Source organism: Ruegeria sp. AF3 (assembly GCF_056536285.1).
In genome coordinates this window covers 1,013,310-1,070,980 of record NZ_JBQFJM010000001.1, presented here as the reverse complement: position 1 = coordinate 1,070,980, position 57,671 = coordinate 1,013,310, and the positions used below count along the sequence as shown (strand labels likewise).

Below are 57,671 nucleotides of genomic sequence, written 5' to 3'. Positions count from 1 at the left end.
TTGTCAGGGGAAATTCTGAACGAAGCCACCGCCGCGATCACGTCGAGCCACGAACATTGGGTCAACCTGATGATCGAGGGTGAATATGGGCTGGGCAGTGTAGACCCGCATCCGATGAAAGCCGCGTTGGCCACGTTTTTCGCGTTCCTTGTGGCCGGGATGATCCCGCTGCTGCCGTTTTTAGCGTCGGTGGAGAACGCTTTTGAGATGTCGATCTGGATGACGTTGGGGGTTTTCTTTGCGATTGGAGCATTCAAAAGCCGGTGGTCGTTGGCGCCTTGGTGGCGATCAGGTATCGAAACGCTGTTGATCGGTGGTTCGGCGGCACTGATCGCGTATCTCGTCGGGTCTCTGTTCCATCCATAAATGTCGCAGCTCGGTAGTCGCGACTGGTCAAAGCTTCCCGGATAGGTAGAGTGGCGCAAAACGGGTGCAAAGGCTAATGGCAGATCACGAGCTTTCTGGAAAGAACGTTTTGGTTCTGGGTGCTTATGGCTTCATCGGCGCCGCCGTCACGCGGGCAGTGTCAGCCGCAGGTGCCACGGTTCAGGGCATGGGGCGCAATCCTGAGCAAGGGGCAAAGGTCCTGCCGGGGGTGTCGCTGAAACAGGACGATTTGCGAGATCTGTTGCACAAGGAAGACTGGCAGGACCTGCTGGCCAACGTCGATGTCGTGGTGAATTGCGCGGGGGTTTTGCAGGATAACGCGCAGGACAACCTTGAAGCGGTGCACCATTCAGCAATCACAGCCCTTGCAGAGGCCTGCGCTAAAGGTGGCATCAGCGTTGTTCAGATCTCGGCAATCGGGGCAGAGCCGGACGCGAGCACGCATTTCCTGCGCAGCAAGGCACGCGGAGATGCCGCTTTACGTTCATCGGGCGTAACACTTTGGATCCTGAAACCGGGGCTAGTTATCGGGCAAACGGATTATGGGGGAACGGCGTTGCTGCGAATGCTGGCTGCCGTGCCTTTTGTTCAACCGCTGGCTTACCCCGATACACCCGTTCAATGCATCGGGATGCCCGACCTGTGTGACGTCGTGACTGCCGCCGTTGCCGGTCGCCTACCGCAGGGTAATTACGATCTGGTCGAGGATATCCCGCATAGTTTGTCGGACGTGGTGCGCTGCACGCGGCAGTGGCTCGGGTTTCCTGCCGCGCGCTTTCATTTGGTCCTGCCGCCTGTCCTGACAAAAGCCGTTGCGTCCATGGCGGACTGTCTGGCCCGGTTGGGTTGGCGGTCTCCGCTGCGCAGCACGGCGATGACGGTCATGGCGGATGGCGTGGTTGGCGACCCCGGCCACTATCGTGCAGCGGCCGGGCGCGGGATTGCCGCCTTGCCTGATGTCTACGCCAAGCTGCCTTGCGCGCGCGAGCATCGGTTGACCGCTCGGATGACGCTGTTGATGCCGCTGATCGTTGCAACACTCAGCCTGTTCTGGTTGCTGTCGGGCCTGTTTGGTTTGGCGGGTTTATCCACGGCTTCTGGCATGCTGGTCGAAGCAGGGTGGTCATCCGCCATGGCGGTGACCAGCGTTGTGTTCTGGTCCCTGATCGACATAGCGCTGGGTCTGGCCATCCTGTGGCGCCGATGGGCGGCGCGGGCCTGCGTGGCGCAGTTAACCGTGGCCGTGTTCTACCTGATCGCCGCTTCGATCACGATGCCGGACTTGTGGTTGGACCCGCTGGGGCCGCTGGTGAAAATCCTGCCCGCGATGATCCTGTCGCTTGTGGCGCTGCCCTTGTTTGAGAGCCGATGATGGACCCTGAACTGATTTTGCGATGGCTGCACGTCATCGGTGCATGTGTGCTGCTGGGAACTGGGGCAGGGATCGCCTTTTTCATGCTGATCGCGCACCGGACAAACGACCCGCGCGTCATCGCCCATACGGCGGGTACGGTGGTTCTGGGTGACCTTTTGTTCACCACGACCGCTGTCATCCTGCAACCGGTGACCGGAGCGCTGCTTGCCTGGCAGATCGGGTGGTCTTTGGGTGAAGGATGGATTGTGTTGTCTCTGGTACTTTATGTTTTGACGGGCCTGTTCTGGTTGCCGGTGGTTTGGGTTCAAATCCGGTTGCGCGACCACGCGCGAACGGCGGCAGAGCGGGGAATGCAACTGCCACCGGAGTATTACCGCTTATTTCGGTTCTGGTTTGCTTGCGGGGTTCCGGCATTTCTGGCGGTTTTGACCATCCTTTGGCTGATGATCGCCCGCCCGGCGATTTCTGTGCTTTAGACTTTCTCACGGCTTTCCTGACTGTTGCTGAGCGACAGCACAAGATAGCTTGGCCGAAATTACGGATCGGAGCGACTCGGTTGGAAACGCTGCTTGTTCTTATTGGCCTGGTTGTTCTGGCCATCCCGGTGACATTGATTGCCCTTCTGGTCGGGCATTCCCGATTGCGTCGCCGGGTCGAACAACTGGAAGCGCAGATTCATAGGTTGGCGTCTGGCGATGCGCTTGCATCGCTGCAACCGGAACAAGATGCACCTTCACCGCAACCTGTGGCAGAGGAACAGGTTCAAAGCCCAGGGCCGTGGGCCGCGCCAAAGCGACAGGAAGACGAAAGCGCCGAAGATGTAGACACCGACGCCGCTACGCCTGCAATTGTATTTCGCCATGACCGGTTTGCCGCGCTGGGCGCGTGGCTGCGTGAGAACTGGTTTTACGCTGTCTCGGCCCTGTCGCTGGCATTGGCCGGTATTTTCCTCGTGCAATATGGCGTTGAGAACGGATTGTTGCCTCCGGTGGCCCGCGTTTTCGCCGCGCTTGGTTTTGGTTCGGCTTTGATTGTCGGGGGCGAGGTTCTGCGCCGCAGGTTCGGGGATGACGAAGCGGTGGCCACTGCCTACTTGCCATCGGTCTTTTCCGGGGCCGGTCTTGTCACCTTGTTCGGGGCCATCTTGTCTGCGCGGCAGCTCTATGGCCTGATCGGGGCCGAGACAGCTTTGGCAGGTATGGTTGTCATCGCGCTTGTTGGGCTTGTTCTGGGGTGGTTCCACGGCCCGCTGCTGGCTGCGGTTGGACTGATCGGAGCTTTTGCAGCACCCTTTCTGGTTGGAGGCGCATCTGACGATCCATCGTGGCTCTATGCCTATTTTCTTTTGGTTGCCGTTTTGGGGCTGGGTATCGACACGGTGCGGCGCTGGGCGTGGATTTCGGTTCTGACGTTGGTCGGGATATATGCGGCAAACCTGCTTTTGGTCAGTGGCGCTCCGTATACGGAACCGGGATATCTGGTCGCGACAACAGTGCTCGCACTTCTGGCGACGGCCATTCCGGTGCGGCGCGTTTGGCCCGATCATGCAGGGCGCATGATGTCTCAGGTGATCCGCAACCCCGGAACCCGCCCGTGGCCCGAGTTTCCAACTCGGCTCGCCGCGGGAGCTATTGCGGCCAGTGCCGCGATCCTGTCCTGGCATTGGGCAGACTCAGCGGCTGAATTCTGGTTGGGTGTCTGCCTGCTGTCCGTCCTGCTTCTGGCGCTGCTTTTGTGCGCCAAGGATGCGCCTGCGTTACAGGATCTGACCGTCCTGCCTGCGGCGGGCCTTGTGTTTTTTGTGGCCTCTCACGGGCTGGAATACGGAGTAGTTCTTCGCAGTTTCACCGACACCTATGCCGAGACGCCCGAGGCCGACTTTCCGATGGCAGCCACCGCGCTGGTTGCTTTGGGCGCGCTCATGTCGATTTTGATGGCATGGCGGTCATTCAGGGCAAACCAGTATCGTGCAATTTGGGCCGGGGGCGCTGTAATTCTTGCACCGGCGCTGGCCATCGCTTTGGAATTGGGCTGGCGTCCTGCCACGGTTATCGGTGCGTACGCCTGGGCCCTGCACGCGATTGTCCTGGCAATTCTGATGGTGGTTCTGGCCGGGCGTTTTGGTCGCGCCGATGGCGACGACCGGATGCGGGCTGCTCTGGCCACGTTGTCCGCGTTGTCTTGTCTGGTCTTTGCTTGCGTCATCGTGCTCAGCTCGGCCGCGCTGACGATTGCGCTGGTGGCCAGCATCGTCGCAGCAGCAGCCTTGGATCGCAGGTTCACCTTGCCGCAGATGAGTTGGTTTATCTGGGCCGGTGTCTTTACGGTCACGGTGCGCTTGGTGCTTGACCCGGGTCTGGACTGGGCCAATGCGGCCCCGGTGCCCGAAATGGCGATGGTCTATGGCGCGGCCACGTTGGGTTTCGTGGCTGGCTGGTGGCTGTTGCGTCCCTTGCAGCGGCCGGTTGCAGCACTGTTGCTGGAAAGCGCGGCTTGGGCAACAGGAGGCATTCTGCTGTCCCTGTTGCTACTGCGGTGGCTTGAAGGTTTCGGTGAAGGCGGGGCCGACAACAGCCATTGGGGTCTGGGCCTGCTGGCGGTCATCTGGCTGCTGCTGGCCTTCGCTCAGGTTCAGAGGTTTGGGCTGGGTGGCAAGCTGAATTATGCACGGTACGTGTTGGCGGCGTTCTTTGCCGGTCATGGCGTGTTCCGGCTGACCTTGGCGTTGACCGAACAAAACCCGTTGTTGAACCCCAACGCCGACCCGGTGCTTGGCCCACCGATTCTGAACACCCTTGTCCTTGCTTATCTGGTGCCTGCACTGACCATTGGATTCTCGGCCTGGCGGATCAGGGACATGCCAAAGCAGATCAGGCTGGCAAGCTACGCCATTACGGGCGCGTTGATTGCCGTGTGGTTTGGGTTGACCATCCGCCATGTATGGCAGGGAGCAGCAGGCATGTTTGAAGGCAACGGCGTCACGCAGCCCGAGCTTTATACATATACCCTTGTTCTGCTGCTGGTCGGGGCGGTGCTGTTCTACCAATCTCTGGCACGTGGTTCGGATGCGATGCGCAAGGCGGGGCTGGTGGTGATTGGGCTGGCGGTGGCCAAGGTCTTCCTGATCGATATTGCCGGTCTGGGTGGGCTGATCCGGGTGTTTTCACTGCTGGCGCTGGGGCTTGGGCTCGCTGGTCTGGCATGGCTGAATCGCTGGGCCAAGCTGCGCCATTCGCCGCATGGGCCGGAACCTCTGGACCATTGAAGGCAGGCGTCTTATAAGCGCGGCCATGTATGACCGGACGGCCATCATTATTCGAATTATATCCCCGGCGCTCTGACCCTCTGAGACGCCGGGCAAAGGTGTTTGAGAACTCGCACCGACCGCTTCGATCCAAGTACGACCTGATCATCCAAAGGACGCTCAAAATGTGCGCCGACACGATTCAAACGCCTGACTATAAAGAAACGCTGAACCTACCAAAAACCGATTTTCCCATGCGCGCGGGCCTGCCTGCACGCGAACCCGCATGGTTGGAGCGGTGGGAGACCATCGGTGTCTATGACCGCTTGCGCGAGAAAACGGGCCGCAAACCCTTTACTCTGCACGACGGCCCCCCCTATGCGAACGGCCACCTGCATATCGGCCACGCACTGAACAAGACGATCAAGGACATGATCGTGCGCTCCCATCAGATGATGGGCTTCGACGCGCGTTACGTGCCCGGTTGGGACTGCCACGGCCTGCCGATCGAATGGAAGATCGAAGAACAGTACCGCAAGAAGGGCAAGAACAAGGACGAGGTGAACATCATCGACTTCCGTCAGGAATGCCGCAACTTCGCCGAAGGCTGGATCGACATCCAGCGGGAAGAGTTCAAACGTCTGGGCGTCACCGGCAACTGGCCTGATCCCTACATCACCATGGACTTCCATGCCGAGGCCGTGATCGCCGACGAGTTCATGAAATTCTTGATGAACGGCACGCTGTATCAGGGCTCGAAACCCGTGATGTGGTCGCCCATCGAAAAAACCGCGCTGGCCGAGGCCGAGGTCGAGTATCACGACAAGGAAAGCTTTACCATCTGGGTGAAGTTCAAGGTCATGAACGCGGGTGATCTGGATGATGCGTTCGTCGTAATCTGGACCACCACTCCCTGGACCATGCCGTCGAACAAGGCGGTCGTGTATGGCAACGACATCTCCTACGGCCTGTACGAAGTCACCGGCGCGCCTGAGGAATGCTGGGCTAATGTGGGTGACAGATTCCTGCTGGCTGACAATATGGCCGCAGATGTGTTGGGTCGTGCCCGTCTGAACGACGATCAGTGGACCCGTGTACGCGGTGTCGCCACCGATGAACTTGAAGGTGTTCAACTGACCCACCCGCTGGCCGGGGCCGAGGGCGGCAATGGCGAATGGGACGACCTCCGCGACTTCCGCGCGGCTGACTTCGTGACCGATACCGAAGGCACCGGTTTCGTCCACTGTGCACCGTCACATGGTATGGAAGAGTTCGAACTCTACCGCGATTTGGGTATGTTGGAGCAGGTCATCACCTATAACGTGATGGATGATGGTTCGTTCCGCGCTGATCTGCCGTTCTTTGGTGGCAAATACATCCTGTCCCGCAAGGGTGGTGAGGGTGACGCGAACAAAGCTGTCATCGACAAGCTGGCCGAGGTTGGCGGGCTGCTGGCGCGCGGCAAGATCAAGCACAGCTATCCGCATTCGTGGCGCTCCAAGGCTCCGATCATCTACCGCAACACGCCGCAGTGGTTTGCATCCGTTGACCGCAAGCTGGATGACGGCATGGGTGAGATGGGCGACAGCATCCGCGAACGTGCGCTGCGCTCGATCGACGAGCTGGTGAAGTGGACGCCGCAGACCGGTCGTAACCGCCTCTATTCGATGATCGAAGCGCGTCCGGACTGGGTTCTGTCGCGCCAACGCGCCTGGGGCGTGCCGCTGACCTGTTTCACCAAGAAAGGTGCCTTGCCCACCGATGCGGATTACCTGCTTCGCAACGCAGACCTCAACGCGCGTATCAAGGCGGCGTTCGAGAAAGACGGCGCGGATATCTGGTACACCGACGGGTTCAAAGAGAAAATCCTAGACGGCATCGCCAACCCCTATGACTACGATCAGGTGTTTGACGTGTTGGATGTGTGGTTCGACTCGGGCTCGACCCACGCCTTTGTTCTGCGCGACCGCGAAGATGGGACCGAGGACGGTATCGCCGACGTCTACATGGAAGGCACCGACCAGCACCGTGGTTGGTTCCATTCATCCATGTTGCAGGCCTGCGGCACCAAAGGCCGCGCGCCTTATCGCAACGTCGTGACCCATGGTTTCACGCTGGATGCCAAGGGCAACAAGATGTCCAAGTCGCTGGGAAACACCATCGTACCGGAAGAGGTCGTCAAGCAATACGGCGCCGATATCCTGCGCCTTTGGGTGGCACAGACCGACTACACGGCCGATCAGCGTATCGGGCCGGAGATCCTGAAAGGCACCGCCGACAGCTATCGCCGTCTTCGCAACACTATGCGGTTCATGCTGGGCTCGCTGGCGGATTTCACCGAGGCCGACCGCGTTGCGCCCGAAGATATGCCGCGTCTGGAACGCTGGGTGCTCAGCCGGCTGGCCGATCTGGATGAGCAGGTTCGCAAAGGTTATGCGTCTTTCGATTTCCAGGGCGTATTCAGCGCGGTCTTTACCTTTGCCACGGTGGACCTGTCGTCCTTCTACTTCGACGTTCGCAAGGATGCACTTTATTGTGACGGCGACACGCCGCGCCGTCGTGCCGCGCGGACGGTCTTGGATATCCTGTTCCATCGCCTGACCACGTGGCTTGCACCGGTTCTGGTTTTCACCATGGAAGAGGTCTGGTTGGAGCGCTTTCCGGGCGACGATAGCTCGGTCCATTTGGTCGACTTCCCGGAAACGCCTGCGGATTGGCGTTTTGCCGAACTGGAAGAGGCTGTTGCCAAAGTGCGCCGTGTACGCCGTGCAGTGACGGCCGCGCTTGAGATCCAGCGTCAGGACAAGGTGATCGGCTCCAGCCTCGAAGCAGCTCCGATTGTGCATGTTGAGGACAGTGAAACCCTTGATCTGCTGGTGACCTTTGACGTGGACGATTTGTGCATCACGTCAGGCCTGACTGTGACCGGCGACCCGGCCCCGGCCGAAGCATTCCGCGTACCCGAAATCGAAGGCATTGCCGTCGTGTTCGAGAAGGCCGAAGGCGAGAAATGTCAGCGCTGTTGGAAAATCCTTCCTGACGTGGGCCGCCACGCCCACGCCGGAGTTTGCCGACGCTGCGATGAAGCGCTAAGCTGATGGAAACCGCCCTCTCGATCTTTCGAGGGGGCGTTTTTCGTTTCACGTCTGCACGGACTGCGGTGTCGGATTAAACAGGTCAAAGCCAATGGCCGGGTCCTTCAGGGCCTTCCAGACCTGATAATCCGTGAAATATCCAGTGTGCCCACCGGGATCGACCGGGATGTTGCGGTTTGCGGAAATCAGCCCGCCTTCAATCTCGGTCCCTACAAAGTCATCCTGCCGGAAGATGTTGAACCATGCGGCGTTCAGATTTTTGGGAACAACTGTGAACATCTCCGGAAAATAGCGCTGATAGATATGGGTCACAGGACAGCCCATCGTGATCAGCGTCAGGGTGCGCCCGTCAATCAGCTTTTGCACGCGTGGATCAGCCAGCATCTGTGTAGCAATCACGGTGCCTTGTGAATGTGAGATCACCGTGATGTGGTCCGCGGCAAAGATATCCACCACGTAATGCAGCGCACGGTAAAACCGTTCATCAATCGCCTTGCGATCCGGATAATTGCGCAGCCTGGTTTTAAGGTCCGCTTTCAGAAAGCACTTGTCGCGAATGGCATAGGTGACGATGTCTCTTGCCACGCCCAGCCCTGCCGCGACAAAATCGGAAAAGCGGTACATCAATGCTGTTGCACCCAGGACGATCAGGCCAATCTCGCCCTGTTTGCTTGCCAGCTTGTTCAAAACCAGGCCAATCACGTTGCAATTGTCCGTTCCGATCTGGCACAGGGGATCGACGTGCTGGCTCATCGCGATCTCTCGGATTGCGACCAGGGCCAGCGTGATTGCACCGAACAAAAAGACCCATTGTGCAAAACGATTGAGGATGGCGCGGCTGATCAGCCCGTCGCGGGCATGCAGGTTTGCCTTCAGCCTTCTGCGACCGGCAAACAGGCCAACACCGACAAACACAAGAAGGACAATTGCCGCAAAGGCAACGCTGAGCGTTTCGATGGAGTCACTGAGGAAATTGTCAAACAGACCGGTCAGTTTTCCATCCGAAAGCCCCGGAACCGTGTCGAGCATTTCCCGCAGCATAAGCCACAACCCGGATATAAAGAACATCCAGAACACCAACATCCCAGCACATACGCTGGGATACAGCCGTCTGTGTTCTTTCAGATTGTCTGCCTGAACCTTTTCATCAAGCCTGGTCGCAGAAAGCACGTACAAAATGATTGTCATGAAGATCAGTGAAGCCCAGAAAAACGCCAGCAGGTAGACCTGAAAAGCCACAAACTGCTCCAGCGCCGAAGGGCAGGCTGGGCTGCCCGGCAAGGGTGTGCAGGCCCGGATTTCCAGACCAAGCGGACCTATGATCAAGCAGATCAGCAGCAAGAACCCCATCCCGAAAATGCCGCGCCAGAATACGCGTCTTAGATAAGTCGGGGCTTTAAAGCTGCGCCTTAGTCCGTATGCGGCCCCTCCGGCGTAAAGCGTGAACAAGAGCCAGAACAGCAGGATTGTGCTTTGAAAGAAGATCCCGGGAACGCGATCGATCATCACGGCGAGCGCTCCGATCAGAAGATAGGCATTCAGGGTCGCGACTGCACCGAAGAAAACCCAGGCAAAAAGGTGAACCAGCCGCGCGGCCAAAGTGTTCCTGCCGTTGGCTTGGTCCGAGGCCACATCCGCGCGACTATGCGTTTGTTCGGCATTGTCCATCGCCAGATAACCCAGTGCGAGAACAACCCAGATCAGGTCCAACGCTGTCTTAATGACACCTTTCGGGGCGGGTGATCGATCTGCCCAGAAAACCTCCGCAAACATAGCTTCATCCAGCGGAGCAGACGGTTTTGTCACCTTGCGCAGGTTGACCGGGAACAATGTCGCGCTTCGGGGGGTGCCGTCGAAGGTTGTCTCGGCCAGCTCGATCATCCCGCGCTGAACCTCAATCGGCGGTTCGGGATTGCCATCCAGCCAGGTTGTCGCGGCCCCGACGACCTGATCGACGGTCTCACCGGGTATTTGTTCGCCAATTCCATGAACCGTCAGGATCAAATGACGACCCATCTCATGCTCCAAAACTCTTTTTGACAATGCAAGTAGGCTAACATGATTGCCGAAATTCACAAAATCCGCGCGTCGCGCAGCCCCCATGGCTTCCCCACTTGAACTTGGAGGATTGATCTGAAACCGTCATCCCATGGCGATGATTGCAGTTGAAACTCAGTTCGGAAGACTCGGGATCGAGGAAACCGATGGTGCCCTCACGCGGCTGGTCTGGGACGGCGAGGACGAGGGCGAGCCGACCGCTCTGCTGCGCGAGGCGGCGGCGCAGTTGATGGCCTATGACGCTGGTCGGCTTGACCGCTTCGATCTGCCCTACCGCATTCATGGATCGCAGTTTCAAAGGCAGGTCTGTGATCTCATGTATGCCATTCCCCTTGGGGAAACGCGCACCTACGGGGATATCGCCAAGGCGTTGGGGCAACCGGCGCAACCGGTCGGTCAGGCCTGCGGGGCAAACCCGATCCCCGTTATTATTCCCTGCCACCGAGTGCTGGCCGCCAATGGGCTGGGCGGGTTTTCCGGGTGCGGCGGGATCGAGACAAAGGTTGCACTGCTGCGGCATGAACGGGCGGCGGGTCTTTTGATCTGAGCCTCGAAATTCGGTTGCAATCCGGTCCGGGGAAGCACAACTTATGTCAGTTGCTGAATTTGAAGGATCGCATTGAATGAGCACTGAAAATGATCGCGCAGCCCAGAAGAAGGCCATTATCGACCGGTTGATGTCTCTTGAGGCAGAGGAGCTTGCAACGGCGCAGGCCCATTACGATGCGTTTCTGAAGGATGCCCAACTGGACGACCGGGAAGGCCACGACAAGGATGACATAGCCGCATCGCGCGAAAATGCCGATCTGGCGGCTGCGTTTGACGCGCCTGTCCATGCGCATCATGCCAAGATCGATGTGATCGAGAATACCGATTTTGGGCTGACAGATACAGTCAAGCCGGGATCGGTGATCAGGTTCAACAACCGCAGCTTTGTCGTCTGCGTTTCGACGACCCGGTTTGAGGTGGGTGGAGATACATATATGGGGATTTCGACGCAAAGCCCGATCTATCTGGCCATGGCCGGTCTGCGCGCGGGTGACGTCTTTACCCATAACGGTACTGAATTTGAGGTTCAGGACGTTCTTTGAACCGGGTCCGGCAGCGCTCGTGTCAGGTACGGCGCTGCGGAATGACCTGTTGTGCGATACCCGCAAATGTCAGGTACAGGCTGGCGATGACCAGACCCCAGTGTGCCCAGCTTTCGGGATGAAAATCGACCCACGCGGCCCAGCCCGCAAAGAACGTCCATGCAAGGGCGACCGGCAAGGTCACACTGCGCCAGCGTTCGGTGCGCACGGGGTGAACGAACTTCAAAGGTAGAAACATCGCAAGCGACAGCAGTGTGACCAGCAGCAGGATGATCCAGAAATTGGGTTCAAGCGCGAAGATCACGACAACGAACATGTTCCAGCATCCGGGAAAGCCGGAAAAGGAATTGTCCTTGGTTTTCATGCGAGTGTCCGCGAAATACATCGCGCTGGCGAAGGTGATGACAATGATTGCGAACCAGCCGGTCCACCCATCCATCAATCCGGATTTGAACAGCGCAAAGGCTGGAATGAACACATAGGTCAGATAATCGATGATCAGATCCAGCAAGACGCCGTCAAACTCGGGCGCGTTCTTTTTGACGTGATAGTGCCGCGCCAGCGGACCGTCGATGCCATCAACAACGAAAGATACAACCAGCCAAAGGTACATTAGGCTCCATTTCTCTTCCACGGCGGCCAGCATGGCCAGCATTGCGAAAACAGCACCTGTGGCAGTGAAGAGATGTACGCCAAGAGCTTTGAATCTGAGTGTCATGTTAGGGTCATGACCGATGCACGCCAGAGATGCAAACCAAAAGCCCGAGGTTTCTGTTCGATGTATCGGTCACGCCTTGGGGTGCGCGCGGTTGTAGACCTCCATCAGCCGAGCGGTATCCACTGCGGTATAGGTCTGTGTGGTTGATAATGAGGCGTGCCCCAACAGTTCCTGTATGGCCCGCAGATCTCCTCCGGCGGACAGCAGATGGGTGGCAAAGCTGTGCCGCATGGCATGAGGTGTGGCGGTTGATGGCAGCCCCAATTGCATCCGTGCCTTAGCCATGACGCCCTGAATTGCGCGCGGGTTCAGAGGGCTGCCACGGACGCCCCGGAACAGGGCTGCGTCCTTCGCTTGCTGGTGGGGGCAAAGCTGAAGATACCGGTCAACCGCATCTCGGGCGGCTGGAAGAACCGGAACGATCCGTTCCTTGTCGCCCTTCCCGACAATGCGCAATGTCTCGGGCAAGGGCGCGTCTGCACCGGTCAGAGACAAGGCCTCGGATATCCGCAGGCCGCATCCATAGAGAAGCGTGACAACCGCAACATCACGGGCCGCGACCCAGTCGGACACAGATTGCAGCTCGACCGTGTCAATCATGGCGCGCGCGGCGTCTTCGGCCAGAGGGCGGGGCAGTTTCTTGGTGAATTTGGGCGCGCGGGTCGACAGAACGGCGGTGGGTTCAAATCCCTCTCGCTCGGCCAGCCAACGATAGAAGCTTTTGACGGCGGACAGTTTGCGCGCAAGGGATCGCGCGCCGATATCCCCGCTGCGCTGATCTGCCATCCAGGCGCGCATGTCCGAGACGGTGATCCGTTCCAGCGCCTTCAACCCTTGTCGTTCCCCGTGATGAAGGGTCATGAAAGACAAAAACTCGGTGACATCGCCGCGATAGGCGGTCTGGGTGTTCTGGGACCGCCCCGCCAGCGCGCCCAGAGTGTCCAGCCAGTGCTGGAGCGCGTCGCGGCAAGCAGGTGAGATAAGGTTCACGACAGCCAGTGGCGCATCGAGCGTTCGAATACGCCGGAAAAGAAGGTGAGAAGATCGGTGCCGAGTTGCGGCGTGAAATGCCGCGGATCACGGGCCCCCATGACGATCATGCCCGGCAGGCGACCCGGACCGAGGTCCAGCTTGAGGCAGGCTTCCGAGCGCAACTGATCCGCCAGCGCGCCGAAAACACGTCGGTTCGGCTGATGAGTTTCGCGCAAGGTCACGTCGCGGACAGGGCCGCCGCGACCATTGGTCAGGTATTGGTTGATGAAGCCGGGCTCTGCGATCGTCAGAACGCCTCCAAGCCTGTCGATGGCAGGATCGTTCTGAACCACGGTGGTTTCCAGAACCAGCGTGATATGGTCAACCCGCAGGATATTTGCGACATCGGCGCCAAGGGCACGCAGGAAATCCTCGAATTCGACGGGTTCCAGCAAGCGCAAAATCGCGCGGTGTACCTGATTGGTGCCTGCAAGGTTTTCATAGGCCGCAGCGATGACCGAGCGGTGGGTATCTTCCAACCGGTCCAGCCGCGCCTCAAGCCGTTGCATGGCAATGCCGCGCAGATCGATCACATTATCACCCCGGGCGCGTTCGTTCGCGGCCACAAGGGCTTGCATCAGGTCCTTGTCGTCCAGAACGACGTCGGGCTCGGCCAGAATTGCCGCGCGGAGATTATCCTCGAGTTTGGGATTGCTGCTCATGTCCTGTCCGGTCTTTTTTTGTTGGGCGGCTTATAGCATGCTGAACCGGATTTGCCTTGGGAAAAATGCACGCAAGAGTGGATTTCCCCGGATGCTGTGGCGGATAGGCTCCCGCCTGCCACGCCTGATCGCAGATCAGGCTTTGGGCCGTTGGGCCGGGCACGGCGCCTGATAGCGCCGCGCGGTTGCACACCAGATCAGAGGATTTTCTGACCGGTTTTGGCCCAGTCTGCCAGAAATGTTTCCAGACCTTTGTCAGTCAGCGGGTGATCGGCCAGTTTCTTGATCACGGCTGGCGGCGCGGTGATGACGTCGGCACCAATGCGGGCACTTTCAGTAACGTGGTTCACGGTGCGGATTGAAGCGGCCAGAATTTCGGTTTCGAATCCGTAATTGTCATAGACCTGACGGATGTCGGCGATCAGATCCATGCCATCCAGGTTGATATCGTCCAGACGACCGATGAAGGGCGAGATGAAGGTCGCACCCGCTTTTGCAGCCAGAATCGCCTGATTGGTCGAAAAGCACAGGGTGACGTTGACCATCTGTCCTTCATCGCTGAGCGTCTTGCAGGTTTTCAGACCGGCCCATGTCAGCGGAACCTTCACTGCGATATTCGGGGCAATCTTGGCCAGCTTGCGGCCTTCGGCGATCATGTCGTCAGCTTCGGTCGCGACAACCTCGGCGGAAACGGGACCGTCGACCAGATCGCAGATCTCTTTGGTCACTTCCAGAATGTCGCGGCCCGATTTCAGGATCAGCGAGGGGTTGGTGGTCACGCCGTCCACCATGCCCAGATCGTTCAGTTCAGCGATGGCGTCAATCTCTGCAGTGTCTACGAAGAATTTCATGAGGGCAGTCCTTTGATGGGTTGGCCTTGGTCGCGGATGGCTTTACCTCAAAGAGAGCCATGCTGGAACCCCCTGCAAAGGATATGCTGTGAGCGCTAACGGATTTTTCGACGAGGGAGAGCTGATTGCGGTGCTGACAACGCAACCGCTTGACCGGACGTTGGATTACAAAGCGCCCGAAGGAGGGTGCTTTCTGGGTGCGTTTGTCGAGGTGCCACTTGGTCCGCGCAAGGTGTTGGGCGTGGTCTGGGGGCCGGGGCAGGGCGGTTTCGATCTGAACAAGGCGCGATCGGTGATCCGTGTGCTGGAAGTTGCACCGATGCGCGAGGAAATGCGGGCATTCCTCGGCAAGGTTGCCGACTATACTCTGACACCGATGCCCGCGATGCTGCGGCTGGCGACCCGCGCGCCGGGGCTGGGCGACCCGCCGTCCATGCGCAAGATCTATCGTTTGGGAGCCACCCTGCCAGACCGGATGACCGACGCCAGAATCCGTGTACTTGACGTGTTGCGCGACTATGGCGGGTTGGCATTCACGTTAAAGGAACTGGCGGAACAGGCAGGGGTAACTTCGTCCGTTGTCAAAGGCTTGGTCAAGCAAGGCGCGGTTCGTGAAGAAGACAGCCCGCGCGACCTGCCGTATCCGCATCTTGATCCCGATTTACCGGGAAAGGACCTGACCGAAGATCAGGCAAGTGCGGTTGCGCAGCTTCGCGCCGGGCAACGGACGGGGAATTACGGCACGACGCTGCTGAAAGGCGTGACGGGTTCCGGCAAGACCGAAGTCTATCTGGAGGCCGTGGCCGAAGCGCTGCGCATGGGGCGGCAGGCGCTTGTCCTTTTGCCTGAAATTGCGCTGACCGCAGAATTCCTGACACGGGTTGAAGCGCGGTTTGGCGCGCGCCCTGCCGAGTGGCATTCGGGCGCGACCATGACTGAACGCAGGCGGGTCTGGCGGATGGTCGGGCAGGGGGAAGCTCAACTGGTTGTTGGCGCGCGGTCAGCCCTGTTTCTGCCATTTCGCGATCTGGGGCTGGTCGTGGTGGATGAGGAACACGACACCTCGTACAAGCAGGAAGACGGGGTGCATTACAGCGCGCGAGACATGGCGGTCCTGCGGTCGGCCATCTGCGGCGCGCGGGTGATTCTGGCCAGCGCAACCCCCTCGCTGGAAAGCTGGGCAAATGCTGAGGCAGGTAAATATGATCGGATCGACCTGACTTCGCGTTTCGGGGCGGCAGTGTTGCCCGAGATGAAGCCCATCGACATGCGGGCCGAACAGATGCAGGCCGGAACGTGGATATCTCCGACTTTGCGGCAAGCGGTGCAGCAGCGGATCGAGAAAGGCGAGCAGTCGCTTTTGTTCATCAATCGTCGGGGATATGCTCCTGTAACCCTGTGCCGCGCCTGCGGGGAACAGATCGCTTGTGACCATTGCGACGCGCGCATGGTCGAACACAGATTCCTGAAGCGCCTGATGTGCCACCAATGCGGCGAGACCAAGCCGATGCCCGAGTTCTGTCCTTCCTGCGGGGTCGAGGGCAAGCTGGCTCCGGTGGGGCCGGGCATTGAGCGTTTGGCCGAAGAGGCCGAGGTGACCTTCCCCGAGGCCAAAATTGCCATGCTAAGTTCTGATCTTTTCGGCTCAGCCCGCGCACTAAAGGCCAAGATCGAAGAGATTGCGGCCGGGGATGCCGATATCGTTGTCGGAACGCAGCTGGTGGCCAAGGGGCACAACTTTCCCAAGCTGACATTGGTGGGGGTGATCGACGCGGATTTAAGTCTGCATGGCGCAGACCTGAGGGCTGCCGAGCGAACATTTCAGTTGATGCGGCAGGTTGCGGGGCGTGCCGGTCGGGCTGAAAAACCGGGGCAGGCGCTGTTACAGACTTTTCAGCCGGAACATCCGGTGATCCGGGCGATTCTGTCGGGGGACGAAGAGGGCTTTTGGCAGGCCGAGGCCGCCGGTCGGCAAGCGGCCGGTGTGCCACCCTATGGACGTATGGCAGGGATTGTTCTGTCAGGGCCAGAGGTCGGCCCGGTCTTTGACATCGGCAATGCCATGGCGCGCAACGACGGTCCATTGCGCCAGATCGGTGCACAGGTGTTTGGCCCCGCCCCGGCGCCGATTGCCCGTATTCGCGGACGTCACCGTGTCCGCCTGTTGGTCAAGGCACCCAAGGGCGCACCAATCCAGGATGCTATCGCCCGTTGGATTGCCCCGTTACGCCTGAAAGGCGATATCCGCCTGACCGTCGATATCGATCCACAAAGCTTTTACTGACGGTGACGTCTGCATTAACGCAGGGCCATTGTGCGCCGGTCGCTTCCCCCTCGCCAAAGTTGGGAAATGGGCGTAGAGGATTCTCATGCTGAAACCTATGCCCCTTGCCGAGGCGCAGAGCCTTCCGTTCTGGCGTCGTCCTGTCACGCTTCTGTTCGTGATGGCCTTGACCATGCCCATCGCGTTTAATGCGTGGAGCGCGCTGTTGAACAACTTCGTCATTGAGGCAGCGAATTTCGACGGGGCCGATATCGGCCTGCTACACACGGTGCGCGAGATTCCGGGCTTTCTGGCGGTCGGCGTGATTGCCGTCATCATTTTCATTCGCGAGCAGGTGCTGGCCATGATCTCGCTGATGATGCTTGGGGTCGCAACGGCTTTTACGGCCTGGTTCCCAAGCCTTGGCGGATTGCTGTTCGTGACCTTGTTCAGTTCAATCGGGTTTCATTACTATGAGACGGTAAACCAGTCGCTTCAGTTGCAATGGCTTCCCAAGGATCGCGCGCCGCAGATATTGGGATGGCTGGTCGCAATGGGCTCGGCTGCAACGATGGTGGTTTACGGGCTGATCGTTCTGACCTGGGAGCGGTTCGATCTGTCCTATAACTTTGTCTTCATGGCTGCTGGCGGTGCAACAGCTTTGCTAGCCCTGTTTTGCCTGTTCGCCTTCCCGCAATTCGATGCCCCCACACCGCAAACCAAGAAACTGATCCTGCGCCGTCGATACTGGCTATATTACGCGCTGCAATTCATGGCCGGTGCGCGGCGACAGATCTTTGTCGTCTTTGCCGGGTTCATGATGGTCGAGAAGTTCGGCTTTGAAGTGCATGAGCTGACCAGCCTGTATCTGATCAACCTGATGATCAACATGATGGTTGCTCCGTTGCTGGGTAAAGCGGTGGCCAAGTTTGGCGAACGGCGCACGTTGATCTTTGAATACACCGGTCTGGCGATCGTGTTCGCAGCCTATGGTGGCATCTACTGGTTTGGCTGGGGCGTGCTGTTGGCGGCGACGCTCTATGTCATCGACCATGTGCTGTTTGCGCTGGCGCTGGCGCTGAAAACCTATTTCCAGAAAATCGCTGATCCGGCGGATATTGCGCCAACTGCCGCAGTCGCGTTCACGATCAACCATATCGCCGCGGTTTTCTTGCCCGCGTTGCTGGGTTTGCTCTGGGTCATGTCGCCAGGCGCCGTATTTGGCCTAGCGGCGGCGATGGCGGTCGTTTCTCTGCTGCTGTCCCTGCTGGTTCCACGCCACCCGGAACCGGGCAATGAGACCGTCCTGAGCAAATACGCGCCAGCCCCGGCGGAATAGGTCGCAAGCTTGACGTTGGCGGCGCACCGTCCTACGCGCAGTGCCAACTGAAACAGGAGTTCCCCATGCCCACATTCACTGCGCTGACTACGCTGACAGGTAAGAAAGCCGCCGAAGGTCTGGGCGAAGCGATGGAGCGGCTGGAGCCCGAACCAACCGGCGTCGGTGTGTTCGAGGTCGAAGATGGCTCGGGCCTGTGGGAAGTGGGTGGATATTTCACCGAAGCCCCTGACGAGGCCGCATTGGCCGTTCTGGCAGTTGCCTTTGAAGCCAAACCTTTTGTTGTGTCGGAATTGCCTGAAACCGATTGGGTGGCCCATGTGCGGCGCGAGCTTGCCCCGGTTGAGGCGGGCCGCTTTTTTGTCTATGGCAGCCACGATGCCGACAAGCTGCCCGACGGTCGCATTCCACTGCTGATCGAGGCGGCAATGGCCTTTGGCACCGGGCATCACGGTACCACGCTGGGATGTCTGAAAGCTCTGGACCGGTTGTTGGATGAAGGATTCAGTGCCTCGAAAGTAGCGGATATCGGTTGCGGCACGGCCGTTCTGGCCATGGCGGCAGCCCGGGTATGGGATGGTGATTTCATTGCCAGCGATATCGACGAGGTGGCCGTTGAAGTGGCCGAAGCCAACCTGAAGGCAAACGGTATGTCCGGCGCGGTTCGGTGTGTTGAAGCCGCAGGTTTCGATCATCCCGACCTCAAGGCACACGCACCCTACGATCTGATCTTTGCCAATATCCTCAAAGGACCTTTGGTGGCCTTGTCACCCGAAATGGCAGCGAATCTCCGCCCAGGTGGGCATGCGATCCTGTCGGGAATCCTTAACGAACAGGCCGATGACGTGGTTTCCGTTTATTCACAAAACGGGTTCAATCAGGCCTATAGGGCCGAGATTGGTGAGTGGACGACCCTAATTTTAACCAAACAGGGCGCGAATTAGGCCATTTGCAGGAGTTTTATAGGTTTTTGCCACGTTTTTGTCGCAATCTCTTTTTACCGTTTTCTGAATGAAGTCGAGGGGGGCGGTTTTTGGAGGCTGCCATGACGGGTAAACAACTGGAGTTCAATCAGCGCGTAAATCGCCTGAACAAGAAACACCAAAAGATGAGCCGCGGCTATCGTGCGACGATGCGCAAGGATGGCCTGGTTGTGATGAGGCCGCAGCGGGTGAGCTCGGCGGTGCCAGCAAAGGTGCTGTTGCTTACGCTTGTCGGTTTCTTCGCCTTCAAAGCATTTCTTTTGTCCCACCTTAGTCCCACCGGCTATCAATATCGGATCGACAGCCTGAACGAAGGCACACCAGTCGAAAAAGCCGGTGCCTGGGTGATGCAAATCGATCCTGTGTCGCAAGCCCTCGCCACTCAGTTGAACAAAGTTTTCTACTAATCCGCTCCCTCGGATTAATAAAACACCGCGTACCCTTACGGTGCGCGGTGTTTTTGTGTGCCCCTCAAGGGAGGAGGAAGGGGCGTATAAGTGTTGGGGTCGGTTCTTAGCGGCGACCTTCGGCAATGAAGTCGATGTCACCGCGGCACAGGCCGATATCGTCCAGTTCGCGGTCGGTCAGACCGGTCAGCGCGTTGCGGGTTACGCGGGCGTCATTCCATTCAACTGCGGCGTTAACGGCCGATACGAAAAATGCGCCGATACGGCCAACAAGGCCGAACGAGCCAGTGGTAGCGACGCGGGTTGTGTCCAGTGCAGCCATATCCTGTTTCCTTCTGGTTAGTGTTCACATTGCATTTCTGCGATCTGCGGGGCATCTAGTGCCGCCATTTCGTTCGCACAAGTTCAGTTTTTGCATGTGTCCTATGCGTTTTCTGCAAGGCTTCACGAAGTTGTAATCCCCTTAAACAATTGGTGAAAAAGCCTTTGAGAAAGTGTCGAATTCAGACTTCACTGGGTCGCAAAACGCGCCCGAAGTCGCGCCTGAAACACGCGTGTCGTTTTCAGCCCTGGGGTCAATTCGCTTGGAAAATGTTCACGCTTCGTGCTAGGCGTTGAAAAAAGATCACACAACCCGAGCAGGCCGAGGCAAAACATGCGAATTCTGGGCATCGATCCGGGGCTTAGAACCCTGGGATGGGGCGTCATCGAATCAAATGGCAGCCGCCTGAGCCATGTGGCCAATGGATTATGCAAATCGGATGGCGACGATCTGGGCGAGCGGTTGCTGTCGCTGCACAATCAGATTGTCGAAGTGATTGCGGATCACAGGCCCGATCAGGCTGCTATCGAACAGACATTCGTGAACAAGGACGGGGCCGGAACCCTCAAGCTTGGGCAGGCGCGTGGCGTGGCGTTGCTGACGCTGGCACAGGCCGGTCTGCCGGTGGGGGAATATGCACCCAATCGGGTCAAAAAGACCGTGGTGGGCGTGGGTCATGCCGAGAAAGAGCAGGTTATGCACATGGTCAAACTGCAATTGCCGGGCTGTTTGCCGAAAGGGGCCGACGCGGCGGATGCACTGGCGATTGCAATCTGCCACGCCTATTACGGAAAGACGCAACAGGCGCGTGTGAAAGAGGTGCGGGCATGATCGGAAAACTGACAGGGCGGCTGGATTATCGTGCGGCAGATCATGTGCTGATCGATGTCCGGGGCGTCGGCTATCTTGTCTATTGTTCCGACCGGACCTTGGCGGCATTGCCGGGGGTGGGCGAGGCGGTCTCGATCTACACTGACATGGTTGTCCGCGAAGACCTGATGCAGCTTTACGGGTTTCTGTCGCTTGTCGAGAAAGAGTGGCATCGCCTGCTGTGCTCGGTCCAGGGGGTCGGCGCGAAGGTGTCGCTGGCGATCCTGAGTGCATTGGGACCCGACGGTGTCAGCCGCGCAATTGCCCTGGGGGACTGGGGTGCGGTAAAGGCGGCCAAGGGGGTCGGGCCAAAAACAGCCCAGCGGATCGTGTTGGACCTCAAGGACAAGGCGCCGGGTGTGATGGCCATGGGTGGCACGATTACTCAGGCGCTGGACGGCCCGGAACTTGAGGTTGTTGAGCCGAATGATTCTACGCCCGCACCTAGACGTGTATCGAAGCTGCCATCAGGTGCTGCGGCCGCGTCTGCCGGGGCGTTGTCGGCGTTGGCCAATCTTGGATATGGGCCGTCCGACGCGGCGGGCGCTGTGGCTGAAGCGGCTGCAAGCCAGCCGGATGCGGACGAGGCTGATCTGATCCGCGCGGCCCTCAGGCTGCTGGCTCCGAAAGGGTAAGTGAATGGTTGACGCTGATCCCACCCTGCGCCCGGAGCCCCTGCCGGAAGACAATGACCGCGCCTTGCGTCCTCAGGGGCTTGATGAATTCATTGGTCAGGCTGAGGCGCGCGCCAACTTGCGCATCTTTATCCAGTCAGCCCGGCAACGCGGCGAGGCGATGGACCACACCTTGTTTCACGGACCTCCGGGGTTGGGCAAAACGACCCTCGCGCAGATCATGGCGCGTGAATTGGGAGTGAATTTCCGCATGACCTCTGGCCCGGTTCTGGCCAAGGCGGGGGATCTGGCAGCGATCCTGACCAATCTTGAATCGCGTGACGTGCTCTTCATCGACGAGATTCACAGGCTCAACCCGGTTGTGGAGGAAGTGCTGTACCCGGCCATGGAAGATTTCGAGCTGGATCTTGTTATCGGCGAAGGTCCTGCTGCGCGCACCGTTCGGATCGAATTGCAGCCATTCACACTGGTGGGGGCCACCACGCGGATGGGCCTGCTGACAACGCCCTTGCGTGACCGGTTTGGTATCCCGACCCGGCTTCAGTTCTACACGGTGGATGAGTTGCACGAAATCGTCACCCGGAACGCGCGGAAACTGGGCGCGCCCGCGGATAACGATGGTGCGCGCGAAATCGCGCGCCGGTCGCGTGGAACCCCGCGTATCGCCGGGCGATTGCTGAGACGCGTTGTGGATTTCGCGATTGTCGAAGGGGACGGGCGGATCACACGGGACCTGGCCGATGGTGCCTTGACCCGTCTGGGCGTTGATAATCTGGGTCTTGATGGTGCGGACCGGCGGTATCTGAAGCTGATTGCCGAAAACTACGCAGGCGGCCCGGTGGGGATTGAAACCCTGTCTGCCGCGCTGTCCGAAAGCCGCGACTCGCTTGAGGAGGTGATCGAGCCCTATTTGCTGCAACAGGGGCTAATCCAGCGTACTCCGCGCGGGCGGATGTTGGCGCAGAAGGCGTGGACGCATCTTGGGATGGCCGCGCCCAAGCGGCAAAGCGATCTGTTCGGTTGAAGCCCGCGCACTTAGATTTTATACCTTTCGGCGAGAGTATTTTTAAAAAGATAAAGGGCTGGCGGTGACACCGGAAGAAATTGAGGCGCTGTTCACACGCGAAAGCGGCGAGTTTCTGTTTACGCGCTGGGGACGGCCTATTGTTCCGATCGTTTTCGGCGTTGAAGACGAGACGCTAGCCACCGTAAAGGGGGCTTTTGAAGCTGTTGTCACGCTGGCCGGTCACCAAATGGCCGAGACGGACCCTGAACTTGGCGCGAATTGCATGGTTTTCTTTTTCCGGGACTGGCAGGAACTGCTGGAAGTACCGGACCTTGATCGTCTGGTTCCGGATCTGGAACCTTTGGTTGCACGGCTGGTCGAGGCAGATGCAAACCAGTACCGCATTTTCCGGTTCGAAGAAGATGGCGCGATCCGCGCGGCGTTTGTGTTTCTGCGCATGGACAAAGAATTGTCGAAGGTTCCGGCTGAAACCCTTGCGCTCAATCAGGTCGTGCAGACAATCTTGCTCTGGTCGGACACTGCATTTCGCAATCAATCTCCACTGGCAATCGCAGGTGAGGCCACGATCCTGCGTCCCGACATCGCGTCCTTGATCCGGGCGGCCTATGATCCGGTTTTGCCACGGGCGGCACAGGATGCCTCGCACGCGTTAAGGCTGTTTGCCCGTCTGGAGACGTTGCAATGAAACACACCTACCCCATCCGCGTGTATTATGAAGACACCGACATGGGTGGGGTTGTCTATCATGCGAACTACCTGCGCTATATCGAGCGCGCGCGCTCGGACTGGGTGCGTAATCTGGGCAATGACCAGAACGCCATGCGGGAAGTAGGCATTGTTTGGGTCGTGCGGCGGCTTGAGGCCGAGTATCTGGCGCCTGCAAGGTTCGATGATGAATTGATTGTCGAAACCGAAGTTACCGAAATCTCGGGCGTGCGTCTGACCATGGCACAGCTTGTCCGACGCGGTGAGACCGAAATATTTCGTGCAACAGTCACGGCCGTTTGCATCAATAAAGCAGGCAAGCCGATCCGTTTGCCGGCAGAGATTCGCGCATTGATGTAACAATTTGCGGACCGTGGGTGGTTCTGTTGGCTTTTCATGACCAACTGAGATAGCGTTTGGCAAAACAAGGCCAAACGAACGGCCATCAGGCAAAACAAAGAGCAGGTTCATGGAAGCTGAAACGCTGGCGCTGGCGCAGGAGATCGACTTCTCCATGTGGGGGCTGTTTGCCCGCGCGACCTTTATCGTCAAACTGGTGATGCTGGTACTTACCGGCGCATCCATATGGTCCTGGGGGATCATCATTCAGAAGCTGATCAACTATCGCGCGGCCCGACGCGAGGCGCAGGTTTTTGATGAAAGCTTCTGGTCGGGCAACCCGTTGGATGAGTTGTTCGAGCAGATCGGAACCCAGCCGGATGGCAGCTCGGAAAAAATCTTTGCATCAGGCATGATCGAATGGCGCAGGTCGCATCGCAATGATGGCGGGCTGATTGCCGGGGCAACCGCGCGTATCGACCGGTCGATGGATGTCGCCATCGCGAAAGAGGCGGAAACCTTGAAAAAAGGGCTTCCCATTCTGGCGACTGTTGGCTCCACAGCTCCGTTTATCGGGCTGTTTGGCACCGTTTGGGGCATCATGAATGCGTTCATCGAGATTGCCGAGCAGCAAAACACTAACCTTGCTGTGGTGGCTCCCGGCATCGCCGAGGCGTTGATGGCGACAGGGTTGGGCCTTTTGGCGGCGATCCCGGCGGTGATTTTCTACAACAAACTCAGCGCAGATAGTGACCGGATCGTTGGCGGCTATGAAGCCTTTGCGGATGAATTCGCAACCATCCTGTCGCGCCAGTTGGACAGCTGAAGATGGGCGCTGCGATCCAGCAATCTTCGGGCGGCAATGGGCGCAGACGTGGTCGGCGTCGCGGTCGCGCGCAGCCGATGGCCGAGATCAATGTGACCCCTTTCGTGGATGTCATGCTGGTATTGCTGATCATCTTCATGGTGGCCGCGCCATTGCTGACGGTTGGTGTTCCGGTCGATCTGCCCAAGACCGCGGCCAGTGCGCTGCCCGGCGACAACGAAGAGCCTTTGACCGTGACTCTGACCGCAGACGGCCGCGTGCAGATCCAGACCACCGATGTGTTGCGCGAAGAGTTGATTGGCAAGCTGCGTGCCATTGCGGCAGAGCGGAGCAGCGACCGGGTTTTCCTGCGGGCCGATGGCGCAATCCCTTATGCACAGGTGATGCAGGTCATGGGTGCACTGAACGCGGGCGGTTTTTCCAACGTTGGCCTTGTGACCGATACCGGTGGGCCGACGCTGGATGAAGGTGGAGAGTGAGGTCGCACGGTGGATACCGGCACCAAGATTTCAGCGATTGCGCATGTCAGCCTGATCGGATGGGCGATGTTCGGCGGCACCTTCAGGTCCGAACCGTTGCCGATGGCTGTGCAGGACGTCTCAGTGATCACGGCTGAACAATTCGCGGCGATGACTGCCCAGCGGGATGCGCCGGAAGTCCCCGAAGTGCCGACCGCTTTGCAACAACCGCCCCAACCGGAGGCTGTGACCAAACCGCCGGAATCCGTGATTGACGAACAGCCGCGCCCTGAACCTGTTGCACCGGCTGAACCAGAACCAGAGCCAGAGCCTGTCATCGTGGAAGCGCCGCCAGAACCCGAGGTTCCTGACGAGCCTCCGGTTCTGACGGAACCTCAGGTCGAGCCTGTTGCACAGCCTGCGCCGCCTGGTCCGGAGGCACAGCCGCGCCCCTCGGATCGCGTCGCGCCCGAGGCAATAGCTCCGCCACCGCCCGAGGCAAAACCTGATGATTTTGAAACGCCGCCGGTATCCCTGGATGAAGGCGCAGAAGTTCAGCAGGAACAGCAGGATCAGACCGCGCCGCAAGAGGCAGCCCCGGAGATTGTGACCGAGGCCGAGGAAACCAAGGAACAGTCGCCCCTGACATCTCCGCGGCCGCGCGTGCGCCCAAACCGGCCAAGGCCGCCATCCGAACCCGCTGTGGCCAAATCGCCTGAAGCGACCCCGGAATCTGAAAAACAAACCGATGAAACGGCAATTAACGACGCCCTGGCCGAAGCCTTGGGCAGCGGGTCCGAACCCTCTGGTCCACCGCTGACCAGCGGAGAGAAAGACGCGATGCGACTGGCCGTCTCTGGATGTTGGAATGTGGGTTCCTTGTCCACAGATGCGCTGAACACTGTGGTTGTTGTCGCGTTTTCGTTGAACCGTGATGGTACGGTCGTCGGCGGCAGCGTTCGGATGCTGGACAGCTCTGGCGGCTCGGCGGGAGCCGTTAAACAGGCCTACGAGGCTGCGCGACGTGCTATTTTGCGCTGCGGGGCCAAAGGATATGATTTGCCTGCTGACAAATACGAACATTGGCAGGATGTTGAGATTACATTTAACCCCGAGAGGATGCGGATCAAATGATGAAGCTTCTGACCAGCCTCTTTGTCGGCCTGACATTGATGTCTGCGCCGGTTTATGCACAGAGCGGGCCTTTGCGTCTGGAACTGGATGAGGGGATTATCGAACCCTTGCCCTTTGCCGTTCCGAATTTTGTGCCGGACGGCCCGGCCGCAGCTCAGTTCGCGCAAGATATCTCGCGCGTGGTGGCGGCTGACCTGACCGGGACCGGGTTGTTCCGCGAGATATCCTCGGATGCGTTCATCAGCCGGGTCAGCAGCTTCGAAGCTCCGGTTCAGTTTGCGGATTGGAAGGCGATCAACGCTGACGCCCTGATCACGGGCGCTGTCAATGTGTCCGGTCAGAAACTGACGGTCCGGTTCCGGGTGTGGGATGTGTTTTCGGGCCAGGAACTGGGCAATGGCCTTCAACTGGCAGGTACCACCGACGGGTGGCGGCGCATGGCGCATAAGGTGGCCGATCAGGTCTATAGCCGGATCACAGGTGAAGGCGGTTATTTTGACAGCCGCGTTGCCTTTGTTTCGGAAAGCGGTCCGAAGGACCAGCGCCTGAAGCGTTTGGCGATCATGGATTACGATGGCGCGAATGTGCAGTACATGACTGACAGCGCCGCCATCGTTCTGGCGCCCCGGTTCTCACCCACCGGTGACCGGCTGCTTTATACCAGTTATGAAAGCGGCAGCCCGCGCATTTACGTGACTGAAGTCGGGCGCCCGAAACCACGGGAACTGAAGACGCAGGACGGGACCATGAGCTTTTCGCCACGGTTCTCGCCGGATGGCCGGTCGATTGTCTATTCGCTGATTCAGGGCGGCAATACCGACCTGTGGAAAATGGATATCACCTCGGGGCAAAGTACGCGCCTGACCAACACGCCCGCAATTGAAACGGCTCCCAGCTATTCGCCGGATGGTGGCCGGATTGTCTTTGAAAGCGACCGCTCCGGCACGCCGCAATTGTACGTAATGGCAGCAAACGGGGGCGAAGCCACGCGGATCAGCTTTGGCGCGGGTCGCTATGGTACGCCGGTCTGGTCGCCGCGAGGCGACCTGATCGCCTTTACCAAGCAGAACCAGGGCCGGTTCCATATCGGCGTGATGCGCATCGACGGATCAGAAGAACGTTTGCTGACAGCGTCTTTCCTGGATGAAGGCCCCACCTGGTCGCCCAATGGCCGGGTCATCATGTTCACCCGCGAAACGCAGGGGGCCAGCGGTAGGGCATCGCTTTACTCGGTGGATATCTCGGGCAGGAACCTGCGCCCGGTACGTACACCGGACGGCGGCAGCGATCCGTCCTGGGGCCCATTGCAGAATTGATCGCAGTGAAGTTCACAACAAATCGTCCCTGTGGTAGACAGGCGGCAATAAACATAACACGAGGCACCTGAAATGAACGTATTGAGCAAAGTTCTGGCGCTGGGCGCGCTGAGTGTGATCGCCGCCTGCACAAACAATGACCCCTCAGCCTTGGGTGGCGGTGGTGGTAGCGGAGGCATTGGATCCATTGTCCCCGGATCACCGAGTGATCCGCGCTCGCCCGCGTATTTCCAGCAAACGGTCGGGGACCGTGTCCTGTTTGCCGTTGACCAGTCGACCTTGTCGCCCGAGGCGCAAACAGTGCTGCAAGGGCAGGCAGACTGGTTGCTGGCCAATCCGGATTTTGTCGCAACGATTGAAGGCCACGCGGATGAGCAGGGCACACGGGAATACAACCTTGGTTTGGGTGCCAAACGCGCTAATGAGGCACGAGAATACTTGATTTCACGCGGAGTTGCGGGCAGCCGCCTGAATACCGTGAGCTATGGCAAGGAACGCCCGATCGAGATTTGCAGCACCGAGGAATGTTATTCCAAGAACCGCCGTGCGGTAACGGTTCTGACCGGGTCAACTCTGGGGTAAGATGATGCGCATTGCAGGATGGGTTTTGGCGGCGGTTGTGGCGACGGCTGGTGTTGCACAGGCACAGGATCAGCAAACTCTTGCAGATATCCGTCAGGAACTAACGGTGCTACATGTGGAAATTCAGCGTTTGAAACGCGAGTTTTCTACCACGGGTTCACCTGCACCGAACCTGTCCGGCAGTTCGGTCCAAGAACGCGTTGTCGCGATCGAAGCGGAATTGCAGCGCCTGACCCGCCAAACCGAGCAGTTGAACCAGCGGGTGCAGAACATTGTCACTGACGGCACCAACCGAATCGGTGACCTTGAGTTCCGGCTGGTCGAACTGGAAGGCGGCGATTTGACGACATTGGGTGAGACCTCGACATTGGGTGGTGACACGGCCGCTGTGATCACCGGGCCAACAAGTATCGAAACGCCAACGGCGACCGATCATGGTGAACTGGCCATAGGTGAACGTGCTGATTTTGATGCAGCCTCGCAAGCGTTGGCCGATGGCGATTTCCAGACTGCTGCCACGTTGTTTGCGCAGTTTGAAACAAGCTATCCCGGCAGTCCGCTGGCGCCCGAAGCCAACCTGAAACGCGGTCATGCCCTTGAAGGGATTGGCGACACGCGCGAAGCGGCCCGAGCATTCCTGGCCAGCTTCACGGGTGATTCCGAGGGCGCATTTGCACCCGAGGCGTTGTACGAACTGGGTGCGGCGCTTGGCCGTTTGGGACAGACTGATCAGGCCTGCATCACGCTTAATGAGGTCGGAGTACGCTTTCCTTCTGCGCCAGAGTTTTCGAACGCCACGCAGGAGATGACCGCGTTGGGATGTACTTGAACCATCACTCCAGCAAACTACTTGCAGACCTTCGCGCCCGGCTACCCGAAACACTTCCGCGCAAGTTGGGTATTGCAGTTTCGGGAGGCGGCGATTCTGTCGCCTTAATGCACCTTTTGCATCATGTGGCGCAGGATGAGGCTATCACCCTTTTCGTTGCCACGGTCGACCACGGGTTGCGCCCCGAATCCGCGCGCGAGGCCGAAACGGTATCCCTGCAGGCGGCTGCGTTGGGGATGCCTCATGACACGCTGCGTTGGTCGGGATGGGACGGTACCGGCAACTTGCAGGACCGCGCACGTCAGGCGCGGTATGATTTGTTATCCGAATGGGCAAAGGGCCGCGGAATCGATGCCATTGCGCTGGGCCACACCGCAGATGATCAGGCGGAAACACTGTTGATGCGGTTGGGCCGATCATCCGGGGTCACGGGCCTGTCCGGAATGGCGGCCATTCGGAAACAGCGGGGGCTGACGATACTGCGCCCGATGCTGGGGATTGCCCGTGAACAGCTGCGCACCTATCTGACTGGGGCTGGCGTGGCATGGGTGGACGACCCTTCGAATCAGGATGCCCGTTTCGATCGGATCAAGGCGCGCGAAGCTTTGGGTGGTCTAGAACCTTTGGGAATTGATGCGCTTTCATTGTCCCGCGTGGCTGACAATCTGGCGCAGGCACACACGGCACTTGGCATCTGTGCGCAAGAATCCGCACGGTCCGTGGCGCAAGTGGATCAAAGTGACGTGAGGGTGAACCGGGCCGGATTTGCCGCGTTGCCCCTTGAGATTCGGCGCCGTGTCCTGCTGGGAATCCTCTCGTGGGTTGCCGGGTCGGGTTATCCCCCGCGTCAGGCGGCAGTGGATCGGGCGATGGATGCAGTTGCGAATGGGCAATCGGCGTCAGTGGGCGGTTGTCTTATTGTTCCACACGGCGGGAGTGTTTGGATTTGCAGGGAATTTAATGCCGTGAAATCTCAGTTGGCTGCACCCGGTGCTGTGTGGGATGGCAAATGGCGGCTGAGCGGACCGGCAACAATGGGCGCAGAAATCCGTGCTTTGGGGGGTGAGGGGTTGCAACAGGTGCCCGAGTGGCGGGCAACCGGGCGTCCCAGGATAGCTTTGACAGCGACGCCTGCGGTTTGGAATGCGGATAGGGTGCTGGCCGCCCCGCTTGCGGGTCTCGCGAATGGTTGGCATGCCAGTCTTGCGTCAGATTGGCCCGAGTTCCACACATCTTTTTTATCGCATTGAACATACGACAATCCTCTCTATTTTAAGAGGTAACTTGGCAGCGTCTCACCTGCCGGAACTTTTAGGAGAATTTCCTTGGGCAACGCTCGCAATATCGCGTTTTGGGTCGTTTTGTTCCTGCTCATCCTTGCACTGTTCAATCTGTTCAGTGGACCGGGCGGAACGCTTCAGAACAACGAGAAAACCTATTCCGACTTTGTCGGTGCCGTCCAAAGCGGTGAAGTCAAGAATGTGACCCTGGATGGTGAGCAGATTCGCTATACCCTGCAAAGCGGTGCCAGCTATGTCACGATCAAACCCGGCGACGCCGAAGTGACCAAGCTTCTGATCGAAGAAAACATCCCCGTTCAGGCCGTAAAACAACAGCAATCAGGCTTTCAGTCGTTCCTGATCACGCTGCTGCCTTTCCTGCTGCTGATCGGTGTCTGGGTCTATTTCATGAATCGGATGCAAGGCGGCGGCAAAGGTGGCGCGATGGGCTTTGGCAAGTCCAAGGCCAAGATGCTGACCGAAAAGCATGGCCGCGTGACCTTTGACGATGTTGCCGGTATCGACGAGGCCAAGGAAGAGCTGGAAGAGATTGTCGAATTCCTGCGAAACCCGCAGAAGTTCAGCCGCCTTGGTGGCAAGATCCCCAAGGGCGCGCTGCTGGTTGGCCCTCCGGGTACCGGTAAGACGCTTCTGGCCCGTGCCATTGCGGGTGAGGCGGGCGTGCCGTTCTTCACCATCTCGGGTTCGGATTTTGTCGAAATGTTCGTTGGTGTGGGTGCGTCCCGCGTGCGTGACATGTTCGAGCAGGCGAAAAAGAACGCGCCCTGTATCGTGTTTATCGATGAAATTGACGCTGTGGGTCGTCATCGCGGCGCCGGGTATGGTGGCGGCAACGACGAGCGGGAACAAACGCTCAACCAGTTGCTGGTCGAAATGGACGGGTTTGAGGCCAACGAAGGTGTAATCATTCTGGCGGCGACAAACCGCAAGGATGTTCTGGACCCTGCGCTGCTGCGACCGGGCCGGTTCGACCGTCAGGTCACAGTCGGCAACCCGGACATCAAGGGCCGCGAGAAAATTCTGGGCGTTCACGCACGCAAGACGCCGCTGGGCCCCGATGTCGATCTGCGCATCATCGCGCGCGGTACGCCCGGCTTCTCGGGTGCGGATCTGGCCAACCTCGTGAACGAGGCCGCGTTGATGGCCGCACGCGTGGGTCGTCGCTTTGTCACCATGGAAGATTTTGAAAACGCCAAGGACAAGGTGATGATGGGGGCCGAGCGCCGCTCGATGGTGCTGACTCAGGATCAGAAGGAAAAAACAGCCTATCACGAAGCGGGTCATGCTGTTGTTGGTCTGTCTCTGCCCATGTGCGATCCAGTCTACAAGGCGACCATCATACCGCGCGGCGGCGCGCTGGGTATGGTCGTTTCGCTGCCGGAAATGGATCGCCTGAACTATCACCGGGATGAGTGCGAACAAAAGCTGGCGATGACCATGGCAGGTAAGGCGGCCGAGGTCATCAAGTATGGCGAAGATCACGTGTCGAACGGGCCTGCCGGGGACATCATGCAGGCCAGCCAACTGGCACGTGCCATGGTGATGCGCTGGGGAATGTCGGACAAGGTCGGCAATATCGACTATGCCGAGGCCCATGAGGGATACCAGGGCAATACTGCCGGTTTCTCGGTATCGGCTCATACCAAGGAACTGATTGAAGAAGAGGTAAAGCGCCTGATCCAGCAAGGTTACGAAAAGGCGCACAAGATTCTGACCGATCATAACGAAGAATGGGAACGTCTGGCCCAAGGTTTGCTGGAATACGAAACGCTGACCGGTGACGAAATTAAACGCGTCATGAACGGGGAATCGCCCGGCGACAGCGATGACCGGAACGACAAGTCGGACGAGGGCAGTGCGCCCAGCGTCACAGCCATCCCCAAGACCAAGGCTAAGAAATCACCGCCTGAGGGCGGGATGGAACCTGAACCGACAGCATAACCAGCAAGAACCCGGGCTCTGACCCGGGTTTTTTCTCTTTCCATCAGAGCGTTACTGGGCATTATGCGCTGGCAGACACCAATGGGTAGGGAAGCGCATATGCCGTTTTTGCGGGAAACCGAATTTGCAGCCGAAGTCGTTTGGCTGGGCCTTGTTCCTGCCGGCGGATCACTTCGTGCCAAGCCCGTGGAGTTGCTGGATCTTGGGTTTGAGGGCGCGAAAGGCGAACGGCACGAAGGTCTGAACCGTGCGTCCTGTGTTCGGGTCTCGAACCTCTATCCCAAGGGCACTGAAATCCGCAATGTTCGTCAACTTTCGGTGCTGTCCTTGGAAGAGTTGCAGCAGATCGCGCAGAACATGGGGCTGGACCAGCTTGACCCGTCTTATCTGGGCGTATCCATAGTGCTGAAAGGTGTTCCGGATTTCTCGCACATTCCGCCGTCCTCGCGCCTTCAGGCGGTCAACGGGCTGACGATCACTGTGGATATGGAAAACGCACCCTGCGTATTGCCCGGACGCGAAATCGAAGCGGATCATCAGGGGTATGGTGCAGGGTTCAAACCCGCTGCCGTCGGGCGCCGGGGTGTCACGGGATGGATCGAACGTCCCGGGCGCATTCAACTGGGCGATCACCTCAAGCTCTTTGTTCCGGACCAGCCTGCCTGGAGCCCTGAAAATATGCAGGTTTCCGATTAGTTACCGATGAAGTGACCTGACGACGCTTCGCGACGCCAGAATGTCGGAATCCATGGCTAATCAGATTGTACACAAGGGTATGGAATGCGTAGCGCCGACGTTAGACGTCGGTTTTGCACGGTATTCAATCAAGGACCCCGGCCAATGAGCTATAAATCCGACATCGAAATTGCGCGTGAAGCGAATAAGAAGCCGATCCAGGAGATCGGCGCGAAGCTTGGAATATCCAGTGATGATCTGTTGCCGTATGGGCATGACAAGGCGAAGGTGAGCCAGGAGTTCATCAACTCGGTGCAGGGTCGTGAAGACGGCAAGCTGGTGCTGGTGACGGCGATCAACCCGACGCCTGCGGGTGAGGGCAAGACGACCACGACGGTTGGTCTGGGTGACGGTCTGAACCGGATCGGCAAGAATGCGATGATCTGTATCCGCGAGGCCTCGCTGGGTCCGAACTTTGGGATGAAGGGCGGCGCTGCAGGGGGCGGCTATGCGCAGGTTGTTCCGATGGAAGAGATGAACCTGCACTTCACCGGCGATTTCCACGCGATCACCTCGGCCCATTCGCTGCTGTCGGCGATGATCGACAACCACATCTACTGGGGCAATGAATGCGAGATCGACACCCGCCGGGTCGCATGGCGTCGTGTGGTCGACATGAACGACCGCGCCCTGCGCCAGATCACTGCCAGCCTGGGCGGCGTGTCGAACGGGTTCCCGCGCGAAACAGGTTTTGACATCACAGTGGCGTCCGAGGTCATGGCGATCCTGTGCCTGTCAAACGACCTGAAGGACCTGGAAAAGCGTCTGGGTGATATCATCGTGGCTTATCGCCGCGACAAGACGCCGGTCTATTGCCGCGACATCAAGGCCGAAGGGGCGATGACCGTTCTGCTGAAAGACGCAATGCAGCCGAACCTGGTGCAGACGCTGGAAAACAACCCGGCCTTTGTCCACGGTGGCCCGTTTGCCAACATCGCGCATGGCTGCAACTCGGTCATTGCCACCAAGACCGCGCTGAAAGTGGCTGACTATGTGGTGACAGAGGCGGGCTTTGGCGCCGATCTGGGTGCCGAGAAGTTCATGAACATCAAGTGCCGCAAGGCGGGCATTGCGCCCTCTGCCGTGGTTCTGGTTGCCACCGTGCGGGCGATGAAGATGAATGGCGGTGTCGCCAAGGCCGATCTGGGCGCGGAAAACGTCGCCGCGGTCAAGGCGGGCTGCGCCAACCTGGGCCGTCACATCGAGAACGTGAAGTCGTTCGGTGTGCCGGTTGTTGTCGCCATCAACCACTTTGTCACCGACACCGATGCCGAGGTTCAGGCGGTGAAGGATTATTGCGCCTCTCACGGGGTCGAGGCGATTCTGTCGCGCCACTGGGAACTGGGCTCGGAAGGGTCTGCTGATCTGGCCCGCAAAGTTGTGGAAATCGTCGAAGGGGGCTCTGCGAACTTCGCGCCGATCTACCCCGACGAGATGCCGCTGTTTGAGAAGATCGAAACCATCGCCAAGCGCATCTACCGCGCCGACGAGGTTCTGGCCGACAACAAGATCCGCACGCAGCTGAAAGAATGGGAAGCAGCGGGGTATGGCAACCTGCCGGTCTGCATGGCGAAAACCCAGTACAGCTTCTCGACCGACCCGAGCCTGCGGGCGCGCCCACCGGCCATTCGGTCCCGGTGCGTGAGGTCCGCCTGAGCGCGGGTGCGGGCTTTATCGTGGTTGTCTGCGGTGAGATCATGACCATGCCGGGCCTGCCCCGCAAACCGGCCGCGGAAACCATCTGCCTCAATGACGCAGGTGAGATCGAGGGCTTGTTCTAAGCCGCTGAATAAGACATCTCGTGGTCCGGGACCCCCGGGCCATGAGGAGACGATGATGCCCACTCTGACACCGCCGCAGGACTGCCATTCGATGCGGGATCTGCGGGTTCAGATCGACAGGCTGGACCGCCAGCTGATCGGGATGCTGGTGAGGCGCGCAAGCTATATCGACCGCGCGTCTGAGCTGAAGCCGGGCGAGGGCCTGCCCGCCCGCATCCCGGACCGGGTCGAGGATGTGGTGCAAAAGGTGCGCGCCAGTTCGCAGGCCGCGGGGATGGACCCCGATTTGTCCGAAACGCTCTGGCGCATTCTGATTGACTGGTCGATTGCACGTGAGGAACGCGTGCTCGGCCCCGAGTAAAGACCGGGCGCGTTTTGCGCCCGTTTGGGTTTTGAAAGAAGGGACCAAAGGATGGTAGCGCAGGTTATCGACGGGAAGGCCTTTGCCGCCAAAGTGCGCGCGCAGGTGGCCGATCAGGTTGCAAAGCTGAAAGAGGAAAACGGCATCACCCCCGGCCTGGCCGTGGTTCTGGTGGGAGAGGATCCGGCCAGCCAGGTCTACGTCCGCTCGAAAGGCAAGATGACCGTCGAGGTTGGCATGAACTCGTATGAGCACAAGCTCGATGTGGATACCTCCGAGGCGGACCTTCTGGCGCTGATCGACAAACTGAACACTGAACCAGCGGTGCATGGCATTCTGGTACAGCTGCCGCTGCCAAAACACCTGAACGAGGATCTGGTGATCAACTCGATCGATCCGGCCAAGGATGTGGACGGCTTCCACATTTCGAATGTGGGCCTGCTGGGCACCGGTCAAAAATCGATGGTGCCCTGCACCCCGCTGGGTTGCCTAATGATGCTGCGCGATCACCACGGGTCGCTGTCGGGCATGGATGCAGTTGTCATCGGTCGCTCGAACATCGTGGGCAAGCCGATGGCGCAGCTGCTGCTGGGGGACAGCTGCACCGTGACCATCGCGCATTCGCGCACCAGGGACCTGCCGGATGTGGTGCGCCGCGCCGATATCGTCGTGGCCGCTGTCGGCCGCCCCGAGATGGTGCCCGGCGACTGGATCAAGGAAGGCGCCACCGTGATCGACGTGGGCATCAACCGCATCGAGCGGGATGGCAAGACCAAGCTGGTCGGCGACGTCGACTATGCCAGCGCTGCCGAACGCGCCGGCGCCATCACCCCGGTCCCCGGCGGCGTCGGCCCCATGACCATCGCCTGCCTGCTGGCCAACACCCTCACCGCCTGCTGCCGCGCAAACAAACTCCCCGAACCAGAAGGCCTGACCGCCTGATACACGCGGGGCCGGATCGGACCCTTCGGACCGGCCCCCTTTTTTGGCAGGCAAAGCTCCAGCCAAATCGCCCCCTGACTGCATGGGCAAAGCGCCCTGAATGGGTTTGACAGCCGAACAAATCGTGATATCCCTGTAATCCCAGCTGGTTACAGGTGAAGGCACTATTGTGTTTGACACATTCGGGGTGAGCTATGCTAATTCATGCACAAAAGCGGTATGACGTCTAAAATAAGTATAATCCTGAAGGCATTTTCACCGCAACGTGTGGTAGCGGGTTTGGTCTTTCTTCCTTTACTTGCATATGCGTTTCCACCCTTCCTTGATTCTGACCTGTCATTTGGACTGCGGCTTGTATTCTGGGCGGGAGTGATGGTCCTTGCTTTGACGGTTACCGGGCTTGCCAGAAAGCTGATGCGGAAGAACCCCGTTTTCCTGAATGTTCCGGCGAGGGATCTGGCATTTGTTTCTTTGACCTTGGCATTGTTCACGCCTTCACTTTGGATGTTGGCCTGGGTTCTTTTCACCTGTGGTGGATATATGGCGCCGGACGCCGAGAGGATTGTGGTTTATGGCGCTTTGTTCGCGACAGGCTTGATGCTTGTACAGCGCAACGATCTGAATGCCGCGGCAATTACTGAATCTGATCTTGAAAAACCACGACTTGTCAAACGCTTGCCACCCAGATTCAACGGGCAGATCTATCGCTTGACCGTTCGGGATCACAACGTGGATGTTGTCACCTCAGAAGGCACCTTCACGCTCCGGTCGCGTTTCACAGATGCGATTGCCGAAATGGAGCCTGTCCCGGGTCATTGCTCGCACCGTTCGCATTGGGTCACCGACGCATCCATTGTAAGTGTCGAAAGGGAAGGCAGTAAAACCTATCTGAAATTGATCAATGGTGATCTGGTTCCGGTCAGCCGGAAATACAAACCGATGCTGGAAATGGATGGCCTGATCTGAACCTATTGCGGCATTGGCAACATGTATGGACGCGGACCTGTGAGGATCGCCATCGCCTGCGATCCCATCAGTGCCGACAGCACTTGATCAGAGCTGCGAAGCCCCCCGGTAAAAGCGCCGTAGGCCGGAAGTATAATGCGATGATCATTCAGCAGAAAAGCGGGGCGTGAAATATGACGTCCCTTGACCCTGATCCGGACTTTTGGATGGTAATGGCCGGAAACTTCTCCTCGCGCGGGATCCTGCGCGATATGACGGAAAACAAGCGGGCCACGGTGCCATTCGAACAGATGGGTCCCCCCCAGCTCAATAGGACCGGGATCGTGGTTCCCCTCAATCCAGATCCACTGACGTCCGGACTGTAAGGTCGCGATCCTTAGCATTTCTGATTTTGGCAGCGCCCGGGCAGCCTCAAGATCATCGAAGCTGTCGCCCAGACATACAATGGTTTTGGCGTTCGTTTGTCCCAGGTCATCTTTCAGGCGGTCCAGCGTTTCACGGCTGTCATAAGGCGGAAGCGAAGGCCCACCACGCCGCGCGACGCGCTCGGATTTACCCAGATGCAAGTCCGACACGCACAGCAAGCTTTCGTCTGGCCACCAAAGCGCACCGGACGGCAAAGCACACAGGCGCTGACCCGCAAAGGGAAACTCAAGTTCGTTCATGATACGTTCTTGGCCTGTTTCAGGGCCTGGCGCAAGCAGATCAAAGCTGTTCCAACCCCGCCGCTTGCAGCAGCCGCGCGCTTTCTTCCGCCAGAAGCCTTTCTTCGGCACTGCCTTTCACCGGCACTTTGCCAACCTCCAGAAACAGTGGCGCTGACAGGGGCGAGACACGCTCGAGCCGCACCAGATCAATCCTGTCTCCAATTCGGGCAAGCATTGTTTCGATCCGACCGAAATCGACAAGCCCACGCATGGCTTCTTCGCGGGTGATCTGCATCAATAGGTGATCGGGATCGTATTTCAGCAAGGTGTCATACAGGATATCTGACGAAAACGTAGCCTGCCGCCCGCTTTTGCGTTGCCCTGCCATGTTGCGTTCGATCAGACCCGCAATGGTGGCCGATGCACGAAACGTGCGCTTCATAACGGCGTTACCTGCCAGCCAGGTGTCCAGTCCGTCGCGCAGCGCATCGGGTTGAAGCAACGGGCGGGGATCGGTAACCGCGTCCAGACCCCAGATCAGCGTGGCATAGTCCGTGGCGACAAACCCCAGCGGGGACAGTCCGGTTTCCTCCATCCGTTTGGTCAGCAGCAGGCCCAGTGTTTGTTGCGCGTTGCGACCAGCAAATCCGTAGACGCACAGATGTTCACGCCCATCGCTGGGAAAGCTCTCGATCAGCAGACGATCACGCTGGGGCAGGCGGGACATCTGGCGCTGCAAATCCAACCATTCAGCCGTATGAGGGGGAAGCTGTGGCCAGCCCTGTTGGGCAAACATGTTCAGGATGCGGTCGCTGAGCTGCGTGGAGGTTGCGAATTTCGTGCCCGAAAAGGTCGCAATCTTTGGCTTTCGGTCTGCGCGCCGCGTGACTTCGACCACCATCTCGCGCAGTCCCTCATACCGCACGATTTGCCCACCGATCAGGAAGGTGTCGCCGGGCGTCAGCGAGGCAGCGAATGCTTCTTCTACTTCTCCCAGTGGCTTGCCGCCCCGGTTGCGTTTCAGACGAACCTTGAGCGTATCCGTGTCCTGAATAGTGCCCAGGTTCATACGAATTCGCGATGCGGCGCGCGGGTCGCGCAGTTGCCAGTGCCCGTCGGCGCCGTGTTGCAGCCTTTGCCAGCGATCATAGGCTCGCAGAGCATAGCCGCCGGTAGCACAGAAATTCAGGCAAGCGTCAAACTCGGCCCGCTTCAGCTGAGCGTAAGGCCCGGCGGATGTCATCTCGGCATAAAGATCATCAGCGTTAAACGGCCCGGCGCAGGCGGCAATCAGGATATGCTGGCACAAAACATCGCGCGGGCCTCGGCCGCGGGGCTCTCCATCCAGCTCATGGGCTTTGGCGGCCTCTAGCGCGGCGACGCATTCGACCACTTCGAAGCGATTTGCAGGCACCAAAAGGGCTTTGGAAGGTGCGTTATAGCGATGGTTGGCCCGTCCTATCCTTTGCACCAGCCGTTTGACGTTCTTGGGCGCGCCGATCTGGATCACCAGATCGACATCCCCCCAGTCGATGCCCAGATCCAGCGAACCGGTGCAGACGATGGCGCGCAAGTCACCCCGGACCATCGCCGCCTCGACCCGCTCGCGCTGCTGCCGGTCCAGACTGCCGTGATGGATACCGATGGGCAGACCGTCATCATTGGCCAGCCACAGATTGTGAAAGAATATCTCGGCCTGGGCGCGCGTATTGTGAAAGATCAATGTGGTCTTGTGCTGCTTGATCTGCTCCAGCACGGCTGGAATAGCATAAGCCGCGCCACCGCCAGACCAGGGCGGCATTTGCGACGTTTCCAGCATTCGGATATCCGGGTCCGGGCCGGGGTCGGCCTGTACAATCTGGCAGGGGTCAGGGTGGCAAGCCAGAAAGCGGGCAATCGCAACAGGATCTTCCACCGTCGCCGACAACCCGACGCGGCGCAGATCGGGATTGAGGCGTTGCAGACGTGCCAGCGCCAGCATCAGCTGATCCCCGCGCTTGCTTTCAGCCAGTGCGTGGATTTCATCGACGATGATCCGCTGCACACCTTCAAACATACGCGGGGCATCCTCGTACGAGTTCAGCAACGCCAGACTTTCCGGCGTGGTCAACAGGATATGCGGTGGATCAGCCCTTTGGCGTTTCTTCTGCGTGGCTGAGGTGTCACCGGTTCGATCCTCGATCCTGACAGGCAGGCCGATCTCATCCACCGGGGTGCGCAGATTGCGTTTGATGTCGGCGGCCAGCGCCTTGAGCGGCGAGACATAGATCGTGTGCAATCCATTGTGGCCAGCATCCGCAAGTTCAGCCAGCGACGGCAGAAACCCGGCCATGGTTTTGCCGCCACCGGTGGGCGCAATCAGCAGTGTCGCCGGGCTGAATGCGCGGTCGAACATCTCTTGCTGATGCGGGTGGATGGACCAGCCTTTGGTGGAAAACCACGCGGCAATCCGTGCGGGAATCTGCGTCATGAACGCAGACTACCCGCCCCAGAGTGGTAATGGCACGGCGTTATTTGACGATTTTCTCGTCTTTGACGAACATGTTGGCCCAGGCCCGGTCGATCAGTTCGGGGCTCATCTGATAGGGGATGCCTTCGAACTCGCAGATCGAGATCATCTGGTCGATCAGAAAGATCGGTTGATAGTTGGCGTAGATGTTGTTGATGGTCGGGTATTTGACCTTCAGCAGGTGCACCAGCGCCGCCTCATCCAGCGGCATCCCGCGTTTGCGCGCAACCATGGCGAAAATCTTCAGGAAGTTTTCCTGATTCGGGCCGTCGATCTTGATCTTGAAGAAGATTCGGCGCAGGGCCGCCTGGTCAAATATCTCGTTCGGGTGGAAGTTGGTCGAGAAGATGACCAGCGTATCAAACGGAACTTCGAATTTCTCACCCGATTGCAGGCCAAGGATATCCTTGTTCTCTTCCAGTGGAACAATCCAGCGGTTGACCAGCGCCTGCGGCGGTTCGGCCTGACGGCCAAGGTCGTCCACGATAAAGATGCCGCCCGTGGATTTCAGCTGCAGCGGTGCCTGATAGGTTCGCGCGGTAGGGTTATAAACCAGGTCCAGCATACTAAGCGACAGTTCACCGCCGGTGACAACGGTCGGGCGTTCACACTGTACATAGCGTGAGTCGAACCGTTTGCGGCGGCGCAGGCTGTTCGGGTCGTCGGCTTCCTGCTCGATCGCGGTGTGCACGATCGGGTCGTAGACCGTGATCACCTGCCCCGCATATTCGATGGCGTAGGGCACATAGACATTGTCCCCCAGCGCATCGCGAATGCCGTTCGAGATGGACGATTTACCGTTGCCCGGCGGACCATACATCAGGATCGACCGGCCTGCGCTGACTGCCGGGCCTAGATGATCCAGCAGGCTGTCGGGCAGAACCAGATGGCCCATGGCGTTGGTCAACTGGTCGCGCGTGACCTGAATGTTGCGGATCGATTGACGTTTGACTTGCTCGCGATAGACATCCAGCGGAACGGGCATCGCACCGAAATACTCGGACTGGCTGAGGGCATCCAGAGCGCGGGCCTTGCCGGCATCAGTCAGCTGATATCCCATCTCGTTGCCGCTGTTGGCGTTCAGCGTCCCCATTGCCTCAAGCAGCTTCTGCTCGCGTGCGATGTCGATCAGTTCCTGGGTCACAGCGCCAGGCAGACATATGGCCGCAGAAACTTCTGACACGGTGCTGGTGTTCTTGCGGAATATGGTCTTAAGCAAGATATCCCGCATCATCACCAGCGGAAGCTTCATTTCGCTTAACCCCTTCGGGGTAGGGGGGGCCATAACAGAGGAAGTCTGCATATTCATGCGCGGTGCTCGTTCGTCAAATTGTAACGCCAACTGCCCGAATAAGGGCGACTTGAAGGAAAAATGACCCAGCTTTGTGGCGGGACAAAGGCAGCGGCAAGGCGCGCTGATGATAGTTTACGAACCGAGAACAGTACCCAGAATCAGATACATGGCCAGCGAGCCACCCAGTGCGAACCCCATGGGGAACTGTTTGCCCCGATCCCAGCTTTCCCAATGTGGCGCAATGGTGCGCAACCTTGTGATTTTCGCCAAACGATGCGTGACCACGGCGGCCAGAATACAGGCGGTCAGAATAAGCAGTACCAGCTTTAGATCGCCAAGCCAGACAAATGGCGCGGACGCGGCAAGAAACTTAGCGTCGCCCGCGCCCATTGCCCCTGACGCGTTCAGAAGAATGCCGAAAATCAACACCACGGGGATATGCAGAAGGTGCCAGAAATAGATCGGCATCGACACATTGATCAGCAACAGATGACCGCTGACCGCGCCGGTGGACCAGGGCGGGATGGCAACCAGCCCGACCACGACAAAAATCAACGCCAGCGCAACAACTGCATGGTTTTTGATCCGCATCTCACGCATATCCGTGAAGGCCACGTAAAAGCAGATCGGCAGCACGAAGGGCAGGAACCATGCCGCCGCCGCAGCGGGGATTTGCATGTGTCAGGCCTCTTCAAGCGCACGAAGCGAGCGGACCGCTTCATCGAAATGTTGCGGATGGGTGGCAATGGCCTCGCGGAACAGGTTTTTCGCGGTTTCTACATCGCCCTGCTTGACCGCGGAAATACCCATCGTATTCAGCAGTAGCGCCCGTTCAACCTGGGTCATCGGCACCACTGGAAGGCTATAGTTGCCCTGCGCTGACCGGGCCAGCACCAGATTATTCTTGGCAGTGAACAAAGAGCTGTCCTGGCGGACTGCGTCGGTGAACAGGCGTTCGGCCTCGGCATACTGGCCACGGGTCAGTTTCGAATACCCCCAATTGTTCATTACGCTGCCCGGACGGGTGGTCAGCCCAACGGCCGTTTCATAGAAATGATCAGCCCGCTTCCACTCTTTCCGGGAATCCGCGACCACCGCCTCAAGGCGATAGCGTTTAAAGGTTTCGAACGTTGGGGGAACCGTATCCAGAACGGTTTTGGCCTGAGACCAGTCGCCATTTCGCACCAGCGCATCGGCGTACTCGACCTTGTCTGCGGCGTTCGTACCCTTCATTGTCGTCACGCGCTTCCACGCTGCTGCCGCTTCGGTGGTGCGTTTTGCGCGTCCCAGGGATATTGCCAACCCGCGCTGAAGATCGATGCGATCAGGGTTCTTGAGTGCGGCACCGTGAAAATAGGTCACTGCCTCATTCGGGTCGGCGGCACTCAACAACACATCGTTCAGGTTGGTTTCGTCAATAACGTTCACTTCCTGAAACGTCCGTTCCACTTTTTCCTCTTCGGATTCCTTTGCACAGGCCGAAAGGATCAGACCGCTGAAAACAACAGCCGGAATCAAGAATTGCTGGCGCATTTTTTGCGTCCTTTACTGCTCTTGCCTCGATTACTGAATCTTGCGTAGCGCGAATTGCCCGTCGCCAAGCTGCTCCAGTGTATATTCTTGTTGTTCTTGCGGGATATTATTAACAGGATTTTCCATTTTTGCGAGTGCTAAGCGCAGATTGTCGCGGATTGCGTCACTTTCGCCATTGTCCAGCGCGTAAGCCCGTTGAAAGACCTGCGCCGCTTCGGGGTACTCCTGTTTCTCCATCAGCAGAACGCCCAGATTATTCCATGCAACAGGCCAATCCGGATCGCCTTCCACGGCACGGCGCAGCAATTTCTCGGCCTGCCCTAAACGCCGCAACCCAAGATTGGCCGTACCCAGAGAGGTCAAGACCTGTGTCGTCATACCCTGGTCCAGGGCGGCGCGGGTAAAAGTATCAAGCGCGAGTTCGTATTCACCGGCAGCCATCAGCCGGTTTCCGACCTCGATATTGTCTTCTGCTTGTCCCCTGGGATCAACTCCCGGCGCATCCAGGCCGTTCGGCGAGAGGCCCTCTGTGCAAGAAGCCACCATGGTGCAAACCACGGTGGCCTTAAGTATTCGGCGGAACCCGGACGGGAAGCACCAGAATTCAGCTTTCATAGGGTTTTATCCGCCCGCACGCCCGAAACTCGAAATGACATTCGCCGACGGGCCGACCAGAATGATCAGCAGTGGTGGAACTGTCAGCATCATTGTGACAAGAGTCATCTTTGTAGGCAACTTGTTCGCAGCCTCTTCGGCGCGCATCACGCGTTTGTCACGCATCTCTGAGGCGTAAACCCGCAATGCCTCGGCAATGGATGTGCCGAAAGTCGCTGACTGGATCATCACGGTGACGAATGAGTTTACGTCCTGTACGCCGCAGCGCACTCCGAAATCGCGCAATACAGTGTCTTTGTCCTTACCGGCTTTCATCTCGTGTGCGACGGTTTCGAATTCCTGAGCGATATCGGGGTAGGAGGATTTCATTTCACCGGACACGCGAACGATGGCCTGGTCCAGTGACTGTCCGGCCTCAACGCAGACCAGCATCAGGTCAAGCGTATCGGGAAAGCCTGCTGTAATTGCCTCTCTGCGTGCTTCGACCCGGCGCGTGATCCAGTATTTCGGGGCGAAATAACCAATTGCGGCTGGCACGAACACCCGGATCATCATTTGCTGGCCGGTGAATTCCTGACCGTTTGAAAGGACCGTAATCAGCAGAACACCGACAACGATACCAATGATACCTAGCGAAAACTGCGCAAAGTGAAAGAACCGGACCGCATCTTTTGACCGATATCCCGCCTGACGCAGCTTCAGCTCAACCGCCGAATACTCTTCTTCGTTTTTCGGCTCCAGAAAAGTCGCGAATTTCTCAAGCTGCTCATTTCGACTGGAGTTTCGCAGTTGCTCTTTCTTGCTTTTTTTCGTTGCCCGCGGGGCCGCATTCGACCGCTGAAGTTTCTTCAGAGGATCTTCCGGCTGGCTCATGATTAGTGAGACAGCGACAAGAACCATGATCAGGCCAAGTACACCCACCACGATAAGGGGGCCGAACTCACCCAGGTGTTGAGTCAGCAGATCATTGATGTTGGTCAGAAATTCCATTGTGCTGCCCTCAGACCTTGATGTTGGTGATGATCTTCATGACGATCAGGTTCAGTGTCAGCAAAATGCCGACAATGAAACAAGCAGGGATGAACCAGGGGTGATCCAACACTTCGTCATAATATCCTGGGTCCTTGACCAGGATGAAAATCAGACACGCAATTGGGAAGCCAGACAGGAACTTGCCTGACCACTGTGCTTCGGCCGTGATTGCCTTGACACGCCGGAACAGGCGGAACCGCGCACGGATCACCTGTGCCAATCCAGCCAGAATTTCGGCCAGGTTACCACCGGACTGCTGCTGAATACCCACAGCAACCGCGAGGAACCGCAAGTCCTGCATATCCAGACGTTCAGCCATATCCTTCAGCGCCTCGCCCACATCGCGACCATAGGCGCATTCATCCGCGATAACACCAAACTCGGTTCCCAGCGGATCCTGAACTTCGTTCGAAACAACCTGAATTGTCGAAACGAAAGGATTACCCACACGCAGCGAACGCACCATCAGCTCAACCGCGTCAGGCAGCTGCTCTTCGATCATTCCCATACGTTTCTTGGCCTTGTGGTTCACCCACGCGTAAACGCCGCCAATACCGATGGCGATTGAAATCGCGGCGCGCAGCGCTGTGTCTGTCGCGGTACCGATGCTCAGACCCACAAACGCCATGGCCGAGACCAGCGCCATGATCATGATCAGTTGACGGGGTGAAAACGCAATGGCGGCTTTTTGAGCCTTGTCAGCAAGCAGCGAATACAGAGGGATGCTCTGTGATTTCATGTGCTGTTGCATTTCCTTGCGCAGCTGCTCCAGAACCTGTTCGCGCCCGGCACCCTTTTCTAGCATGTCCAGACGCCGGTTGACCCGGCTGTTCAGACTGATGGATTTGCCGAACGCAACCAGATAGATGCCCTCGACCAGGGCAAGAACCCCCACAAAGATGGCGACATAGATGATCGCCTCCATAGGCAATTGCATACCCGGTTCTCCTACATTGTGGTTGGGTCGTAGATGGATGCGGGCAGATCAAAACCCCACAGACGGAAGCGTTCCGAATAGTGGCTGCGCACCCCAGTTGCCGTAAAGTGACCGATGATCTTGTTGTCAGGTGTCAGGCCAACACGTTGAAAACGAAAGATTTCCTGCATCGAAATCACATCACCTTCCATACCGGTAATCTCGGTGATCGAGGTCATCCGGCGCGAACCATCCTGCAATCGGCTGGCCTGAACGATTAGGTTCACAGCGCTTGCGATCTGGCTGCGGACGGCCTTAATGGGCATTTCGATGCCAGCCATCGCGATCATGTTCTCCAAACGTGAAATCCCGTCACGGGCCGAGTTCGCGTGGATCGTGGTCATCGAACCGTCGTGGCCAGTGTTCATGGCCTGCAACATGTCGATCACCTCGGCGCCGCGTGTCTCGCCGACGATGATGCGGTCAGGTCGCATACGCAGGGCGTTTTTCAGACAGTCGCGCGGGCTGACCTCACCTTTGCCTTCCACGTTAGGCGGTCGGCTTTCCATCCGGCCCACATGGGTTTGTTGCAGCTGAAGTTCCGCCGTATCCTCGATGGTCAGGATGCGTTCGGCATCGTCGATAAAGCTGGACAGAGCGTTGAGTGTGGTCGTTTTACCGGAACCGGTACCGCCCGACACGATGATATTAAGACGGGTTGATACGGCAGCCTGCAAATAGGCAGCCATTTCCTCGGTGAACGCACCGAAACTGACCAGATCATCAATACCCAGCTTGTCTTTTTTAAACTTACGAATCGAAACCAGAGACCCATCTACCGCGATAGGGGGCACCATGGCGTTGAATCGCGATCCATCGGCCAGTCGGGCGTCAACATAAGGGTTGGATTCATCAACACGACGGCCCACCGCAGACACGATCTTGTCGATGATCCGCATCAGGTGCTTTTCATCCTTGAACGTGATGTCGCTGATTTCCAGCTTACCGGCACGTTCCACGAATATCTGATGCGGTCCGTTGACCAGAATATCGTTGACCGTATCGTCCTGTAGCAGCGTCTCAAGCGGACCAAGACCCGTTACTTCGTCGTACAGTTCTTTGTTCAACTGCGATCGGTCATCGCGATTCAGAACGATGTTCCTGGTTTCCAGAACTTCGCTGGCGATTGCGCTGATTTCGGCTCGTAGCTCCGCTTCGGCTGCGGTCTCCAGAGCCGCCAGGTTCAGGTTCTCCAGCAACTCGCGATGCAGTTCGATCTTGATCTCACTCAACCGTTCCTTGCGTTTTCGATCACGATCGGCCCCGGCAACCTCGGCTGTTTTTTTCTGAGGTTTACGTACGACGGCCGTTGCTGCGGGGCTGGGGGCAGCTTGTGCGGCGGGTGCCGCCGTTTCGACCGGCTGCGCTGCCGCTTTAACGGGCTGCGCTGCTGGCTGTTTTTTATATCTTGAGAACACGGCGATCCCCCCTTGGGATGATGTTACGCAGCTTCAGCGCTGTTGCTGCCAAGGCTGTGAAGTGATTTCGCCAGCTTCGCGATTTCCCGGCGAAGCGGGTTCTTGGCGGCTGAATTGGCCAGCGGCAAACCATGGTCGCCACTTTGCATGACAGGCTTGCCCCCATCAGGCAGCAGCAGGTCAATTGAGATGCCAAGGCTTTCCCCCATGCGTTTCACGCGGCTTTTTCCATTCAGGTCGGTGAATTTTGGGGCCCGGTTCAGCGCAAAGCGCAGCTTGTTGAAGGGCAGTTCTTCGGCCTGCAACGCGCGCTTGAGGCGCAGGGCATTCTGAGCGGACCGCATGTCGAGTTCGATCATTGCAAAATACACATGTGCCGCCTGCAAGATCGTTTCCGACCACAAGACCAGCGTCTTGGGCATATCCACAACCACATAGTCGAAATGTGTGCGCGCCATGTCAATCACGCGCTGGATGTCTTCGGGGGTAATCAGGTCCAATGGCACCATGTCGGATGGCGCGGTCAGAACTTGCAGTTTTTCTTCATATGTTTGAAGAGCTTGCGAGAAAACCTCGCTGTCCATCGAATCCGTATCGGACAGCATTTCGAACACCGTCTCGCGACGCGCCAGGTCCAGATAGGTTGAAACCGTGCCGTATTGCAGATCCAGATCGATCAGACAGACGGACGGGGCATCCTTGTCCGATGCACAGGCCAGCTCCCAGGCCAGGTTCACCGCCAAAGTCGTGGAGCCCACGCCACCGGCAAGTCCCTGAACGACGAACAAAGCGCCTTCCTTTGATTCGCCATTTGCCAAAGGAACAGCTGCGGCTTGCGCCATGACAACCGGATCGGGCTGCTTCATGCGTTCTACCGCTTCCTGCAATTCACCTTCCGGAAGCGGGTAGGGGACAAACTCGTCCGCGCCCTTGCGCAGCAGTTGGTGGAGCGAAGCAGGTGTGACGTCCTCGGCGATCAGGACGACCTTGATTTTCTTTTCCTTGGCCCGCGTGATGATTTCACCCATCAATGACAGGTTGTCTTCATCTTCCCCGTCGATTGCCAATGCAACGAATTCAAGCGCTTCGGCTTCTGGCTGGCTGAAAAAGGCCAGCGCTTCGGCAAAACCCAAGTCGCCCCAGCGCTCGCCCAGAATGGTTTCCATGTCTTCAATCAGAAGATCAAAATTCTGGACATCCCGGCTTATGGTGCAGGCCAGGATTGCAGAAGTTTCGTCTTGCGGCGTTGCGCTGGTCATAAACACTATCCTCGTCGTGAGGGCTCAGCATGTCATATGAACGAATTCCGCCAGATTGATGTGCTGTCGCCCCAATACGGTCAAATTTGGCCGCAGGTCACCCTATTGTTCACAATGTTGCTTTGAAGTTGGGCAAGAATTGGGCGCAAAAGAACCAATTGTAGGGAAATGGGCGACGATATCGCCCATTCTGATTGTATTATCCACCAGAGCTATCGACACTAGTTTGTCGTATCTGCTGAAGTCACGTCCTCAATCGCGCTCCTCCACGTCGCACTTTCAACATATTCGCGATAGATGACGTTGGCGTATTTACCGTCCAGCAGTTGCGGATGCCGATCAACAAAGCCCGAAACTTCGGTTACCGTCCTGCGGTTGCGGCGGTCGCGATTCGGTGTTGCGATCAACGGCTGCGCTTTTCCAAAAGATACAACGGCTTCAAGACGTGAACGCGAGATTCCTTGCCGTTCAAGGAATGCGACGACGGCCTGTGCACGGCGTAGCCCAAGGCTCTTGTTGTAGCTGATTGAACCTACGGCATCTGTATGTCCGTAAACCCGGAATCTGGCTTCGGGGAACTGTTTGATCCAGTCAGCCTGCTGCAACAGTATGCTTTGCGCTGATGCGTCCAATTGCGAACTGTTGAAGGCAAAGTTCACCTGGCTGGGCACATCTGCGGCAAATCTGCGGCCGAGAATCTGAGCATAGGTCAATTCGCCGTTTTGAACCTGTATGTTGTTCAATGTCGCGTTTCCAAAGGTTCCGGCATCGATCTCGTATCCGGCCTCGCGCGCACATGCGGCAACGGCGACCGTAAGACCCAGTGTGATGATCCACTTCTGCATTGGTCCTATCCTCCTGATCAATCTAGGACGTAGCCGTACGAGCTGCCAAAATTCTGTTTGGCAACTTCGGATGCTCCGCCGGCTCCGGGACGCTGTGTACGAGCAACCCGACCATTCACGAACAGGTCAAATTCGCTGGGCGGTTTGACACGATCTGTGGGAAGGGCAAGTGCCTCGCCACGTGTCGGCGTTACCAGATGCGCTGTGACGATGACGACAAGTTCACTTTGATCACGCTGATAATCAGCGCTGCGGAACAGGGCCCCCAGAACCGGCACATCCCCCAGCCATGGGACTTGGTTGGCCTGATCCACAAAGCTGTCCTGAAGCAGTCCAGCGATGGCAAAGCTTTCCCCGTCGCGTAATTCTATTGTGGTCTTGGCTTGCCGCACGATAAAGCTGGGAACGGTGTCTCCATTGATAGTGAAGTTCGAGCCGGAGTCGATGCTCGAGACAGACGTGGCCATTTCCAGATTGATCAGGTCGCCGTCCACAACACGCGGAATGAAGTCCATTTCAACACCAAAGGCTTTGTACTCGATTCCCACGACACCATCATCCTGTGGCACCGGAATCGGAACCTCACCGCCTGCCAGGAACGTTGCTTCCTGTCCAGAAAGGGCCGAAAGATTGGGTTCGGCAAGGTTGCGAACAAGGCCCTTCGTCTCGAGAGCTTGCAGCAGCAAGTTGACCTGTGCTGATCCGACCCCGAAACCAAACAACAAGACACCATTTTCAACGGTGACAGGGGGAACAAGGTTCTGCGGATTGAAACCACCGACAAAATCAGTACCTGAAACTGAAAGCGTTGAAGAAAGCTGTTTTGCGACTGAGCGATTCATCTCGGCGAAGCGTACCTTCAGCATAACTTGCTGCACGCCACCCACGGACATCAGATTCGAAACACGTTCCGGCGCGTAGCGTTCAGCCAATTCAAGTGCGCGGGCCAGTTTGGCCGCGCTTGAAACCGTGCCAGACAGTACGATGCCATCATTGGCGGTGCGCACTTCGATCTGCTCGCTTGGCAGAATCTGACGCAGACGCTCTTTGAATTCGGTTACATCGGGCGAGACCCGGACACGTACGTTGGCCAGCAGATTTCCTGCGCCATCGAACAGTGTCAGCGTGGTCAGGCCAGGAGCCTTACCCAAAACGTAGATTGTGCGATCCGAAAGAGAGGAGATATCCGCAATGCCTGCGTTGGCAATGCTGAGCTCTGCAAACGGTTGTTCGCTTTCCACAACGATCGCGCGGTTCATCGGAACTTCCAGCGTTTCCACCGTGCCCTTTTTTACCACGCGAAGGGTTTCAGCCCAGGCGGCATCGCCGACCGGGCCCATAACAAGCGACAACCCCAGCAGGGTTGCGCTGATCCAGGAACGTATTGTCATGTGACCTGCCTCTCCGATCACGCCTCGTTTTTTGGGTCTTTTGCCCTATGTGCTACGAGACTGCGCGAAATCCGAATTTATTGCAATAATCAATGGTTTCTGGAATTTTCCTTATGTGGAGAATTGGCAACAACAATAAGAAAAGAGCCGCATCAGGGATGCGGCTCCAATCTTGTAACACTCTGAATTGGCGTCAGTTTGTGCAGGGGATCGGCACGTTGACAATCTCGCCGCCGCGTCTGATGCGCGTCGTGCAAACCTGTTCAACTTCTTTTTCGGGTTCCGGTGCGGCTGCCGTAATTCCAAGCAGTTTGCGCTGATCCACCTCGATTGCCGACGCAACTGAGTCATCCTGCACACCAACAAGGGCCAGCGACAGGCGACCGGTGTTCTGCGCCTGCGCCAGCGCAGCAACCTGTTCCGGTGTGGCTGCGACCGTGACTGTGCGTGCAATCGTTGCGCTTGCGACGTCCGAACCAGCTGTCTGGTCGACGGCGATGAGCTGAACGTTGGTTTCGATCAGTTTGGTGATGCCGCCAGAATTCCCTTCTACCGTTCCGCTCGATCCGGTCCAGTAGATGTCGACATTATCGCCGGGGCGTAGGAATCCTGAAACACCAGAGGCCACGTCAACGCTAATCGCAAAGGCGCGCATACCTCTTTCAAGACGAGAGGTCAGACCGGCCGATTCGCCAGGCTGTGTGATCTTGACCTCCATGATCGCCTCATCCTTTTCCATAGTCCTCAGAACATAACGCTCATTGGCGCCTCTTTCGGGAAAGAGCACAGCGAGATCAGAGAATGTACCTTCGGGAATCGCGTTTTCCGGCCAGTCTACGGCGCGAATGTCTTCCTGCGTCAGGCGTTCACCGTATTTCAGCGCACGGTTTGAAACGTAAACAGTTACCGTTGGAACGACGTCGACTTTGGCATTGGCCAATGCTTCTTCTGCCGCTTGTTTCTGCCGCGCCAGTTCGCTTTGATAAGCCGCAATATAATTGCGCGCCATGTAAACGGCGCCCCCAGCCAGAGCAACGCCGACAATCAGGACAAGTCCGAATACCGCTCGCATACATGCACCTCTTTCTTATTTAGTCGGATACTAAGCGGCCAAAGGGCCACTTTGAAACAGCACAAGTGTTAAATGTAAATTGTGTCGAAATGTGGGACAAAAATGTCTTTCGGTTGGATTTCCCGCTCTTCAGGCGCTGAACTTGGAAACAATTTTTGCAAACCGGGCATACTCAGGGATGATCGAAGCAAAAAGCCACGCCCTGACCGGTCGTGGCAATATTGTTTTTTGTTGCTTGTGGTCCGGCACAAACCCCTGTCCCGCCAAAAGGTGATAGAGGTTTTAGTTGCCGCCCGCGGTTCCAGCCGTGGTTATACCAGCATTGGCATCGTTATTTGTACCTGTGCTTACGACGGCGGTACTCATTGCTTCGTTAACATTGCCACCCATGCCAGTTACACCGGCATCAATTACGCCATATGCTGCACCGGACAGTCCAATAACGGCGGCGGTGAGAACGACCCAGTCTACGGTAACAGCACCGGCCTCGTCCGACTTAAATATCTTTAAAAACTTGACCATAGTTGTCTCCCAGAGTGTCTTTCCTGAATTGTGCATCACGTTTGCACAGCACTGAGAAACTTTGGTGACGGAAATTGGGCTAAATATTGATTTTCTTCATATAAAAGAGAGTTTTCTGGCTGCACGGAACGTCCCTCTCCGCTCTGTTCAGGAATGAGGAATCGTGCGGTGAACGGTATTGAGTGGCCGACGATATTGCTGGTGAAGATTGCACCTATTCGACAACTGGCGCAAAGGGTGCGTTTGGCCAAACTCATTAGTGTGGAAAAAAGAAAAGCCGCGCCTGATCGGCGCGGCCTGATATCATTCTAAAGCAAACGCCTATTATTTGCTGGCACCTGCTGTGGTGATGCCACCTTCGGCACCAGTGTTGTCGCCAGTGCCCAGCACTGCGCTGTTCAGGGCTTCGTTTACGCCGGTAGCCAGACCAGTCGCGCCGCCCTCGATTTGGTTGTATGCAACGGCTGCCAGGCCGATGACTGCTGCGGTCAGAACAACCCAGTCAACTGTTACTGCGCCGTCTTCGTCTTTGCGGAAGTTCTTGATGAACTTGATCATGTTACGTCCCTCCTAAAGGATCAAAAAGAGTTTAACAAACCTCGGCGTTCTTCAGAGCTTTCTCTCTCAGTCCGCTCATGTCCGTCTCGGTATGGATTAATGTTTGCCTGTTGTGCGTGGCAGGAATTGGGCCAAACACAGATTTTTTTTCGTGCGGCTTAACTTTTTGGTCACTAAATGCGCAAAGCATTGTAAATAAAATAAAAAAAAATTCTTTGATCCGCACCAAGAGCTCCACAGCGGTGCAAATTTACGCCAAATGAGGCGAAATTGCCCCAATTCGCTTTGTTTTTCTGGCTTTGGGCGAAGATTCGCGGTTCAAATCGCGTAAAAAGAATACATGAGGCAGGCACATGACTCTCCGGAACGCACTTCAATGCGCCGGTGTACTGGCGTTTCTACTATCTGGTGTCGCACCCGGGTATGCGACCGAGGTTGAGCCGCGCGGAGTTTACAAGCGGATCAAAGCGCCCAAGCCGGGTGAGCGTCCTCGCGTGACCATTCAGATCACACCCGAGGAACACGCGGCCAAGCCCTCAGCCCCCAGCACAGGGGTGGAGCTGGCGGTTCCAGAAATCATAGCAAGAACCAAAGTGGTTCAGCCCACAGTGCCGGGAATCGGTGCCGCGCCTGACCCTAAAGGGTCGTACAAGGCATTCTGGGACCGCATTTCACCGCACATTGATGAAGGCGGGGCCGGGCGGCTTGATGCTGCAATAAACGCGCTGGCGGCGACGAATGTAAGATCACCCCGGCTGCAATCGCTGCAAGACATAGCGAAAGAACGTGGGATCGAGATTTTGCGATCAACCGTGGGAACCAATGTGTCGCCAGCACTGGTGCTGGCTGTCATTTCGGTTGAATCGGCCGGTCGCGCGGATGCCGTCAGTTCGGCCGGTGCACAGGGTCTTATGCAGTTGATGCCGGCCACAGCTGCCCGCTTTGGAGTTAAGGACAGTCTGCAACCCTCGCAGAACATCGCCGGGGGTGTGAAATACCTCAACTGGCTGATGGAAGAGTTCGGAAATGATCCGATCTTGGTTCTGGCCGGTTACAACGCTGGTGAGGGGGCTGTACGTAAACACAGCGGCGTGCCGCCTTATGCCGAAACCCGAGACTATGTGCCCAAGGTTCTGGCCGCTTTCCAGATCGCGCGGGCTTTGTGCGCGACACCGCCGGATCTGATTTCAGATGGGTGCGTGTTCCAGACCTCAAACTGAAAAAGGCCCGCCTCGTTCCGGCGGGCCTTTTCTTTTGTTCAGCCGACGATTGTCGCTTCGGTCGCAGCGCGCATTTCGTCTTCACTGACACCTTCTGCCAGTTCAACGATCCTCAATCCGCCCTCGACCACGTCCAGAACGCCAAGATTGGTGATGATGCGATCCACGACGCCCTTGCCGGTCAGTGGCAGAGTGCATTCCTTCAGGACCTTGCTTTCACCGTGCTTGTTGGTGTGGTCCATAACCACGATCACGCGCCCAACGCCTGCAACCAGGTCCATGGCGCCTCCCATGCCTTTCACCAGCTTGCCGGGAATCATCCAGTTTGCCAGGTCGCCTTTCTCATCCACTTCCATGGCACCCAGGATCGCAGCAGCGATTTTGCCGCCCCGGATCATCGCAAAGGACGTGGCGCTGTCGAAATAGGCAGTGCGGGACAGCTCGGTGATCGTCTGTTTGCCCGCGTTGATCAGGTCCGGGTCTTCTTCGCCTTCATACGGGAAAGGGCCCATGCCCAGCATACCGTTTTCCGATTGCAGTGTGATGTCCTTGTCGCCGACATAGTTCGCCACCAGCGTCGGAATCCCGATGCCGAGGTTCACATACATGCCGTCGTCCAGTTCCTCTGCCGCGCGTGCGGCCATCTGATTGCGGTCCCAGGGCATTATGCGTCCTCCTTCTTGCGGGTGGTGCGCTGTTCGATGCGCTTTTCGTGATCGCCCTGAATGATGCGATGCACATAGATGCCGGGCAGGTGGATCTTGTCCGGATCCAGTGAGCCGCGCGGAACAATCTCTTCCACTTCGGCCACGCAGATCTTGCCGCAGGTTGCAGCGGGCACATTAAAGTTGCGGGCAGTCTTGCGGAATACCAGATTGCCGGTGTCGTCAGCTTTCCAAGCCTTGACGATGGCCAGATCGGCAAAAATGCCTTCCTCAAGGATATAGGTCTCGCCGTTGAAATCCTTGTGCTCCTTGCCTTCCGCAATCACGGTGCCGACGCCCGTCTTGGTGTAGAACCCGGGAATACCGGCACCACCGGCGCGCATCCGTTCGGCCAGTGTTCCTTGCGGGTTGAATTCCAGTTCCAGTTCACCGCTCAGGTACTGGCGCATGAATTCGGCGTTTTCGCCGACATACGAGCTGATCATCTTTCTGACCTGCCTGGTCTGCAACAGAATGCCGATGCCGAAATCGTCCACACCGGCATTGTTCGACGCAAAGCTCAGGTCTTTGACGCCCGAATCCCTGATGGCAGAAAGCAACAGTTCGGGAATGCCGCACAGGCCAAACCCGCCTGCGGCAATCAGCATGCCATCCGTCAGCACCCCATCGAGTGCCTCGGCGGCATTGGCATAGACTTTCTTCATGGAAAACTCCCCCAATGACATGGTGATGGGCAGGTTGTGCCGCCACGTCATGGGGAAGTCAATAAAACCAGAAGGTTCAGGTATTTCTACGGTAGTTCAGCTTACAATAGTGTCAGTCGGCGATCAGGATTCCGCAGGCGATGCGCCCCCCGGCACCGCCAATGGGTTGGCTAATGTGATCGTCGCCAGCTTCGTGGATGATGAAAGTTGACCCGTCCGCATCCAGCAATGCGCTCCCGTCACCCTCAAGTGAAACAAGGTTTGTAAAGGCCTCCATCTCGCCCACACCATCCTGTCCCACATATAGATTGGGCAGATCGCCGGGCTCGGGGCCCTCAGGGTTCAGCAGCCCATGTGCGCCTTCAACTTTGCCAACATGGCCTTGGGCCGTCTTGAACCCTTCACCGGCCTCGCAGACACCATGGCTGTGCAGGTGTAACCCATGTTTTCCCGGCGGCAGGTCAGTGACGCGTACGTGCAGCAGAACACCATTGGGCCCTTGCGTCGCCTTCGCCTGACCAATGACGTCGCCTTGCGCGTTGATGATTTCGGCTGTGGCAGATTTGACGTGATGCGCGGTCTGGCCCTGCGTGGCAGCCGCAACGCCTATCGCCGCAACAAGAATGGCGGTTCTGAACATGTCTCAACTCCTTTACTGAACAACGCAATCTTGTATCGCGTCAGTCCATAAACACGCAGGCCGGTTCCTTTATTCAGAAACTGGCCCGCGCGTTTGGTGACATGTCCCGGTCAAACGTCCGGATTATTCAGCCGCTTTCTTTGCTGTCTTCTTCGCGGCTGCCTTCTTTTTGGGTGCAGCCTTTTTTTTGGTGCCTTTCTTGGATGCGCGCTCATTGACCAGTTCTATGGCCATTTCCTGCGTCAGCTCTTCGGGCTTGATGTCTTTCGGGATGGTCGCGTTGACCTTTTCCCATTTTACATATGGCCCGTACCGTCCGTCCAGAACCTGCATCGCGCCGCCGTCTGGATGCTCGCCCAGGTCTTTCAAAGCTTTTGCCGCGGCGCGCCCGCGTCCGCCGGGATTGGCCCGTTTCTCGGCCAAAAGCTCAACGGCGCGGTTCATACCGATTTCGAACACATCGTTTGGGTCTTTGAGATTGGCATAGACCGGCTTGGCTTCATCGGCCAGCTGATGCATCAGATAGGGGCCAAAACGCCCGAAGTTCGCTGTGATCATGCCGCCTTCGGGGTGTTCACCGATCTGACGGGGCAGGGACAGAAGCGTCAGCGCCTTGTCCAGATCCATGTCATCCTTGCTCCAGCCGCGTGGAAGCGAGGAGCGCGGCGGCTTTTTGTTCTCGGGCGTGGGTTCGCCTCGCTGGACATACGGCCCAAAGCGACCGGATTTCAGCCAGATCTCATCCCCGGCGTCTTCGCCTAGCAATTGTTCGTCGCCTTCCGCGCCTTCACCGGCGATGGGCCGTGTATAGTTGCACTCCGGATAATTGCCGCAGCCCACGAACCCGCCAGTGCGCGAGGTTTTCAAGTGCAATTGCCCCAAACCGCATTTCGGGCAGATGCGCGGGTCGGACCCGTCCTCACGCGGGGGGTAAAGCTGTGGCGCCAATGCTTCGTCCAGCTTGTCCAGCACTTCCGAGATGCGCAGTTCGGATGTTTCACCAATCGCTACTGAGAAATCACGCCAGAACTTGCCCAGCAGATCCTTGTAGTCACGATCACCGGCGCTGACGTCATCCAGTTGCTCTTCCAGATTCGCGGTGAACTCGTAGCCAACGTACTGGCGGAAGAAATTCAGCAGAAAGATAGTGACGATCCGGCCCTTTTCCTCGGGGATCAGCCGGTTCTTGTCCTTGCGCACATATTCGCGGTCCTGAATCGTGGTCACGATCGAGGCATAGGTCGACGGACGTCCGATCCCCAACTCCTCCATCCGCTTGACCAAAGTGGCCTCGGTATAGCGCGGCGGCGGTTGCGTGTGATGCTGCAACGCCAGAACGGCTTCGTTATCAGCCATGATTGCGGCTTTGTCCGACTCGCTGGTGGCCTTGGCAAACTGATCGCGCAACGTAGTTTTGGAGAAGCGCGCGGGGTCGCCCTGCATGATCTGCGGCAGGCGTTTTTCGTCATCATCGGCGACATCATCGCGGCCTTCCTCATAGACGCGCATGAATCCGTCGAACAATACCACCTGACCGGTGGCACGCAGACCGACCTGACCGTCGTCACTGCCAATCTCGACCGTGGTGCGCTCTAACCGTGCTGCTGCCATCTGGCAGGCAATCGTCCGTTTCCAGATCAGATCATAAAGCTTGCGCTGATCTTCATCCGTGACCTTCAGCGCCTTGGCATCACGCGTCATATCCGTGGGGCGGATACACTCGTGTGCTTCTTGCGCGTTTTTGGCCTTGTTCTTGTACATACGCGGGCTGTCCGGCACATACTCTGCACCGTATCGATCCGCGATGGTGTCGCGCGTTGCCGTCACGGCCTCGGGGGCCATGTCGATCCCGTCGGTTCGCATATAGGTAATGTATCCGGCCTCATAGAGGCGCTGCGCCACCTGCATCGCGTGGCGCGCGCCCATGCCGAATTTGCGGCTGGCCTCCTGTTGCAGGGTCGAAGTCATGAACGGCGCGCTTGGATTGCGCGCGGCGGGCTTGGCTTCGACCGAAGTCACACGCAGCGCGCGGCTGGTGACGGCCTGAACCGCCAGTTCGGCCTGTGTTGCGTTGGTCAGATCGTGCTTGTCCAGTTTCTTGCCCGCCAAAGTGACCAGCCGCGTCTCATAGGTCTGACCACGCGGTGTCTCGAACAGGGCCCGGACCGACCAGTACTCGACCGGCTTGAACGCTTC

Annotated in this window: 55 protein-coding genes and 1 pseudogene (2 of these 56 cut by a window edge); 30 read left to right on the top strand and 26 right to left on the bottom strand. The window is 57.9% G+C overall.

Annotated elements, in window-relative coordinates:
- The 5 genes from ACR3FC_RS05350 to ileS all read left to right on the top strand — a co-directional run.
- Positions 1-366, top strand: partial view of a VIT1/CCC1 transporter family protein gene (locus ACR3FC_RS05350; protein WP_480473752.1) — the 3' portion only. The gene continues 345 nt to the left of window position 1, outside the view; the window shows 366 of its 711 coding nt (coding positions 346-711); the start codon falls outside the window, past its left edge; the stop codon is at positions 364-366.
- 76 nt (positions 367-442) lie between these two features.
- Positions 443-1,759, top strand: coding sequence for an SDR family oxidoreductase (locus ACR3FC_RS05345; RefSeq protein ID WP_480473751.1), 1,317 nt, complete (start codon positions 443-445; stop codon positions 1,757-1,759).
- On the top strand, positions 1,759-2,238 hold the full coding sequence (locus ACR3FC_RS05340; protein ID WP_480476811.1) for a DUF2269 family protein: 480 nt from the start codon (positions 1,759-1,761) through the stop codon (positions 2,236-2,238). The genes ACR3FC_RS05345 and ACR3FC_RS05340 overlap by 1 nt, the downstream gene beginning before the upstream one ends.
- Positions 2,239-2,318: 80 nt before the next feature.
- Positions 2,319-5,027 (top strand): DUF2339 domain-containing protein, encoded by a 2,709-nt coding sequence (locus tag ACR3FC_RS05335; RefSeq protein ID WP_480473750.1) that lies wholly within the window; start codon positions 2,319-2,321, stop codon positions 5,025-5,027.
- Between the two features lie 164 nt (positions 5,028-5,191).
- Positions 5,192-8,104 (top strand): isoleucine--tRNA ligase, encoded by a 2,913-nt coding sequence (gene ileS / locus ACR3FC_RS05330; protein ID WP_480473749.1) that lies wholly within the window; start codon positions 5,192-5,194, stop codon positions 8,102-8,104.
- Between the two features lie 42 nt (positions 8,105-8,146).
- Here ileS and ACR3FC_RS05325 read toward each other — a convergent pair whose 3' ends face one another.
- Positions 8,147-10,117 (bottom strand): hypothetical protein, encoded by a 1,971-nt coding sequence (locus ACR3FC_RS05325; protein WP_480473748.1) that lies wholly within the window; start codon positions 10,115-10,117, stop codon positions 8,147-8,149.
- Between the two features lie 133 nt (positions 10,118-10,250).
- On the opposite strand from ACR3FC_RS05325, the gene ACR3FC_RS05320 reads away from it, so the two are divergent.
- Positions 10,251-10,706, top strand: a complete 456-nt coding sequence (locus ACR3FC_RS05320) for a methylated-DNA--[protein]-cysteine S-methyltransferase (protein ID WP_480473747.1) — start codon at positions 10,251-10,253, stop codon at positions 10,704-10,706.
- A 76-nt stretch (positions 10,707-10,782) separates the two neighbouring features.
- The gene (locus ACR3FC_RS05315) at positions 10,783-11,250 is read left to right on the top strand and encodes a hypothetical protein (protein ID WP_480473746.1); all 468 of its coding nucleotides are present in this window, start codon (positions 10,783-10,785) and stop codon (positions 11,248-11,250) included.
- Positions 11,251-11,272: 22 nt separating this feature from the next.
- On the opposite strand, the gene ACR3FC_RS05310 is transcribed toward ACR3FC_RS05315, so the two are convergent.
- The 4 genes from ACR3FC_RS05310 to fsa form a co-directional block, all read right to left on the bottom strand.
- Positions 11,273-11,968 carry a CDP-alcohol phosphatidyltransferase family protein gene (locus ACR3FC_RS05310; protein ID WP_480473745.1) on the bottom strand — a complete coding sequence of 232 codons (696 nt, stop codon included), beginning with the start codon at positions 11,966-11,968 and terminating at the stop codon, positions 11,273-11,275.
- 69 nt (positions 11,969-12,037) lie between these two features.
- The gene (locus ACR3FC_RS05305) at positions 12,038-12,958 is read right to left on the bottom strand and encodes a tyrosine recombinase XerC (protein WP_480473744.1); all 921 of its coding nucleotides are present in this window, start codon (positions 12,956-12,958) and stop codon (positions 12,038-12,040) included.
- Complete coding sequence (locus tag ACR3FC_RS05300; protein ID WP_480473743.1) at positions 12,955-13,662, bottom strand: DUF484 family protein; 708 nt, start codon at positions 13,660-13,662, stop codon at positions 12,955-12,957. Before ACR3FC_RS05300 ends, ACR3FC_RS05305 begins: the two co-directional genes overlap by 4 nt.
- A gap of 197 nt (positions 13,663-13,859) precedes the next feature.
- A complete protein-coding gene (gene fsa / locus ACR3FC_RS05295; RefSeq protein WP_209505487.1) occupies positions 13,860-14,513 on the bottom strand; it encodes a fructose-6-phosphate aldolase in 654 nt (217 codons plus the stop codon).
- A gap of 88 nt (positions 14,514-14,601) precedes the next feature.
- Here fsa and ACR3FC_RS05290 point away from each other — a divergent pair, with 88 nt between their 5' ends.
- From ACR3FC_RS05290 to ACR3FC_RS05275, 4 genes are all read left to right on the top strand, one after another.
- Entirely contained in the window at positions 14,602-16,797 is a 2,196-nt protein-coding gene (locus ACR3FC_RS05290; protein ID WP_480473742.1) for a primosomal protein N', read from the top strand.
- An 85-nt stretch (positions 16,798-16,882) separates the two neighbouring features.
- Positions 16,883-18,115 (top strand): MFS transporter, encoded by a 1,233-nt coding sequence (locus ACR3FC_RS05285; RefSeq protein ID WP_480473741.1) that lies wholly within the window; start codon positions 16,883-16,885, stop codon positions 18,113-18,115.
- A 65-nt stretch (positions 18,116-18,180) separates the two neighbouring features.
- Positions 18,181-19,059, top strand: coding sequence for a 50S ribosomal protein L11 methyltransferase (locus ACR3FC_RS05280; protein WP_480473740.1), 879 nt, complete (start codon positions 18,181-18,183; stop codon positions 19,057-19,059).
- Positions 19,060-19,148: 89 nt separating this feature from the next.
- Positions 19,149-19,505 (top strand): hypothetical protein, encoded by a 357-nt coding sequence (locus tag ACR3FC_RS05275; RefSeq protein WP_480473739.1) that lies wholly within the window; start codon positions 19,149-19,151, stop codon positions 19,503-19,505.
- Positions 19,506-19,611: 106 nt separating this feature from the next.
- On the opposite strand, the gene ACR3FC_RS05270 is transcribed toward ACR3FC_RS05275, so the two are convergent.
- The gene (locus tag ACR3FC_RS05270) at positions 19,612-19,827 is read right to left on the bottom strand and encodes a DUF1127 domain-containing protein (protein WP_480473738.1); all 216 of its coding nucleotides are present in this window, start codon (positions 19,825-19,827) and stop codon (positions 19,612-19,614) included.
- 333 nt (positions 19,828-20,160) lie between these two features.
- Between ACR3FC_RS05270 and ruvC the strand changes: the two genes are divergently transcribed.
- The 18 genes and pseudogenes from ruvC to ACR3FC_RS05180 all read left to right on the top strand — a co-directional run bounded on the left by ruvC (position 20,161) and on the right by ACR3FC_RS05180 (position 36,575).
- On the top strand, positions 20,161-20,658 hold the full coding sequence (ruvC, locus tag ACR3FC_RS05265; protein ID WP_480473737.1) for a crossover junction endodeoxyribonuclease RuvC: 498 nt from the start codon (positions 20,161-20,163) through the stop codon (positions 20,656-20,658).
- On the top strand, positions 20,655-21,332 hold the full coding sequence (gene ruvA, locus ACR3FC_RS05260; protein ID WP_480473736.1) for a Holliday junction branch migration protein RuvA: 678 nt from the start codon (positions 20,655-20,657) through the stop codon (positions 21,330-21,332). The genes ruvC and ruvA overlap by 4 nt, the downstream gene beginning before the upstream one ends.
- A gap of 4 nt (positions 21,333-21,336) precedes the next feature.
- Positions 21,337-22,356, top strand: coding sequence for a Holliday junction branch migration DNA helicase RuvB (gene ruvB, locus ACR3FC_RS05255; protein ID WP_480473735.1), 1,020 nt, complete (start codon positions 21,337-21,339; stop codon positions 22,354-22,356).
- A gap of 64 nt (positions 22,357-22,420) precedes the next feature.
- Positions 22,421-23,044 (top strand): hypothetical protein, encoded by a 624-nt coding sequence (locus ACR3FC_RS05250; RefSeq protein WP_480473734.1) that lies wholly within the window; start codon positions 22,421-22,423, stop codon positions 23,042-23,044.
- A complete protein-coding gene (gene ybgC, locus ACR3FC_RS05245; protein WP_480473733.1) occupies positions 23,041-23,424 on the top strand; it encodes a tol-pal system-associated acyl-CoA thioesterase in 384 nt (127 codons plus the stop codon). The genes ACR3FC_RS05250 and ybgC overlap by 4 nt, the downstream gene beginning before the upstream one ends.
- Positions 23,425-23,533: 109 nt before the next feature.
- Complete coding sequence (tolQ, locus tag ACR3FC_RS05240; RefSeq protein ID WP_480473732.1) at positions 23,534-24,229, top strand: protein TolQ; 696 nt, start codon at positions 23,534-23,536, stop codon at positions 24,227-24,229.
- 2 nt (positions 24,230-24,231) lie between these two features.
- Positions 24,232-24,708, top strand: coding sequence for a protein TolR (gene tolR, locus ACR3FC_RS05235; RefSeq protein WP_480473731.1), 477 nt, complete (start codon positions 24,232-24,234; stop codon positions 24,706-24,708).
- Between the two features lie 9 nt (positions 24,709-24,717).
- Positions 24,718-25,821, top strand: coding sequence for an energy transducer TonB (locus ACR3FC_RS05230; RefSeq protein WP_480473730.1), 1,104 nt, complete (start codon positions 24,718-24,720; stop codon positions 25,819-25,821).
- On the top strand, positions 25,818-27,137 hold the full coding sequence (tolB, locus tag ACR3FC_RS05225; RefSeq protein ID WP_480473729.1) for a Tol-Pal system beta propeller repeat protein TolB: 1,320 nt from the start codon (positions 25,818-25,820) through the stop codon (positions 27,135-27,137). Before ACR3FC_RS05230 ends, tolB begins: the two co-directional genes overlap by 4 nt.
- Before the next feature lie 72 nt (positions 27,138-27,209).
- The gene (gene pal, locus ACR3FC_RS05220) at positions 27,210-27,719 is read left to right on the top strand and encodes a peptidoglycan-associated lipoprotein Pal (protein ID WP_480473728.1); all 510 of its coding nucleotides are present in this window, start codon (positions 27,210-27,212) and stop codon (positions 27,717-27,719) included.
- Between the two features lie 4 nt (positions 27,720-27,723).
- Entirely contained in the window at positions 27,724-28,548 is an 825-nt protein-coding gene (gene ybgF, locus ACR3FC_RS05215; RefSeq protein ID WP_480476809.1) for a tol-pal system protein YbgF, read from the top strand.
- Positions 28,539-29,798: a tRNA lysidine(34) synthetase TilS gene (gene tilS / locus ACR3FC_RS05210; protein WP_480473727.1), complete on the top strand. Its 1,260-nt coding sequence runs from the start codon at positions 28,539-28,541 to the stop codon at positions 29,796-29,798. The genes ybgF and tilS overlap by 10 nt, the downstream gene beginning before the upstream one ends.
- Before the next feature lie 75 nt (positions 29,799-29,873).
- Entirely contained in the window at positions 29,874-31,790 is a 1,917-nt protein-coding gene (gene ftsH, locus ACR3FC_RS05205; protein ID WP_480473726.1) for an ATP-dependent zinc metalloprotease FtsH, read from the top strand.
- 99 nt (positions 31,791-31,889) lie between these two features.
- Positions 31,890-32,486 (top strand): MOSC domain-containing protein, encoded by a 597-nt coding sequence (locus ACR3FC_RS05200; protein WP_480473725.1) that lies wholly within the window; start codon positions 31,890-31,892, stop codon positions 32,484-32,486.
- 144 nt (positions 32,487-32,630) lie between these two features.
- A pseudogene (locus ACR3FC_RS05195) lies at positions 32,631-34,306 on the top strand (formate--tetrahydrofolate ligase).
- Positions 34,307-34,361: 55 nt separating this feature from the next.
- Positions 34,362-34,667 carry a chorismate mutase gene (locus tag ACR3FC_RS05190; RefSeq protein ID WP_480473724.1) on the top strand — a complete coding sequence of 102 codons (306 nt, stop codon included), beginning with the start codon at positions 34,362-34,364 and terminating at the stop codon, positions 34,665-34,667.
- 51 nt (positions 34,668-34,718) lie between these two features.
- A complete protein-coding gene (gene folD, locus ACR3FC_RS05185; protein ID WP_480473723.1) occupies positions 34,719-35,609 on the top strand; it encodes a bifunctional methylenetetrahydrofolate dehydrogenase/methenyltetrahydrofolate cyclohydrolase FolD in 891 nt (296 codons plus the stop codon).
- Positions 35,610-35,981: 372 nt separating this feature from the next.
- Positions 35,982-36,575 carry a LytTR family DNA-binding domain-containing protein gene (locus ACR3FC_RS05180; RefSeq protein WP_480473722.1) on the top strand — a complete coding sequence of 198 codons (594 nt, stop codon included), beginning with the start codon at positions 35,982-35,984 and terminating at the stop codon, positions 36,573-36,575.
- Positions 36,576-36,577: 2 nt separating this feature from the next.
- Here ACR3FC_RS05180 and pdeM read toward each other — a convergent pair whose 3' ends face one another.
- The 16 genes from pdeM to ACR3FC_RS05100 all read right to left on the bottom strand — a co-directional run bounded on the left by pdeM (position 36,578) and on the right by ACR3FC_RS05100 (position 52,246).
- A complete protein-coding gene (gene pdeM, locus ACR3FC_RS05175) occupies positions 36,578-37,240 on the bottom strand; it encodes a ligase-associated DNA damage response endonuclease PdeM (RefSeq protein ID WP_480473721.1) in 663 nt (220 codons plus the stop codon).
- Between the two features lie 40 nt (positions 37,241-37,280).
- The gene (locus tag ACR3FC_RS05170) at positions 37,281-39,692 is read right to left on the bottom strand and encodes a ligase-associated DNA damage response DEXH box helicase (RefSeq protein ID WP_480473720.1); all 2,412 of its coding nucleotides are present in this window, start codon (positions 39,690-39,692) and stop codon (positions 37,281-37,283) included.
- Between the two features lie 40 nt (positions 39,693-39,732).
- Positions 39,733-41,040, bottom strand: coding sequence for an ATPase (locus ACR3FC_RS05165; RefSeq protein WP_480473719.1), 1,308 nt, complete (start codon positions 41,038-41,040; stop codon positions 39,733-39,735).
- A 117-nt stretch (positions 41,041-41,157) separates the two neighbouring features.
- The gene (locus tag ACR3FC_RS05160; RefSeq protein ID WP_480473718.1) at positions 41,158-41,703 is read right to left on the bottom strand and encodes a prepilin peptidase; all 546 of its coding nucleotides are present in this window, start codon (positions 41,701-41,703) and stop codon (positions 41,158-41,160) included.
- A 3-nt stretch (positions 41,704-41,706) separates the two neighbouring features.
- Positions 41,707-42,558: a tetratricopeptide repeat protein gene (locus ACR3FC_RS05155; RefSeq protein WP_480473717.1), complete on the bottom strand. Its 852-nt coding sequence runs from the start codon at positions 42,556-42,558 to the stop codon at positions 41,707-41,709.
- A gap of 30 nt (positions 42,559-42,588) precedes the next feature.
- On the bottom strand, positions 42,589-43,173 hold the full coding sequence (locus ACR3FC_RS05150; RefSeq protein WP_480473716.1) for a tetratricopeptide repeat protein: 585 nt from the start codon (positions 43,171-43,173) through the stop codon (positions 42,589-42,591).
- Positions 43,174-43,179: 6 nt separating this feature from the next.
- On the bottom strand, positions 43,180-44,163 hold the full coding sequence (locus ACR3FC_RS05145; RefSeq protein ID WP_480473715.1) for a type II secretion system F family protein: 984 nt from the start codon (positions 44,161-44,163) through the stop codon (positions 43,180-43,182).
- Positions 44,164-44,173: 10 nt separating this feature from the next.
- Entirely contained in the window at positions 44,174-45,142 is a 969-nt protein-coding gene (locus ACR3FC_RS05140) for a type II secretion system F family protein (protein WP_480473714.1), read from the bottom strand.
- 11 nt (positions 45,143-45,153) lie between these two features.
- The gene (locus ACR3FC_RS05135; protein WP_480473713.1) at positions 45,154-46,599 is read right to left on the bottom strand and encodes a TadA family conjugal transfer-associated ATPase; all 1,446 of its coding nucleotides are present in this window, start codon (positions 46,597-46,599) and stop codon (positions 45,154-45,156) included.
- A 23-nt stretch (positions 46,600-46,622) separates the two neighbouring features.
- Entirely contained in the window at positions 46,623-47,858 is a 1,236-nt protein-coding gene (locus tag ACR3FC_RS05130) for a CpaE/TadZ family protein (RefSeq protein ID WP_480473712.1), read from the bottom strand.
- Between the two features lie 221 nt (positions 47,859-48,079).
- Complete coding sequence (locus ACR3FC_RS05125) at positions 48,080-48,703, bottom strand: OmpA family protein (RefSeq protein ID WP_480473711.1); 624 nt, start codon at positions 48,701-48,703, stop codon at positions 48,080-48,082.
- Positions 48,704-48,720: 17 nt separating this feature from the next.
- Positions 48,721-50,094 carry a type II and III secretion system protein family protein gene (locus ACR3FC_RS05120; protein WP_480473710.1) on the bottom strand — a complete coding sequence of 458 codons (1,374 nt, stop codon included), beginning with the start codon at positions 50,092-50,094 and terminating at the stop codon, positions 48,721-48,723.
- 193 nt (positions 50,095-50,287) lie between these two features.
- Positions 50,288-51,166 carry a Flp pilus assembly protein CpaB gene (gene cpaB, locus ACR3FC_RS05115; RefSeq protein ID WP_480473709.1) on the bottom strand — a complete coding sequence of 293 codons (879 nt, stop codon included), beginning with the start codon at positions 51,164-51,166 and terminating at the stop codon, positions 50,288-50,290.
- 282 nt (positions 51,167-51,448) lie between these two features.
- Positions 51,449-51,688, bottom strand: a complete 240-nt coding sequence (locus tag ACR3FC_RS05110; protein WP_480473708.1) for a hypothetical protein — start codon at positions 51,686-51,688, stop codon at positions 51,449-51,451.
- A 35-nt stretch (positions 51,689-51,723) separates the two neighbouring features.
- On the bottom strand, positions 51,724-51,945 hold the full coding sequence (locus ACR3FC_RS05105; protein ID WP_480473707.1) for a hypothetical protein: 222 nt from the start codon (positions 51,943-51,945) through the stop codon (positions 51,724-51,726).
- A gap of 67 nt (positions 51,946-52,012) precedes the next feature.
- Positions 52,013-52,246, bottom strand: a complete 234-nt coding sequence (locus tag ACR3FC_RS05100) for a Flp family type IVb pilin (protein WP_480473706.1) — start codon at positions 52,244-52,246, stop codon at positions 52,013-52,015.
- Between the two features lie 353 nt (positions 52,247-52,599).
- Between ACR3FC_RS05100 and ACR3FC_RS05095 the strand changes: the two genes are divergently transcribed.
- Complete coding sequence (locus ACR3FC_RS05095; RefSeq protein ID WP_480473705.1) at positions 52,600-53,466, top strand: lytic transglycosylase domain-containing protein; 867 nt, start codon at positions 52,600-52,602, stop codon at positions 53,464-53,466.
- A 38-nt stretch (positions 53,467-53,504) separates the two neighbouring features.
- On the opposite strand, the gene ACR3FC_RS05090 is transcribed toward ACR3FC_RS05095, so the two are convergent.
- The 4 genes from ACR3FC_RS05090 to topA all read right to left on the bottom strand — a co-directional run.
- Positions 53,505-54,131 (bottom strand): 3-oxoacid CoA-transferase subunit B, encoded by a 627-nt coding sequence (locus ACR3FC_RS05090; protein ID WP_480473704.1) that lies wholly within the window; start codon positions 54,129-54,131, stop codon positions 53,505-53,507.
- Positions 54,131-54,835, bottom strand: coding sequence for a CoA transferase subunit A (locus ACR3FC_RS05085; RefSeq protein WP_480473703.1), 705 nt, complete (start codon positions 54,833-54,835; stop codon positions 54,131-54,133). The genes ACR3FC_RS05090 and ACR3FC_RS05085 overlap by 1 nt, the downstream gene beginning before the upstream one ends.
- Positions 54,836-54,947: 112 nt before the next feature.
- Positions 54,948-55,475, bottom strand: coding sequence for a superoxide dismutase family protein (locus ACR3FC_RS05080; RefSeq protein WP_480473702.1), 528 nt, complete (start codon positions 55,473-55,475; stop codon positions 54,948-54,950).
- 123 nt (positions 55,476-55,598) lie between these two features.
- Positions 55,599-57,671, bottom strand: the 3' portion of a protein-coding gene (topA, locus tag ACR3FC_RS05075) for a type I DNA topoisomerase (protein ID WP_480473700.1). Its footprint extends 555 nt past the window's final position; 2,073 of the gene's 2,628 nt are visible here — the last part of the coding sequence; its start codon lies beyond the right edge, outside the window; its stop codon occupies positions 55,599-55,601.

Coding starts and splice junctions, on each gene's coding strand:
- ACR3FC_RS05345 (WP_480473751.1), top strand. CDS start 443: ATGGCAGATCACGAGCTTTCTGGAAAGAACGTTTTGGTTCTGGGTGCT.
- ACR3FC_RS05340 (WP_480476811.1), top strand. CDS start 1,759: ATGGACCCTGAACTGATTTTGCGATGGCTGCACGTCATCGGTGCATGT.
- ileS (WP_480473749.1), top strand. CDS start 5,192: ATGTGCGCCGACACGATTCAAACGCCTGACTATAAAGAAACGCTGAAC.
- ACR3FC_RS05325 (WP_480473748.1), bottom strand. CDS start 10,117: ATGGGTCGTCATTTGATCCTGACGGTTCATGGAATTGGCGAACAAATA.
- ACR3FC_RS05320 (WP_480473747.1), top strand. CDS start 10,251: ATGGCGATGATTGCAGTTGAAACTCAGTTCGGAAGACTCGGGATCGAG.
- ACR3FC_RS05315 (WP_480473746.1), top strand. CDS start 10,783: ATGAGCACTGAAAATGATCGCGCAGCCCAGAAGAAGGCCATTATCGAC.
- ACR3FC_RS05310 (WP_480473745.1), bottom strand. CDS start 11,968: ATGACACTCAGATTCAAAGCTCTTGGCGTACATCTCTTCACTGCCACA.
- ACR3FC_RS05300 (WP_480473743.1), bottom strand. CDS start 13,662: ATGAGCAGCAATCCCAAACTCGAGGATAATCTCCGCGCGGCAATTCTG.
- fsa (WP_209505487.1), bottom strand. CDS start 14,513: ATGAAATTCTTCGTAGACACTGCAGAGATTGACGCCATCGCTGAACTG.
- ACR3FC_RS05285 (WP_480473741.1), top strand. CDS start 16,883: ATGCTGAAACCTATGCCCCTTGCCGAGGCGCAGAGCCTTCCGTTCTGG.
- ACR3FC_RS05280 (WP_480473740.1), top strand. CDS start 18,181: ATGCCCACATTCACTGCGCTGACTACGCTGACAGGTAAGAAAGCCGCC.
- ACR3FC_RS05270 (WP_480473738.1), bottom strand. CDS start 19,827: ATGGCTGCACTGGACACAACCCGCGTCGCTACCACTGGCTCGTTCGGC.
- ruvC (WP_480473737.1), top strand. CDS start 20,161: ATGCGAATTCTGGGCATCGATCCGGGGCTTAGAACCCTGGGATGGGGC.
- ruvA (WP_480473736.1), top strand. CDS start 20,655: ATGATCGGAAAACTGACAGGGCGGCTGGATTATCGTGCGGCAGATCAT.
- ruvB (WP_480473735.1), top strand. CDS start 21,337: ATGGTTGACGCTGATCCCACCCTGCGCCCGGAGCCCCTGCCGGAAGAC.
- ybgC (WP_480473733.1), top strand. CDS start 23,041: ATGAAACACACCTACCCCATCCGCGTGTATTATGAAGACACCGACATG.
- tolQ (WP_480473732.1), top strand. CDS start 23,534: ATGGAAGCTGAAACGCTGGCGCTGGCGCAGGAGATCGACTTCTCCATG.
- tolR (WP_480473731.1), top strand. CDS start 24,232: ATGGGCGCTGCGATCCAGCAATCTTCGGGCGGCAATGGGCGCAGACGT.
- tolB (WP_480473729.1), top strand. CDS start 25,818: ATGATGAAGCTTCTGACCAGCCTCTTTGTCGGCCTGACATTGATGTCT.
- pal (WP_480473728.1), top strand. CDS start 27,210: ATGAACGTATTGAGCAAAGTTCTGGCGCTGGGCGCGCTGAGTGTGATC.
- ybgF (WP_480476809.1), top strand. CDS start 27,724: ATGCGCATTGCAGGATGGGTTTTGGCGGCGGTTGTGGCGACGGCTGGT.
- tilS (WP_480473727.1), top strand. CDS start 28,539: ATGTACTTGAACCATCACTCCAGCAAACTACTTGCAGACCTTCGCGCC.
- ACR3FC_RS05200 (WP_480473725.1), top strand. CDS start 31,890: ATGCCGTTTTTGCGGGAAACCGAATTTGCAGCCGAAGTCGTTTGGCTG.
- ACR3FC_RS05190 (WP_480473724.1), top strand. CDS start 34,362: ATGCCCACTCTGACACCGCCGCAGGACTGCCATTCGATGCGGGATCTG.
- folD (WP_480473723.1), top strand. CDS start 34,719: ATGGTAGCGCAGGTTATCGACGGGAAGGCCTTTGCCGCCAAAGTGCGC.
- ACR3FC_RS05180 (WP_480473722.1), top strand. CDS start 35,982: ATGGTCCTTGCTTTGACGGTTACCGGGCTTGCCAGAAAGCTGATGCGG.
- pdeM (WP_480473721.1), bottom strand. CDS start 37,240: ATGAACGAACTTGAGTTTCCCTTTGCGGGTCAGCGCCTGTGTGCTTTG.
- ACR3FC_RS05170 (WP_480473720.1), bottom strand. CDS start 39,692: ATGACGCAGATTCCCGCACGGATTGCCGCGTGGTTTTCCACCAAAGGC.
- ACR3FC_RS05165 (WP_480473719.1), bottom strand. CDS start 41,040: ATGAATATGCAGACTTCCTCTGTTATGGCCCCCCCTACCCCGAAGGGG.
- ACR3FC_RS05160 (WP_480473718.1), bottom strand. CDS start 41,703: ATGCAAATCCCCGCTGCGGCGGCGGCATGGTTCCTGCCCTTCGTGCTG.
- ACR3FC_RS05155 (WP_480473717.1), bottom strand. CDS start 42,558: ATGCGCCAGCAATTCTTGATTCCGGCTGTTGTTTTCAGCGGTCTGATC.
- ACR3FC_RS05150 (WP_480473716.1), bottom strand. CDS start 43,173: ATGAAAGCTGAATTCTGGTGCTTCCCGTCCGGGTTCCGCCGAATACTT.
- ACR3FC_RS05145 (WP_480473715.1), bottom strand. CDS start 44,163: ATGGAATTTCTGACCAACATCAATGATCTGCTGACTCAACACCTGGGT.
- ACR3FC_RS05140 (WP_480473714.1), bottom strand. CDS start 45,142: ATGCAATTGCCTATGGAGGCGATCATCTATGTCGCCATCTTTGTGGGG.
- ACR3FC_RS05130 (WP_480473712.1), bottom strand. CDS start 47,858: ATGACCAGCGCAACGCCGCAAGACGAAACTTCTGCAATCCTGGCCTGC.
- ACR3FC_RS05125 (WP_480473711.1), bottom strand. CDS start 48,703: ATGCAGAAGTGGATCATCACACTGGGTCTTACGGTCGCCGTTGCCGCA.
- ACR3FC_RS05120 (WP_480473710.1), bottom strand. CDS start 50,094: ATGACAATACGTTCCTGGATCAGCGCAACCCTGCTGGGGTTGTCGCTT.
- cpaB (WP_480473709.1), bottom strand. CDS start 51,166: ATGCGAGCGGTATTCGGACTTGTCCTGATTGTCGGCGTTGCTCTGGCT.
- ACR3FC_RS05110 (WP_480473708.1), bottom strand. CDS start 51,688: ATGGTCAAGTTTTTAAAGATATTTAAGTCGGACGAGGCCGGTGCTGTT.
- ACR3FC_RS05105 (WP_480473707.1), bottom strand. CDS start 51,945: ATGAGTTTGGCCAAACGCACCCTTTGCGCCAGTTGTCGAATAGGTGCA.
- ACR3FC_RS05100 (WP_480473706.1), bottom strand. CDS start 52,246: ATGATCAAGTTCATCAAGAACTTCCGCAAAGACGAAGACGGCGCAGTA.
- ACR3FC_RS05095 (WP_480473705.1), top strand. CDS start 52,600: ATGACTCTCCGGAACGCACTTCAATGCGCCGGTGTACTGGCGTTTCTA.
- ACR3FC_RS05090 (WP_480473704.1), bottom strand. CDS start 54,131: ATGCCCTGGGACCGCAATCAGATGGCCGCACGCGCGGCAGAGGAACTG.
- ACR3FC_RS05085 (WP_480473703.1), bottom strand. CDS start 54,835: ATGAAGAAAGTCTATGCCAATGCCGCCGAGGCACTCGATGGGGTGCTG.
- ACR3FC_RS05080 (WP_480473702.1), bottom strand. CDS start 55,475: ATGTTCAGAACCGCCATTCTTGTTGCGGCGATAGGCGTTGCGGCTGCC.